The organism is Gordonia spumicola, assembly GCF_009932475.1.
In the GTDB taxonomy this organism is placed as follows: Bacteria; Actinomycetota; Actinomycetes; order Mycobacteriales; family Mycobacteriaceae; genus Gordonia; species Gordonia spumicola.
In genome coordinates, this window is sequence record NZ_BJOV01000005.1 from 1664556 (window position 1) to 1720838 (window position 56283).

Annotated in this window: 56 protein-coding genes and 1 riboswitch (2 of these 57 running past the window's edge); of the genes, 25 read left to right on the forward strand and 31 right to left on the reverse strand. The window is 68.1% G+C overall.

All coding sequences use genetic code 11. The features are described from left to right. Positions 1-1241 carry the 3' portion of a glycosyltransferase 87 family protein gene (locus GYB83_RS18975; protein WP_161896881.1) on the forward strand. Its footprint begins 43 nt before the window's first position, so 1241 of the gene's 1284 nt are visible here — the last part of the coding sequence; its start codon lies off the left edge, out of view; it ends in the stop codon at positions 1239-1241. 102 nt (positions 1242-1343) lie between these two features. On the opposite strand, the gene GYB83_RS18980 is transcribed toward GYB83_RS18975, so the two are convergent. From GYB83_RS18980 to GYB83_RS19005, 6 genes are all read right to left on the reverse strand, one after another. Beyond that, a complete protein-coding gene (locus GYB83_RS18980; protein WP_161896882.1) occupies positions 1344-2057 on the reverse strand; it encodes a lysophospholipid acyltransferase family protein in 714 nt (237 codons plus the stop codon). Between the two features lie 57 nt (positions 2058-2114). After that, a complete protein-coding gene (locus GYB83_RS18985; protein ID WP_161897602.1) occupies positions 2115-3089 on the reverse strand; it encodes an ROK family protein in 975 nt (324 codons plus the stop codon). A gap of 2 nt (positions 3090-3091) precedes the next feature. Then, positions 3092-3445 (reverse strand): hypothetical protein, encoded by a 354-nt coding sequence (locus GYB83_RS18990; RefSeq protein WP_161896883.1) that lies wholly within the window; start codon positions 3443-3445, stop codon positions 3092-3094. A gap of 97 nt (positions 3446-3542) precedes the next feature. Beyond that, complete coding sequence (locus GYB83_RS18995; RefSeq protein ID WP_161897603.1) at positions 3543-4748, reverse strand: ArsA family ATPase; 1206 nt, start codon at positions 4746-4748, stop codon at positions 3543-3545. 20 nt (positions 4749-4768) lie between these two features. Continuing rightward, a complete protein-coding gene (locus tag GYB83_RS19000; RefSeq protein WP_161896884.1) occupies positions 4769-5206 on the reverse strand; it encodes an SRPBCC family protein in 438 nt (145 codons plus the stop codon). Then, on the reverse strand, positions 5203-5610 hold the full coding sequence (locus GYB83_RS19005; protein ID WP_161896885.1) for a hypothetical protein: 408 nt from the start codon (positions 5608-5610) through the stop codon (positions 5203-5205). Before GYB83_RS19005 ends, GYB83_RS19000 begins: the two co-directional genes overlap by 4 nt. A gap of 134 nt (positions 5611-5744) precedes the next feature. Between GYB83_RS19005 and GYB83_RS19010 the strand changes: the two genes are divergently transcribed. Continuing rightward, positions 5745-7550, forward strand: a complete 1806-nt coding sequence (locus tag GYB83_RS19010; protein WP_161896886.1) for an AMP-dependent synthetase/ligase — start codon at positions 5745-5747, stop codon at positions 7548-7550. A gap of 60 nt (positions 7551-7610) precedes the next feature. Here GYB83_RS19010 and GYB83_RS19015 read toward each other — a convergent pair whose 3' ends face one another. The 5 genes from GYB83_RS19015 to GYB83_RS19035 form a co-directional block, all read right to left on the reverse strand. Further along, on the reverse strand, positions 7611-8729 hold the full coding sequence (locus GYB83_RS19015; protein WP_161897604.1) for a glycosyltransferase family 4 protein: 1119 nt from the start codon (positions 8727-8729) through the stop codon (positions 7611-7613). Continuing rightward, a complete protein-coding gene (locus GYB83_RS19020) occupies positions 8729-10138 on the reverse strand; it encodes a peptidase MA family metallohydrolase (RefSeq protein WP_161896887.1) in 1410 nt (469 codons plus the stop codon). The genes GYB83_RS19015 and GYB83_RS19020 overlap by 1 nt, the downstream gene beginning before the upstream one ends. Next, positions 10139-11158, reverse strand: a complete 1020-nt coding sequence (locus GYB83_RS19025; RefSeq protein ID WP_371865345.1) for a C40 family peptidase — start codon at positions 11156-11158, stop codon at positions 10139-10141. Positions 11159-11279: 121 nt separating this feature from the next. After that, positions 11280-11855, reverse strand: a complete 576-nt coding sequence (locus GYB83_RS19030; RefSeq protein WP_161896889.1) for a C40 family peptidase — start codon at positions 11853-11855, stop codon at positions 11280-11282. 19 nt (positions 11856-11874) lie between these two features. Continuing rightward, positions 11875-12070, reverse strand: a riboswitch (cyclic di-AMP (ydaO/yuaA leader). A 107-nt stretch (positions 12071-12177) separates the two neighbouring features. Beyond that, positions 12178-12375, reverse strand: coding sequence for a hypothetical protein (locus GYB83_RS19035; RefSeq protein ID WP_228461620.1), 198 nt, complete (start codon positions 12373-12375; stop codon positions 12178-12180). A gap of 235 nt (positions 12376-12610) precedes the next feature. On the opposite strand from GYB83_RS19035, the gene GYB83_RS19040 reads away from it, so the two are divergent. Together GYB83_RS19040 and GYB83_RS19045 are read left to right on the forward strand one after the other, a co-directional pair. Continuing rightward, on the forward strand, positions 12611-14374 hold the full coding sequence (locus tag GYB83_RS19040; protein ID WP_161896891.1) for a DEDD exonuclease domain-containing protein: 1764 nt from the start codon (positions 12611-12613) through the stop codon (positions 14372-14374). Between the two features lie 9 nt (positions 14375-14383). Beyond that, entirely contained in the window at positions 14384-14662 is a 279-nt protein-coding gene (locus GYB83_RS19045) for an Lrp/AsnC family transcriptional regulator (protein WP_161896892.1), read from the forward strand. On the opposite strand, the gene GYB83_RS19050 is transcribed toward GYB83_RS19045, so the two are convergent. The 4 genes from GYB83_RS19050 to GYB83_RS19065 form a co-directional block, all read right to left on the reverse strand. Beyond that, a complete protein-coding gene (locus tag GYB83_RS19050; protein ID WP_161896893.1) occupies positions 14659-15168 on the reverse strand; it encodes a VOC family protein in 510 nt (169 codons plus the stop codon). The two genes, GYB83_RS19045 and GYB83_RS19050, sit on opposite strands and share 4 nt — an antisense overlap. Positions 15169-15231: 63 nt before the next feature. After that, a complete protein-coding gene (locus tag GYB83_RS19055; RefSeq protein WP_161896894.1) occupies positions 15232-15993 on the reverse strand; it encodes a helix-turn-helix transcriptional regulator in 762 nt (253 codons plus the stop codon). 2 nt (positions 15994-15995) lie between these two features. Beyond that, on the reverse strand, positions 15996-17066 hold the full coding sequence (trpD, locus tag GYB83_RS19060; RefSeq protein ID WP_161896895.1) for an anthranilate phosphoribosyltransferase: 1071 nt from the start codon (positions 17064-17066) through the stop codon (positions 15996-15998). Beyond that, the gene (locus GYB83_RS19065; protein ID WP_228461622.1) at positions 17063-17530 is read right to left on the reverse strand and encodes a hypothetical protein; all 468 of its coding nucleotides are present in this window, start codon (positions 17528-17530) and stop codon (positions 17063-17065) included. Before GYB83_RS19065 ends, trpD begins: the two co-directional genes overlap by 4 nt. A gap of 157 nt (positions 17531-17687) precedes the next feature. On the opposite strand from GYB83_RS19065, the gene ctaE reads away from it, so the two are divergent. The 4 genes from ctaE to qcrB all read left to right on the forward strand — a co-directional run bounded on the left by ctaE (position 17688) and on the right by qcrB (position 22047). Then, entirely contained in the window at positions 17688-18299 is a 612-nt protein-coding gene (ctaE, locus tag GYB83_RS19070) for an aa3-type cytochrome oxidase subunit III (RefSeq protein ID WP_186349814.1), read from the forward strand. A 72-nt stretch (positions 18300-18371) separates the two neighbouring features. Then, positions 18372-19268, forward strand: coding sequence for a cytochrome bc1 complex diheme cytochrome c subunit (gene qcrC, locus GYB83_RS19075; protein WP_161896897.1), 897 nt, complete (start codon positions 18372-18374; stop codon positions 19266-19268). Continuing rightward, positions 19265-20431 (forward strand): cytochrome bc1 complex Rieske iron-sulfur subunit, encoded by a 1167-nt coding sequence (gene qcrA, locus GYB83_RS19080; RefSeq protein ID WP_161896898.1) that lies wholly within the window; start codon positions 19265-19267, stop codon positions 20429-20431. The genes qcrC and qcrA overlap by 4 nt, the downstream gene beginning before the upstream one ends. Then, on the forward strand, positions 20428-22047 hold the full coding sequence (qcrB, locus tag GYB83_RS19085; RefSeq protein WP_161896899.1) for a cytochrome bc1 complex cytochrome b subunit: 1620 nt from the start codon (positions 20428-20430) through the stop codon (positions 22045-22047). Before qcrA ends, qcrB begins: the two co-directional genes overlap by 4 nt. A gap of 626 nt (positions 22048-22673) precedes the next feature. On the opposite strand, the gene GYB83_RS19090 is transcribed toward qcrB, so the two are convergent. The 3 genes from GYB83_RS19090 to ctaC are packed head-to-tail and all read right to left on the reverse strand — an operon-like array spanning position 22674 to position 24756. Next, positions 22674-23204 carry a GNAT family N-acetyltransferase gene (locus GYB83_RS19090; protein ID WP_161896900.1) on the reverse strand — a complete coding sequence of 177 codons (531 nt, stop codon included), beginning with the start codon at positions 23202-23204 and terminating at the stop codon, positions 22674-22676. 41 nt (positions 23205-23245) lie between these two features. Next, positions 23246-23662: a cytochrome c oxidase subunit 4 gene (locus GYB83_RS19095; RefSeq protein ID WP_161896901.1), complete on the reverse strand. Its 417-nt coding sequence runs from the start codon at positions 23660-23662 to the stop codon at positions 23246-23248. Beyond that, positions 23662-24756 carry an aa3-type cytochrome oxidase subunit II gene (ctaC, locus tag GYB83_RS19100; RefSeq protein ID WP_161896902.1) on the reverse strand — a complete coding sequence of 365 codons (1095 nt, stop codon included), beginning with the start codon at positions 24754-24756 and terminating at the stop codon, positions 23662-23664. The genes GYB83_RS19095 and ctaC overlap by 1 nt, the downstream gene beginning before the upstream one ends. 367 nt (positions 24757-25123) lie before the next feature. Here ctaC and asnB point away from each other — a divergent pair, with 367 nt between their 5' ends. Then, complete coding sequence (gene asnB / locus GYB83_RS19105; protein WP_161896903.1) at positions 25124-27049, forward strand: asparagine synthase (glutamine-hydrolyzing); 1926 nt, start codon at positions 25124-25126, stop codon at positions 27047-27049. A 160-nt stretch (positions 27050-27209) separates the two neighbouring features. Here the strand turns inward: asnB and GYB83_RS19110 are convergent, their stop codons facing one another. From GYB83_RS19110 to GYB83_RS19120, 3 genes are all read right to left on the reverse strand, one after another. Beyond that, a complete protein-coding gene (locus GYB83_RS19110) occupies positions 27210-28184 on the reverse strand; it encodes a carbohydrate kinase family protein (RefSeq protein WP_161896904.1) in 975 nt (324 codons plus the stop codon). An 86-nt stretch (positions 28185-28270) separates the two neighbouring features. Next, the gene (locus GYB83_RS19115) at positions 28271-28621 is read right to left on the reverse strand and encodes a HesB/IscA family protein (RefSeq protein WP_161896905.1); all 351 of its coding nucleotides are present in this window, start codon (positions 28619-28621) and stop codon (positions 28271-28273) included. Positions 28622-28746: 125 nt separating this feature from the next. Further along, positions 28747-29805: a glycerate kinase family protein gene (locus GYB83_RS19120; RefSeq protein WP_161896906.1), complete on the reverse strand. Its 1059-nt coding sequence runs from the start codon at positions 29803-29805 to the stop codon at positions 28747-28749. Between the two features lie 60 nt (positions 29806-29865). Between GYB83_RS19120 and GYB83_RS19125 the strand changes: the two genes are divergently transcribed. The 5 genes from GYB83_RS19125 to GYB83_RS19145 all read left to right on the forward strand — a co-directional run bounded on the left by GYB83_RS19125 (position 29866) and on the right by GYB83_RS19145 (position 34461). Then, on the forward strand, positions 29866-30528 hold the full coding sequence (locus GYB83_RS19125; RefSeq protein ID WP_161896907.1) for a DUF3043 domain-containing protein: 663 nt from the start codon (positions 29866-29868) through the stop codon (positions 30526-30528). 1 nt (position 30529) lies between these two features. Further along, positions 30530-32263, forward strand: a complete 1734-nt coding sequence (gene cobT, locus GYB83_RS19130) for a nicotinate-nucleotide--dimethylbenzimidazole phosphoribosyltransferase (RefSeq protein WP_161896908.1) — start codon at positions 30530-30532, stop codon at positions 32261-32263. Further along, complete coding sequence (locus GYB83_RS19135; RefSeq protein ID WP_161896909.1) at positions 32253-32999, forward strand: adenosylcobinamide-GDP ribazoletransferase; 747 nt, start codon at positions 32253-32255, stop codon at positions 32997-32999. Before cobT ends, GYB83_RS19135 begins: the two co-directional genes overlap by 11 nt. Before the next feature lie 122 nt (positions 33000-33121). Then, complete coding sequence (locus tag GYB83_RS19140; protein ID WP_161896910.1) at positions 33122-33700, forward strand: hypothetical protein; 579 nt, start codon at positions 33122-33124, stop codon at positions 33698-33700. A 218-nt stretch (positions 33701-33918) separates the two neighbouring features. Beyond that, positions 33919-34461, forward strand: a complete 543-nt coding sequence (locus tag GYB83_RS19145; RefSeq protein ID WP_161896911.1) for a hypothetical protein — start codon at positions 33919-33921, stop codon at positions 34459-34461. Positions 34462-34530: 69 nt separating this feature from the next. On the opposite strand, the gene GYB83_RS19150 is transcribed toward GYB83_RS19145, so the two are convergent. Beyond that, complete coding sequence (locus GYB83_RS19150; RefSeq protein ID WP_161896912.1) at positions 34531-35628, reverse strand: branched-chain amino acid aminotransferase; 1098 nt, start codon at positions 35626-35628, stop codon at positions 34531-34533. Between the two features lie 49 nt (positions 35629-35677). Then, positions 35678-36787 carry a glycine cleavage system aminomethyltransferase GcvT gene (gene gcvT, locus GYB83_RS19155; RefSeq protein WP_161896913.1) on the reverse strand — a complete coding sequence of 370 codons (1110 nt, stop codon included), beginning with the start codon at positions 36785-36787 and terminating at the stop codon, positions 35678-35680. A 53-nt stretch (positions 36788-36840) separates the two neighbouring features. Between gcvT and GYB83_RS19160 the strand changes: the two genes are divergently transcribed. The 5 genes from GYB83_RS19160 (at position 36841) to GYB83_RS19180 (ending at position 42992) form a co-directional block, all read left to right on the forward strand. After that, the gene (locus GYB83_RS19160) at positions 36841-38364 is read left to right on the forward strand and encodes a leucyl aminopeptidase (protein ID WP_161896914.1); all 1524 of its coding nucleotides are present in this window, start codon (positions 36841-36843) and stop codon (positions 38362-38364) included. A gap of 196 nt (positions 38365-38560) precedes the next feature. Next, a complete protein-coding gene (gene sucB, locus GYB83_RS19165) occupies positions 38561-40279 on the forward strand; it encodes a 2-oxoglutarate dehydrogenase, E2 component, dihydrolipoamide succinyltransferase (protein ID WP_161896915.1) in 1719 nt (572 codons plus the stop codon). A 164-nt stretch (positions 40280-40443) separates the two neighbouring features. Next, positions 40444-41166, forward strand: coding sequence for a lipoyl(octanoyl) transferase LipB (lipB, locus tag GYB83_RS19170; RefSeq protein WP_161896916.1), 723 nt, complete (start codon positions 40444-40446; stop codon positions 41164-41166). Continuing rightward, positions 41163-42200 (forward strand): lipoyl synthase, encoded by a 1038-nt coding sequence (gene lipA, locus GYB83_RS19175; protein ID WP_161896917.1) that lies wholly within the window; start codon positions 41163-41165, stop codon positions 42198-42200. The genes lipB and lipA overlap by 4 nt, the downstream gene beginning before the upstream one ends. 42 nt (positions 42201-42242) lie before the next feature. Then, positions 42243-42992, forward strand: coding sequence for a DUF4191 domain-containing protein (locus GYB83_RS19180; protein ID WP_161896918.1), 750 nt, complete (start codon positions 42243-42245; stop codon positions 42990-42992). Positions 42993-43151: 159 nt separating this feature from the next. On the opposite strand, the gene GYB83_RS19185 is transcribed toward GYB83_RS19180, so the two are convergent. From GYB83_RS19185 to GYB83_RS19200, 4 genes are read right to left on the reverse strand one after another with little or no spacing between them, the layout of a single operon-like run. Further along, complete coding sequence (locus GYB83_RS19185) at positions 43152-43901, reverse strand: amidohydrolase family protein (RefSeq protein WP_161896919.1); 750 nt, start codon at positions 43899-43901, stop codon at positions 43152-43154. Then, positions 43898-45379, reverse strand: a complete 1482-nt coding sequence (locus GYB83_RS19190) for a flavin-containing monooxygenase (RefSeq protein ID WP_161896920.1) — start codon at positions 45377-45379, stop codon at positions 43898-43900. The genes GYB83_RS19185 and GYB83_RS19190 overlap by 4 nt, the downstream gene beginning before the upstream one ends. Next, positions 45376-46308, reverse strand: coding sequence for a patatin-like phospholipase family protein (locus GYB83_RS19195; protein ID WP_161896921.1), 933 nt, complete (start codon positions 46306-46308; stop codon positions 45376-45378). Before GYB83_RS19195 ends, GYB83_RS19190 begins: the two co-directional genes overlap by 4 nt. Next, positions 46305-47198, reverse strand: coding sequence for an SDR family oxidoreductase (locus tag GYB83_RS19200; RefSeq protein ID WP_161896922.1), 894 nt, complete (start codon positions 47196-47198; stop codon positions 46305-46307). The genes GYB83_RS19195 and GYB83_RS19200 overlap by 4 nt, the downstream gene beginning before the upstream one ends. 69 nt (positions 47199-47267) lie before the next feature. Here GYB83_RS19200 and GYB83_RS19205 point away from each other — a divergent pair, with 69 nt between their 5' ends. Next, complete coding sequence (locus GYB83_RS19205; protein ID WP_161896923.1) at positions 47268-47891, forward strand: TetR/AcrR family transcriptional regulator; 624 nt, start codon at positions 47268-47270, stop codon at positions 47889-47891. 66 nt (positions 47892-47957) lie between these two features. Here GYB83_RS19205 and GYB83_RS19210 read toward each other — a convergent pair whose 3' ends face one another. Further along, entirely contained in the window at positions 47958-48518 is a 561-nt protein-coding gene (locus tag GYB83_RS19210) for an RDD family protein (protein WP_161896924.1), read from the reverse strand. A gap of 247 nt (positions 48519-48765) precedes the next feature. Between GYB83_RS19210 and glnA the strand changes: the two genes are divergently transcribed. Further along, positions 48766-50199: a type I glutamate--ammonia ligase gene (gene glnA, locus GYB83_RS19215; protein WP_161896925.1), complete on the forward strand. Its 1434-nt coding sequence runs from the start codon at positions 48766-48768 to the stop codon at positions 50197-50199. A gap of 127 nt (positions 50200-50326) precedes the next feature. Here glnA and GYB83_RS19220 read toward each other — a convergent pair whose 3' ends face one another. After that, positions 50327-51616 (reverse strand): cutinase family protein, encoded by a 1290-nt coding sequence (locus tag GYB83_RS19220; RefSeq protein ID WP_228461624.1) that lies wholly within the window; start codon positions 51614-51616, stop codon positions 50327-50329. A 323-nt stretch (positions 51617-51939) separates the two neighbouring features. Between GYB83_RS19220 and GYB83_RS19225 the strand changes: the two genes are divergently transcribed. From GYB83_RS19225 to GYB83_RS19240, 4 genes are read left to right on the forward strand one after another with little or no spacing between them, the layout of a single operon-like run. Continuing rightward, a complete protein-coding gene (locus GYB83_RS19225) occupies positions 51940-52833 on the forward strand; it encodes a hypothetical protein (protein ID WP_161896926.1) in 894 nt (297 codons plus the stop codon). Positions 52834-52850: 17 nt separating this feature from the next. Further along, the gene (locus GYB83_RS19230) at positions 52851-53273 is read left to right on the forward strand and encodes a DUF6325 family protein (protein ID WP_161896927.1); all 423 of its coding nucleotides are present in this window, start codon (positions 52851-52853) and stop codon (positions 53271-53273) included. A gap of 14 nt (positions 53274-53287) precedes the next feature. Further along, positions 53288-53569, forward strand: a complete 282-nt coding sequence (locus GYB83_RS19235) for an SHOCT domain-containing protein (protein ID WP_161896928.1) — start codon at positions 53288-53290, stop codon at positions 53567-53569. A gap of 39 nt (positions 53570-53608) precedes the next feature. Continuing rightward, a complete protein-coding gene (locus GYB83_RS19240) occupies positions 53609-54178 on the forward strand; it encodes an FKBP-type peptidyl-prolyl cis-trans isomerase (protein WP_186349815.1) in 570 nt (189 codons plus the stop codon). Positions 54179-54219: 41 nt separating this feature from the next. On the opposite strand, the gene GYB83_RS19245 is transcribed toward GYB83_RS19240, so the two are convergent. After that, complete coding sequence (locus GYB83_RS19245) at positions 54220-55323, reverse strand: esterase/lipase family protein (RefSeq protein WP_228461626.1); 1104 nt, start codon at positions 55321-55323, stop codon at positions 54220-54222. Between the two features lie 32 nt (positions 55324-55355). Then, positions 55356-56283, reverse strand: partial view of a bifunctional [glutamine synthetase] adenylyltransferase/[glutamine synthetase]-adenylyl-L-tyrosine phosphorylase gene (locus GYB83_RS19250; protein WP_161896929.1) — the end only. The gene runs 2078 nt beyond the window's last position; the window shows 928 of its 3006 coding nt (coding positions 2079-3006); its start codon lies off the right edge, out of view — the gene reads right to left on this strand; it ends in the stop codon at positions 55356-55358.

Consider the following 56283-nt stretch of genomic DNA (forward strand, 5'->3'; position numbering starts at 1 on the left):
GGCGACCGACGACGGCGGTCTCGCTGCTGACCGTCATCGTCTTCGCCGCGTCGTCGACCCTGCAGATCGCCGGCGTGCCGTTCACCTCCAGTTTCGGCACCCGCACCCGGTTCGACATGGACGTCTACCGCCTCGGCGGCCAGATGTGGCATCACGGACTCAGCCTGTACGCGGACGGGTCGATGCCGTTCACGCAGGACGGGATCTGGCTGCCGTTCACCTACCCCCCGTTCGCGGCGTTGCTGTTCACGCCGCTCGGAGCCATGTCGTTGACTGTGACGAGCATCGGCGTGTCGGTGCTCACAGTCGTGCTCATGGTCTACGTGACGAAGGTGACGTTCGACGTGCTCGACGTCGGCGACCGCGCGAACCGCTGGCAGCTCGCACTGCTGGTGTCCACGGCCACCGTCTGGTTCAACCCGTTCACCATGACTCTGGGGTTCGGCCAGATCAACATGGTGTTGATGGCGCTGATCGTCGTCGACGTGTTCATCGTCGGACGCCGCCCCGGCCCCTCGACGAGGCTGCAGGGCGTTCTCACGGGCCTTGCGGCGGCGGTGAAGTTGACGCCGCTCGTCTTCCTCGGAGTGTTCCTCGTCGCCGGTCGGATTCGGGCTGTCGCCGCGGGCGTCGTCGCGTTCGTCGGTGCGGCGTTCATCGGCTGGCTGTGGATCCCCGACGACTCGAAGACCTACTGGACCGACACGGTCTTCCACACCGGCCGTATCGGCGAGCCGGAGGGGCGGATCAACCAGAACCTGAACGCCCTCTGGCTGCGGATCTTCGACGACGGCGGGTCCACCGCGTCACTGCTCTGGGTGGCGTCGAGCCTGGTCGTCACCGTGCCCGCGGTCCTCGCAGTCGTCGCGGCCCGTCCGCGCGATGCGTTCGCGCCGGGTCCGATCGGCGGCCGAGTCGAGGCGATGGTCGTGACCTGCACGATCGCCGTGTGGGGTCTGCTCGTGTCACCGACGACATGGGCACACCACTGGGTGTGGTGCGTCCCGGCGATCGTCACGTGCCTGGTGTTCGTCGCACGGACCGACGACGCCCGTGTACGTCGCGTCTACGGAACGCTCGCCGCCACCGGCGTCGTGATCTTCGCGATCGGACCGTTCCAGCTGCTCCCGCCGATCCAGGACGGATGGGCCTGGTGGCAGCACGTCGTCGGAAACACATACCCGCTCTGGGGACTCGCCCTCATCATCGCCTTCTGGCGTCTCCCCTATCGGCGCGCATAGGCACACCACGCGTAAGGTTCCCCGATCCGGCGCCGATCAGACGAAAAGCGACCGAAGACCGGGAATTCGGGGAACCTTACGCGTCCGAATGATGTCGGAGTGTCAGGCGTTGTCCATGACTTCTTCGGCGGTCTTGTAGGTTCCGTCGTCGTTCTTGAGCTTCTGGGCGTACACGTCGACGTACTGCTGGCCGGAGAGGCGCATGAGGGCGTACATGATCTCGTCGGTGACGGCTCGCTCGATGAAACGGTTGCCCGCCATGCCCTCATATCGGGAGAAGTCGAGCGGCTCCCCGACTCGGACGGTGATCCGCGTTGGGCGCGGAAGGATCGTGCCGGGCGGATTGATGCGGTCGGTGCCGACCATCGCGATCGGGATCACCGGATTGCCCGTCTCCAGGGCCATACGGGCCAGACCCGTCTTGCCCTTGTACAGGCGGCCGTCCGGCGACCTGGTTCCCTCCGGGTACAGGCACAGCAGACGTCCCTCGTCGAGGACTCGCTTGCCCGCGGTCAGAGCGCCCGCGGCGGCCGACGCTCCGGAACGGTCGATCGGGATCTGCCCCGACGAACTGAAGAACCACTTCTTGAACTTGCCCTTGAACCCGCCCTCGGTGAAGTACTCCGACTTCGCGAGGAAGAAGATGCGGCGGCGCACCATCAGCGGCAGGTAGAAGCTGTCGACGACGGCGAGGTGATTCGAAGCGATCAACGCCGAGCCCGACTTCGGGATCCTGTCGTGCCCCTCAATCGTCGGACGACCCATCAGCCGCAGGCCGGGCCCCATGAGGATGTACTTGAAGATGAAGTACCACATGCTCGCGTCCAGTCCCTTCTCGCAACGGCCGTTCGGCTCGTCGACGCGTGGATAACTCTACTGGCTAGCCGAGAGACCTTCGCGGGCCACTTGTGCGGCGCCGATCACCCCGGCCGACTCGCCGAGCTGCGTCCCGCGGATCCGGGCCAGCTGCCGATGTCCGGCGCCGGTCACCGACGCCGCGTAGTGGTCGCGCGCCTCGTCCAGGAAGAGGCCGGACGCCGCACCGACACCTCCGGCGAGGACGATCAGGTCCGGATCGAAGACGTCGGCGATCATGCCGAGACCCAGACCGAGCCACCGTGCGAGATCGGCGTAGGCCGCGACGGCGACCGGATCGCCGTCCGCTGCCGCGGCGGCGACGCGTCGACCGGTCAGTGAACCGGGATCGGCGTCCGACTCCGCCGCCAGGACGCTGCGCCCGAACTCCTGTGAAGCGAGGATCTCGACCGCGGTGTCGACGAGCGCGGTACCGCTGCAGTAACGCTCCCAACAGCCCCGCTTGCCGCAGCCGCACGGTCTGCCGTCCGGCACGACGGTGAGGTGCCCGAGTTCGGGCGCGACGCCGAAGCTGCCTCGATAGATCTCGCCCCCGAGGATCAGACCTGCACCGATACCGGTGCCGATCGCCAGGACCAGCGTGTTGTGCCCGCGAGCGGCGGCGCCGAAATGCAGTTCGGCGACGGCGGCCGCGTTCGCGTCGTGCTCGGCGAAGACGGGCATCCCGATCCGCTCGGACATGTCCGCGGCGACGTCTGCTTCCAGCCACGGCAGGTGAGGTGCGAAACGGACCGTACGACGATCGGGTGTCAGGAAGCCCGCGATCGCGAGTCCGACGGCCCTGACGGCCCACCGGTCGCGCAGTTCGCCGACCAGCCTGTCGAGGCAGTGTTCGAGAGCACCGGCCGTCGAGGGCGTCGCGGTGCGCAAGGTGTCGAGCATGTGACCGGCCGGATCGACGACGCAGGCGCGGACACTGGTGCCTCCGATGTCGATGCCGACAGTGAGGTCCGTGCCGCGACTGGCCGTCATCATCACCGCCCGGGCGTCGCGATGCGGACGGGGATCGACTCGAACCCCGTGCTGGACGTCGGCGGGGCCGCGGGCTCGGACCTCAGCGACCCGGCGATCGCCTCGAGGATCGCGATGAACGCCGACAGGATCCGGGCCAGCAGGTCGCCGAGTTCGGTGAGCAGGGTGCCCAGCTCGGCGGCCAGTTCGGGGATCGGGCCGGGAGCTCCACCGACGGCGGACGCGGCGGCCGACTGTCCCCCGCCGATGATCGCGGCGAGCTGATCGATGTTCGCGGCGAATCCGAGCAGCATCTCCTGCATCGGATCACCGTTCGGGGTGGATCCGGCGCGGGGGTCGCGCGCGTTCGCGGACATCGACTCGTGCTCCTCCATCGGATCGGGCGGCCGGATCTCCGGCCGTCAACGTTGTGAGCGGATTCTACCGGGCGTCGCGGGCCGGATTCGGCGTCGACTACCTCTGCGGCCCGGATCCGCCGTCCCGCGCGGGCCACACCGCGGGGTCGGGCATAAAGGTGACCGTGATCCGCCCGTCGTCCCATCCGGCGGCCGTCACCCGGCATCGTCGCAGGACAGAGGGCAGACGGACCGGATGTCGGAAGCCGTCGACGGTCACCAGCAGGTCGTCCCCCGAACGACCGAGCTGCAGGTGCTCGGGACGGGACAGCCGTTGAGCCCACGTGAGTTCGAACACAGAGTCCACGCCGTCGCCCGACGCCTTCGTGACTGTCAACGCGGCACTGCCGCGGGGTCGGCCGCCCGGTGCGGGCAGATTCACGCGGATCTTCCGGATGCGGGACAGCCTGTCGAGCACACCGCCGGAGGGGACTTCCCGCACGGTCACCGAAGCGTCGACGAGCGAGCGGACGTGATCGGCGACGTCTGACGTCGCGATGTCGCTCTCCCCCGCGTTGACCAGGACCGATCGCAGCGGGAGCGCCGTCAGATCGGCCACGGCGAGGTGATCGGCGGCGGCGCGGCGGCCGCGGTCGCCCGCGTCGAAGACCATGTGCACGGCGACCGAGTGCGGGTCGGTGAAGAGTTCGGCCAAGTCCTGGCAATCGCGGTCGATGCCCTCGACCGCCGCCGACAGCTGCGCGAGCGCGGGCTTCTCCGCTGCCTCCGCCAGTCGCGCGTGCCTCGGCCACAGTCGTTCGATGGTCGTCGACAGGATGACCGGCGCGCGGAGCAGGGCGTTCGGGTCGCCGACACCGGAGAGGTCGACCACCAGCCTCCGCCATCGACCGCTCGTCGCGGCATCACGGATCTGTCGGAGCAGGAGGAACTCTTGGATCCCGGGCAGCGCGACCATCTCGCCCGGCGCGACGGAGGTCAGCGTCCCGACGATCGGCAGGAATGCGCGTGCCGCGCCCACGGCAGTCAACGCTGCCGTGAAGTCGGTCCACGCCTGTTCGACCACCGCGAGCTGATCCAGATGCAGGAGGTCGGTGTCCGCGGTGATCGGGACGGGTTCTCCGGGTACTCGATACACGCCGAGCCGGTCCGGGAGGTACGACTGCCGGTCGATCGTCACCAGCAGAGTGTCGCGTTCGGAGCCCATCGGCAGGCCCGCACGCGATTGCGTCGCCGGACCGTCCACCGTCAGGGCGGCGGCCGCGGCCAGCACGGACACGCCGGAGCCACCGGGTCCGAGCACCAGGTGGATGGGCGTCAGATCGATCAGCCTTCGACCCGCTTCTTGAGATCGCTGAGCGCCGACGTCGTGATCGCCTTCTCGGCGCGCCGCTTCAACTGACTGATCATCGGGATCTTCAGGTCGACGCTCAACGCGTAGGTGACCTTCGTCGACCCCTCGACCTGCTGGGTGAGGACGTACTGTCCGCGCTGATCGCGTTGCAGGTCGCTGGAGACCAGTCGCCACGACACGGCCGACCCGTCGTCGGCCCAGTCGTAGCGGAGTTCGTACGTGTCGGCGAGGACTCCCGCGTCCAGGACGAAGCGCACGTGGACGCCTCTGCCCGCGGCGTCACGCTCGAGGACGGTGACCTCTCGCGCCGCACCGACCCACTCCGGGTAGTTCTCGAAGTCGGCGATGACGGCCATCACCGCGGCCACATCGGCCGCGACGATCGTCGACTGCTCGGTGCTGTCGGTCATGCGACGCTCCCGACGATCGCGGGTCCGCCGATCTCGCGGTCCGCCTCGAGGATCTGCTTCACCTCGAACGCCATCACCTTCCCGGCCACACGGCGCAGGCGGTTCAGCTCGGCGACCTCGGCCATCCACGCGGCGGGCTCGGTGGGCAGCGGCGCGACCGGCTCCGCGTGCAGGTAGTAGTGCAGGACGAAGCCGTCCATGCACTTCTCGTTCCAGATCTCCATGGTCCCGGTGACCGGACCGGAGACGCGCCAACGCACGCCCTCGTCACCGCGGTCCTCGACGACGTCCAACGTCAGATCCGGCCACCATTGACGCCAGCGTGCACGGTCGCCGACGACCTCTCCGGCCAGGGACACTGCTGCGGCGACGAATGCCTCGTCAGCCACCTGAATGCTCGTCACGGGTCCAGCATCACATACCGGCGGCACGGGACGAAAGCCGACTCGTGGCACGTAACCCGACTGGTGAGAGATAGGATGAGCGAACAGACCAATGCGTCTTGTCACATAGCCCTGCTCTGAGAAGGTGTTAATTGATGGCTGAGTGCCGCGTCCCCGCAGGTTTTGTCACCCCGAAGGAACGGAACGCGTCCGACGTCCTCTTCGACATCGCCGAAGCGACTCCCTCCAAGACCGTGTTCCGCGTCCAGCAGGGCACCGATTGGCTCCCCCTGTCGGCCGGTGAAGCGGCCGAACGGGTCCGTTCGTTGGCGAAGGGCTTCATCGCGTCGGGCGTCCAGCCGGGCGACCGCGTCGCGCTGCTGTCCTCGACGCGGCTCGAGTGGACGCTCATCGACTTCGCGATCTGGTCGGCGGGCGCCGTCCCCGTCCCGATCTACGACTCGTCGTCCGGTCCCCAGATCGACTGGATCATGCGCGACTCGGCCGCCGTCGCCATCATCGCCGAGACCGCGTCGCACCGCGCCACCGTCGACACGGTCGAGTCGATCACCGACGACGTGACGGTCTATCAGATCGACGACGAACCCGGAAAGGGCATCGTCGAGCTGTTCGCTCGACTCGGCGAGGACGTGACCGACGCCCAACTGGACGAACGTCGCCGCCACCTGACCGCGGCCGATCCGGCCACCCTCATCTACACCTCGGGCACCACCGGCCGCCCGAAGGGCTGCATGCTCACGCACGCCAACATGCTCGGCGAGATCGGCGGCGTCCTCGAGTCGTCGCTGCGCACGATGCTCGGCGACGACAAGCGTCTGCTGCTGTTCCTGCCGATGGCACACGTTCTCGCCCGCGCGATCAACCTCGTCGCGATCGAGGCGGGCGTCGAGGTCGGGTACACGAACAACATCAAGGATCTCCTGCCGACGTTCTCGCAGTTCCGTCCGTCGCTGATCCTGTCCGTCCCACGAGTCTTCGAGAAGGTGTTCAACTCGGCGCGCCAGGGTGCGCACGACGACGGCAAGGGCAAGATCTTCGATCTCGCCGCCGACACCGCCGTCGAGTACTCGAAGGCCGTTCAGTCCGGCCAGAAGCCGGGCCTGGTGCTCCGCGGCAAGCACGCCCTGTTCGACAAGCTCGTCTACTCGAAGTTGCGCGGCGCGCTCGGCGGCCAGTGCGAGATGGCGATCTCGGGCGGAGCCCCGCTCGGGCCCTACCTCGGACACTTCTTCAGCGGTGTCGGCATTCCCGTCTACGAGGGCTACGGTCTGACCGAGACGACCGCGGCGGTGTGCGTCAACACCCCCGGCAACGTGCGGGTCGGCACCGTCGGACGCCCGCTGCCCGGCAACAGCGTCCGGATCGGCGACGACGGCGAGATCCTCCTGTCCGGCGAGGTCGTGTTCGCCGGCTACTGGCAGAACGAGGAGGCGACCGCGGGCGCCATCACCGACGGGTGGTTCCACACCGGCGACCTCGGCAGCCTCGACTCCGACGGCTACCTGCGCATCACCGGCCGCAAGAAGGAGATCATCGTGACCGCGGGCGGCAAGAACGTCTCCCCCGCGCCGATGGAGGACATCATGCGGACCCACGCGCTCGTCTCGCAGGCGATGGTCGTCGGCGATCAGCGGCCCTTCGTCGCGTCGCTGATCACGATCGACCCCGAGACGTTCGTGGGATGGAAGGCCCGGAACGGCAAGGACGCGAACGCGTCCGTCGCCGACCTCGCGACCGACCCGCAGCTGTGCGCCGAGGTCCAGGAGGCCGTCGACGCGGCGAACGCGTCCGTGTCGCACGCCGAGGCGATCAAGAAGTTCCGGATCCTCCCGTCCGATTTCACCGAGGAGACCGGTGAGCTCACCCCGACCCTCAAGGTGAAGCGCAACGTCGTCGCCGAGAAGTTCGCCGCCGACATCGAAGCGCTGTACAAGAAGTAGTCGCGGCCACTGACGTCAGACGCCCCCGTTCGATGGAACGGGGGCGTCTGTGTTTCCGGGTCAGAGGAGGCGCATGAGGCGGGCCGCCTGTCGGCTCCACTGCCAGTTGTCGACCGCCCACGCCCGACCGTTCTCCCCCATCGCCGCGGCGAGGACCGGATCGGTGAGGATCGTGATGATCGCGCCCGCGACCCCGGCACGGTCGCGACCGTCGACGACGGTGCCCGTCTCCCCTTCGCGCACCGTCTCCGGCGCACCGCCGGAGTCGCCCGCGACGACGGGGACACCGCTCGCCGACGCCTCGAGGAACACGATCCCGAGTCCTTCGACGTCGAGCCCGCGTCCGCGGGTCCGAGTCGGCATCGCGAACACGTCGGCCATCGCGTGATGTGTGGGCAGTTCGTCTGCGGGCACCGATCCGGTGAACAACACCGAGTCGGCCACACCGGTCTTGTCGGCCAGCTCTCGCAGGTCGTCGCCGTACGGGCCGCCGCCGACGATCACCAGCCGGGCGTCCGGTACCTCGCCGAGCACGGTCGGCCACGATTCGATCAGCACGTCCTGGCCTTTGCGCGGCACGAGCCGGGACAGGCACAGGACGACCGGAGCGTCCCCGATGCCGTAGCGTTCCCGCAGTTCGAGGCGTGCGACAGGGTCGGGCGCGAACCGTTCGACGTCCACTCCGCACGACACGTACTCGAGTGCGGCGTCGCGCCCGAACGCGGCGGCGAACCGGCTGCGCGTGTATCTGCTGACATATGTGACGACGTCGGTGTGCCGTCCGATGTAGCCGAGGACCTGTCGGGCTCCGGGGAGCATCGACCAGCCGACCTCGTGCCCGTGCGTGCTGGCGACGATCCGTTCGGCTCCCGCGCGACGCAGGCGCGGACCGAGGACGGCGAGCGGAGCCGCCGCCCCGAACCAGACGGTGCGCACGTCGTGCTCGCGCACCAGCCGGGCCGCGCGACGGGCGACGGACGGGGTCGGCAGCATCAGCGTGGTGGGATGCCGGACGATGCGGTACGGCGCCGCGGCGTCGTAGGCCTCGCAGCCCTTCCACTTCGGCGCGTAGACGATCACCTCGTCGGGCGGCAGGAACCGCAGCATGTTCTCCAGGTACGACTGGATCCCACCCGGCCGCGGCGGGAAGTCGTTGGTCACGAGCAGCGTCCGCCGCATCAGCGGACCTTCTCCTTCAGCCACGCCTGCCATTGTGTGACCAGAGTCGACTTGTCCTGCCCGACGGCGGACCTGATCGCGGCGTCCTGGGTCGGTGTGTCGCCGCCCTTCGCGACACCGACGTAGAGGGCTTTCAGCTTGGCGTCGCCGAACTTGTCGGCGATGAACGCGGCGAACGACCACGCGCTCTGGTACGCGACCCGAGCGGCGTCGGAGTCGACGGCGAACGTCGAATCGGCGGGCAGGGTCTTCGGAACGTCACCGCCCGCAACGGCCGCGGCGAGCTCCGGCGCCGCGTCGACGAACTCACGGTAGGTCCCGCGGCGTCCGACGTACTCGGGGACGCCCTCGGTGAGCCACAGCGGCGCGTTCTCGGCCGTGATCAGACGGGTCGCGACGTGCATCAACTCGTGGCGCAGGACCACCGCGAGCGCGGGTTCGGACAGTGAGCCCGCGTTCGGGGACAGGACGATGCGCTGGCCGATCACCTGCCGCGCCTGCTTGTCGATGCGCGAGAAGACGGTGGCCGCGGCGGCCACGGTGGTGTCGGCCGCTTTGGTGCGGGTCAGTCCCGCGAACTCGGCCGAGTCGCCGGTGGCGACGACGGCGGCACGACGCTGCCATCCGTCGCCCCAGAACTCGTCGACGGCACGGACCGCGGCGGGCAGTATCTTGCGCGCATTGGCGACGGTGACGTCGGTCTTCGGGTACGACAGCACCGTCGAGACGCCGCCCGCGGTCACCACGTCCGAGGCCGCGAGGCCGCGGTACTCCCACGGCCCGACCTCGGCGGGCCCCGGCGACGCGATCGTCGTCGGCGTCGGATCGAGGGCCAGAGTGCCGTCGCCGACCACCTTCCAGTCGTCGTCGTAACGCGCGAACGTCATCGTCTCCGACAAGGTGACGACGGGCTCGGCGAGGCCGGGACTGTGCTCACCGCCCAACGAGTACGACAACTCGACGGGATTGACCCACGTGTCGGTGCTCCCCTGCGCTTCCAGGCGCGACGCCCAGTCGGCCCCGAGAAGACGCTCGGAACCCGTGTTGGGCGCCAGCCGGTAGCTGAACGTGGACGCAGACAGCGGGCCGCCGCGCTTGTCGCGGTCGCCCTTGGCCGCGAACGACGACGCGATGGTGTGCATGCGCGCACGGAATCCCGCGGGAGCCGACGCGTCGATGAGGGCGTCGAGGCCTGCGGTGTCGCCGTTCTTCAGGACCGACGACAGCTGGTCGAGCAGCGCGGTGACGCCGTCCGACCGTTGCTGCTCGAACGGGTTGAGGGGGGTGCTGGACGCGGCCGACGACGCCGGTGACGCATCGTCGGCGGCCGAACATGCGCTCAGGCCGCCGATCGACACGGCGGCCGCCACGACGACGGCCAGCGCGGCGTTGCCGCGGTGGGTGCTCACTCAGTACCGTCGCGCGGCGTTGTACGGGCCGGCCTTGTCGATCGGCACGACGGCGACCGGGACGCCGAACGTCGACGCATGGATCACGAATCCGTCGCCGACGTACATGCCGACGTGGGACGCGCTCGAGTAGTAGATGATCAGGTCGCCGGGTTGCAGGTCTTTGCGCGCCACCGGGGTTCCGCCCGCCAGCTGTGCCTCGCTGGTCCGCGGGATGGTCCGCTTGGCCTGCTTGTAGGCCCACAGCATGAGACCCGAACAGTCGAACTGGTTCGGTCCCGTCGCCCCCCACACGTACGGGTCGCCGATGCGCGACAAGGCCGCCTGCACGGCGATCAACTCGGGCGACGTGCCTTTCGGCACCGCGCTCGCGTCGAACTGGTATTTGGGGCCGCGAAGCGCGGCGAGCTGCTTGCCGGTCAGCGACTTGTAGATCGCCCGGATCTGGACGGCCTCGAGCTGCAGGTCGGCCTGCTTGGTCTGGAGTTCGCCACGATGGCGTTCGGCCTCCGCGACGGCCGTCCGGGCCGCGGCCGCGGCGTTGTCGGCGTCGACGCGCGCCTGACGGGTGCGCTTGGCGGTCTCGGTGACGGTGCGCAGGTCGGTCGCCGCCTGACGGGACATGATCTCCAGGCCGGACATGTTGTCGAGCAGGCTCTGCGGGGAGTCGCTGACGAGCATCGCGTACAGCCGGTTCACTCGTGCGCCGCGGTAGCTGGCACGGGCCAGCGCGTCGACCTTGGTCTGCGCGTCGTCCATCTCGCTCTGCATCGCGTCGAGCTTCTTCGTCGCGTCGACGGACGCACGGCGCTCGCGCACGACGGTTTTGCGCTGCTTGTTGTACTCGACCTGCGCGGCGTTCATCGCCTCCGCGGTCCGCTCGGCGTCGGTCGACAGCTGTCGGTAGCGCGCCAGGATCTGGTCGGCGTTGCGGACCGGGTCCGCGACCACGGTCGGCGGCACGGGCAACAGCGTGGCAGTGGCCGCGACAACGCTTCCCAGCACGGCAGCGCGCGTCATCGCGCGCTTCCGGTCACGTTTGATCTGATTCACCACACGATCCTTCATACCGGTCGGGCGGGCCAGGCGCTAATCTGCGCCTGTCCCGCCCGAGAAGTCCGTTATTCGCTTGTCGCGTCGCTCAGTAGCGACGGATCGCGGTGAGGCTCATGGTGTTGACCTTGGCGCGCTGCACCGGCACGCCCTCGGTCGAGGAGTGAACCATGACGCCGTTGCCCGCGTAGATGCCGGCGTGGCCGCCACCGTTGAAGATGAGGATGTCGCCGGGCTTGGCCTGCGCCAGCGATGCGACGGGAGTGCCGCCGCCCATCTGGCCGTAGCTGTCGCGCGGGATGATCTTGCCTGCCTGCTTGTAGGCCCACGAGGTGAGTCCCGAGCAGTCGAAGGCGTTGGGGCCTGCGGCGCCGTACACGTAGGGCGAGCCGATCTTCGACTCGGCCGCGGCAAGGGCCTTCTTGGCGCGGACCTGCTGCGGCGTGCCGAAGTTGCCGTCGAGCTTGGGGGCCTTCAGATTGCCCGGAAGCAGGTTGTCCGGAACGTCGAAGGTGCCGACGTTCGGGATCTTGATCGGTGCGGCGTCAGCAGGCGCAGCTGCGAGTGCAAGCGATCCGCCGAGGGCGATCGAGCCTGCGACCACAGCCGTCGTGGCGGCCTTGAAAGCGCCGGTCTGAGGCTTGTCCATACGGTGTTTAGCCACTGAACTACGTACTCCTTGTTGTTTCTCCCTGTCCGCCGACCGGGTTAGCTGTCGGATTCGGGCCGGAAGAGATGGCCCTACGCGTTCACGGGTCGTGGTGGACCCGGACCGCGATTCACCCCGATTCTCACCAGCGCGTTCGCACACGCCGCCGAAAAGGAAGTGGTTCCCCGGTACGCCCCCGGAGGGTGGGGGCGATTAGGCGGTGACTCTCCGGCCGATCTCCGGTGGGGGATCACCCTTAGTGGAAAGTCTCGAAAAGATTACGAAACCCCGACAGCGATGTCTACCGGGTCCGGCACAATTCCGACCCGACGCCGTGTCAGACCGCTCGGAGCCAGTCCGGGCCCTTCTCGTGAAAACCGTCGTGACCTGCACGGACAGCACCCCTGGCCGCATGGGCGGTTTCGGCCGAAATCATGTCCGTGGCGACGAACACATCGACCGCAGCAAACATCTCGCCCACTCCCCGATCTGTTACATACCCGCTGGTAACGGGGTCGAAGAGCACCTGCATCATGCAGTCGTCACACTCCCGGTTACGCGCAGGGCACGCGGTGCAGTCGATCAGCACTGTGATCCGCCTCTCATTCTGTGACACGGGCGGTTCGCCGCCGTTCTCCGACCGTTATCGACACGGTCATCGTGCGTGCCAGACTCGATGTCGACTGCAGACTACGAGCACCCTCCGACAATCACCGACGCGTGCTCCGGGCGCAACGGAATTGTCGGAGGGCCGACGTAGCGTCCCGGCCATGAACACCGGCCAGCTGTCGTTCGCAGACATCGACCACGACGCCTTCGCCGACCGCTCCTTGTTCGACACGACACTGGTCGTCGTCGACCTCGAGACCACCGGCGGCAGTTCGGACGACGACGTGATCACCGAGATCGGTGCGGTCAAGATCCGCGGCGGGGAGGTCCTCGGGGAGTTCGCCACCCTCGTCGACCCCGGACGTGAGATCCCCCCGCAGATCGTCGCGCTGACCGGCATCACCACGGCGATGACATACGACGCTCCCCCGATCGAGGAGGTCCTGCCCGCGTTCGCCGAGTTCGCGCGGGGATCGATCCTCGTCGCGCACAACGCCCGGTTCGACACCGCGTTCCTCCGCAAGTCCGCGGCCAGGATGAATCTGCCGTGGCCGTTCACCACATCGCTGTGCACGGTCGCGATGGCCCGGCGCATCCTGACGCACGAGGAGGCGCCGAGCGTGAAGCTCTCGGCGCTGGCCGAACTGTTCGACGTGTCAGTCCGACCGACGCACCGCGCTCTCGACGACGCCAGGGCCACCGTAGACGTCTTCCACCGGCTCCTCGAACGCGTCGGCAACCGCGGCGTGCACACCCTGCGCGACCTCACCGACTACCTTCCGAAGGCCACGCCGGCCATGCGCGCCAAACGCGAGCTGGCCGCCGGACTCCCCCACGCCCCCGGCGTCTACCTGTTCCGGGGTCCGGGCGACGAGGTCCTGTACGTCGGCACCGCCGTCGATCTGCGACGCCGAGTGACGTCGTACTTCTCCGGCTCGGACACCCGCGCCCGGATGGGCGAGATGATCGCCCTCGCGATCAGGGTCGACCATGTGGTGTGCGCACACGATCTGGAGGCCGGCGTACGTGAATTGACGTTGCTCGCCGCTCACAAGCCCGTCTACAACCGGAAGTCGCGCAATCCGCATCGCGGATGGTGGATCACGCTCACCGAGGAGCGGTTCCCGCGCCTGACGGTCGGCCGGACTCCGTCGGCCGACTCGATCGGCCCGATCGCGGGCCGGGCCAGTGCCGCCGACATCGCCGATGTCATGAGCGCGGCTGCGGGGCTCCGGTCGTGCACGCAGAACCTGAAGCGGGCCGACCATCACTTCTGCCCGGGCGACGAGCCCGCCGACTCTCGACCCGACCCGCTCGTCGCCCACCGACCCGACCTGTGCCACGCGGCCAGCGATCGGCCGCAGACCCTCCCCGACTACCTGTGCCGCGCCGAAGCGGCGAGAGCCCTGATGGCGGGGGCGTCGGACGAGTTGCTCGTCGACCTGCATCGACGTCTGGAGAGACTGTCCGAGCTCCGACGTTTCGAGTCCGCGGCGCGGGCGCGCGACCGCATGGCCGCCACCGTCGAGGCTCTGGCCCGCTGTCAGCGACTCCGGGCGATCGCTCGGCTCGAGGAGTTCGTCGTCGCCCGACCCGACGGGAACGGCGGCTGGCATTTCAGCGCGGTCCGGTACGGCAGGCTCGCGGGCGCCGCACACGCCCGGCGCGGGGTGTCTCCGATGCCGATCGTGGACGCGATGGTGGCGAGTGCGTCCACCGTCCTCGCTCCGGACGACGACGGCCCGCTGTCCGGTGCGCCGTCAGAGGAGGTCGCACTGATCGACCGGTGGATGGCTCAGCCCGGTTCCCGGCTGGTGTCGGCGAGCGGCGGCATCGGCCTGCCCGTCGGTTCGGCCGCCAAGTGGTCCGAGTTCGCGCGATCCGCCCGTCGAGCACGCGACGAGCCGGACCGCACTCGGTATTAAGGTGAACCCATGATCACCGCCATCGTTCTCATCGGGGCCGACATCCACCAGATTCCCGAGACCGCGCAGGCGGTCGCGAACATCCCCGGCGTCACCGAGGTGTACTCATGCGCGGGCGACGTCGACCTGATCGCCAAGATCCGCGTGCGAACCCACGACGACATCGCCGACGTCGTGACCGCGAAGATCAACCGCCTGCCCGGAGTGGTCTCCAGCGCCACCCACATCGCGTTCCGCAGCTACGCGAGCGCCGAAGTCGAGGGCGGCTTCTCCATCGGTGACGACTAGATTGACGCGGCCCACTCGTCGACGCGGCGGGCGCTCTCCTCGTCGCTGATGTCGACGGTGCGGGTCATCACCGACCAGCGGATGCCGTACGGGTCCCTGATGCTCGCGAAGCGGTCGCCGGACACGAATTGGGCGGCCGGCTCACGGACGACGGCGCCGTCGGCGACCGCCCGTTGCACCACCGCGTCGACATCCGTCACGTAGAGCGCCAACGAGAAGCAGACGTCGTCGCCTCCGGGCCCGGCGACCAGGTGGTACTCGGGGTTGACCTCGCCGAGTTGGAGGCGTCCGACGCCGAAGTCGAGGTCGGCGTGTGCGACGACGCCGCCCATCTCGGTGGCGGCGACCAGTTCCGCGCCGAACACTCGTCGGTAGAAGCCGATCGCGGCCGCGGCGTCGGTGACCGCGATGAACGGCGTCAGCGACGTGTAGCCGACGGGTCTGCCGTCGATCGTGTGGTCGCCGGTGACACCGACGGTGGATTCGGAAGAGTTGTTCTCTGTCATGGTGTCGACGTTAGGGCCGCCGCCGGCGTCGACGCTTGACGATTCGCGACACGAACGTGTCGGTCAGTTCCCGCGATACGCGCTCGGCGTGAATCCGAGGACTCGCGTGAACTCCCGAGTGAGGTGTGCGTGATCGCTGAAGCCGGTCGCGGCCGCGATGTCGGCGAGCGATGCGCGCGGACTGTCGCGCACGAGCTCGGCCGCTTCTTGAAGACGCCGACGACGGATCAACGCCACCGGGGTGAGGCCGGTGAAGCGGAGCGTCAACCGTTGGACGGTGCGGGCGCTCGTTCCGACGCTGCCCGCGACGTCGTCGACGCTCACGATCTCCGAGTCGCCCTCGATGACGGTCGCGATCCGGTCGGCGAGGACCGCGTCGTCCGACGGCGTGCCGACCCCCGCGGCGACGAACTCGCCGAACACCCCGGCCGCGGCCGCGGGATCGGGCATCGCCGCTCCGACCGCCGCGACGAGATCGGGCAGTTCCACCGGTTCCACCCGGTCGACGACGGCCGCGGGACTCACCCCGAGCCAGCCGACCGCCGTCGGCCGCAGCAATGCGCCCACCGCCCAACCTGCTCCGGTGAGGACGCGGGCCGACAGTCGTGTCGTGGCGCCGGAGATCACGGCCGCGTCGCCCTCGACGACGAGGTTCATCGCGGGGAAGCCGATGACGTCCTGCGTCGACGACTCCCCGTCCGCGAGGTCCCATCGCGAGATCCAGAACCAGCGGACCGCGCCGGCCGCGGCGCCGACGGCGGGGATCCGGTGGAACTCCGGCAGCCGTTGCGGGCGCAGGACGCCGCGGGACGACGGTTCCGGCATGCTCAGGCGAGCGCGGTGCTGACCGACGCCCAGTCGGCGAGGAGTCGGGCGGCCGCACCGGAGTCGAGCACCTCGTCCACCCGCGCCTTCGCCGACCGCAGCGCGTCGAGGAAGCCCGCGTCGTCGAACACCGACGACTGTTCGTATGCGACGAGCGCCGCGGCCGCATTGAGCGTCACGGCGTCGCGCACCGGGCCGGGCGCGCCCGCGAACAGGGTGCGCGCGATCTCCGCGTTCAGGCTCGCGTCGCCGCCTTGAAGGGCCGACAGTTCCACCAGTTCGATGCCGAGGTCGCGCGGGTCGAGCGACAGCGTGGTGACCTGGCCGTCGAGCACCTGCCAGACGGTCGATGTCGTGGTGGTCGTCAGTTCGTCGAGCCCGTCGTCGCCGCGCACCACGAGAGTGCGGTTGCCGCGACCGGCGAACGCCTCGGCGAGAACCGGGGCGAGATCGGCGAACGCGCAGCCGATGAGGCCCGCCTTCGGAGCCGCCGGGTTGGTCAGGGGCCCGAGGACGTTGAAGACCGTCGGGATGCCGATCTCCTTGCGCGGCGGACCGGTGAATCGGAACGCCGGGTGGAACACCGGGGCGAAACAGAACCCGATGCCGACCTCGGCGAGGCACCGGCTCACCGCGTCGGGGCCCAGCGTGATGGCGACGCCGAGCGCTTCGAGGACGTCCGCGCCGCCACTCTTGGACGACGCCGCGCGGTTGCCGTGTTTGACGACCCGTACTCCCGCCGCCGCCACCACGACCGACGTCATGGTGGAGATGTTGACGGTGTGGGAGCGGTCGCCTCCGGTGCCGACGATGTCGACGGCGTCGCCGTCGAAGTCGATACGGTTGGCGAGGGCCAGCATGGTGTCCGACAGGCCGCGCAGTTCGGACGGGGCGACGCCCTTCATCTTGAGTCCGACGCCGAACGCCGCGATCTGGGCGCCGGTGGCCGAGTCGGACATGATCTCACGCATGGCCCACGACGCCTCGTCGACGCTGAGGTCGAGGCCGTCGGTCGCCTTGCCGAGGATCTGCGGCCAGGTGTACTGCGGGGTGCTCTTCGCGGACGTGCTCACCGCTCCACCCTATCGACGGGCTCCGACGGGACGTCCAGCAACGCCCACCCGACGGTGCGGCCTCCGTTGCGGGACGCCAGACTCGCGGTCCGCGACCGTTCCTGCGACACGGTCCGCGCATCGACGACCTGCACCCGAGCCAATCCGATCAGCACGAATCCGTCGGCGGCGCGCAATCCGTCGACCGTCGTCCGAACGTAGCCTTCCAGACCGGCCGACGCCACCGCGGCCTCCACCGACTCCGGCGGCAGCTCCACGTGGTGACGCAGCACCACCGGACCACTCGACGAGAAGCCTGCGTCGTCCAGGACGGTCGACGACGCCGACGTGTCGTCGAGACTGGTCACGACCACCACGAGGTCCTGGTCGTCGACTGCGGGGACTCGGCCCGACGAGCGCTTGCCGCCGAGGAGCCGACCCAGTCGCGCTCGCAGCCCACCGCCGTCGGACGCCTGCATGTTCATGCCCACGACCTAACCAGATCGGCGTCGACCGGCGCATCCCCGCCGGACACGCCGATGGGCCCCGGAACAGCGCCTCTACCTGCAGCGCGAAGAACAGCACACCCAATTTCCCTACCCAGGTGGAAATCGCTTACTACGAACCGTCATACTTCATGTTGTGACTAGCGCTGTGGGTAACTCCGGAACCGCCATCACCTCACGCGTGCACTCGCTGAACCGTCCGAACATGGTCAGCGTCGGCACCATCGTGTGGTTGTCGAGCGAGTTGATGTTCTTCGCCGGCCTGTTCGCGATGTACTTCGTCGCGCGGGCCAACGCCTCCGACGGCTGGCCTCAGCCGCCGGCGCACCTCAATCTGTGGCTGGCCGTGCCGGTGACCACCGTGCTGATCCTCAGCTCGGTGACCTGCCAGTACGGCGTCTTCGCAGCTGAGCGGGGTGACGTGTACGGCCTTCGTCGCTGGTACACCCTCACCCTCGCCATGGGCGCGTTCTTCGTGGCCGGTCAGGCGTACGAGTACTACAGCCTCGTCAACGAGGGCCTGACGCTCTCGTCGAACGCGTACGGCTCGGTCTTCTACATGGCGACCGGCTTCCACGGCATGCACGTCATCGGCGGTCTCATCGCCTTCGTGTACCTGCTGATCCGCACGCGTCTGTCCAAGTTCACCCCCGCCCAGGCGACTGCAGCGATCGTCGTGTCGTACTACTGGCACTTCGTCGACGTCGTGTGGATCGCCCTCTTCGTGGTCATCTACTTCATCCGATAGCCCCCGGCGGCACCAGGACCGACGATGTCGGTCCACCAGTAACCAGTCCAACCGCTTAGTAGAGAGTCACCGATGAGATCATCTCCACCGAGTTCGCCGGAACCGAGCGACGCCAAGAATGCGGGAGCGCGCGCCAAGTCGCGCCGCAAGCTGCGTCGCCGTGCCGCCGGCACCCTCTTCCTCTTCCTCGGCCTCGTCGCCACCGGCCTGATCGCCGGCTTCATCAGCCCGAAGCCGCAGGTCGCAACCGCTGACGACAAGCAGGTCGCGCTGATCAAGACCGGCAAGCAGCTGTACGAGACCTCGTGCATCACCTGCCACGGCGCCAACCTCGAAGGCGTGCCGGACCGCGGTCCGTCGCTGATGGGTGTCGGCGACGCCGCCGTCTACTTCCAGGTCTCGACCGGCCGCATGCCCGCCGCCCGCGGCGAGGCGCAGGCGCAGCGCAAGCCCGCCAAGTTCACCGAGGCTCAGATCGACCAGCTCGGCGCCTACATCCAGGCGATGGGCGGCGGCCCGCGCGCCGCGTACGTCCTCGACGAGAACGGCCAGCCCAAGCGCGACAAGAACGGCTTCCCCGAGCTCAAGATGGATCAGCTCAAGGGCACCGACCTCGGTCGCGGTTCCGAGCTGTTCCGCCTCAACTGCGCGTCGTGCCACAACTTCACCGGTCGTGGCGGCGCCCTGTCCGGCGGCAAGTTCGCTCCCCCGCTGACCGACGTGAACCCGCAGCAGCTCTACACGGCGATGCTCACCGGGCCGCAGAACATGCCGAAGTTCTCCAACCGGCAGCTGTCGGTCGAGGACAAAGAGGACATCATCGGCTACATCCGCTACGCGGACTCCTCGAATCCCAGCGGTGGTCTCGGACTCGGCGGTTTCGGTCCGGCCTCTGAGGGTCTGACCATGTGGGTTGTCGGCGCAGCGGCCATCGTCGCAGGCGCCATGTGGATTGGATCACGAAATTGAGCGACTCGAATAAGGACCTCCCGTCCGCAGAAGAACTTGCGGCGATGTCCCATGAGGAGAAGGTCCGCCTCGGCACGAACCTCGACGGTGTAGAGATCATCCACCGCCCCGAGCGTTTCCCCGAGCCGGGCACGCGCGCGGAGAAGCGCGCCGAGTTCACCGTCGCCGCATGGTTCACCATCGCGGGTGTGCTCGCTCTCGCGGGCCTGGTCGTCTTCCTGTTCAATCACTGGGAATTCGCCATGCCCGACGATCCGAACTACTGGGCGTACACGTTCTACACCCCGCTGCTCGGCGTCACGTTCGGCGGCGCGATCCTGGCGTTCGGTTTCGGCGTCATCCAGGTCTCGAAGCGGTTCATCCCGTCCGAGATCTCGGTGCAGGACCGTCACGACGGCGGATCGTCCGAGGTCGACAAGCAGACGATCGTCGCTGAACTCAACGACACGCTGCAGACCAGCACGCTCCCCCGCCGCAAGGTGATCATCGGTTCGGCAGTCTTCGGTCTCGGAGCCATCGGCCTCTCGGCCGGCGTCGCAGCCATCGGCGGATTCATCAAGAACCCGTGGGCCAAGCGCGAGAACTCCGAACTGTGGCACTCGGGCTGGTCGACGCTCAACAACACGAGGCCCGGCGAGACCGTCTTCCTCCGTCGCGACACCGGCAACCCGTACCAGGTCGTCCTGGTCCGGCCGGAAGATCTCGACGCGGGCGCGATGGAGACCGTGTTCCCGTGGCGCGTCTCGGACGGCTACGGCGAGACCGAGCACTCCCGTCACAAGCTGCTCGAAGGCCTGCGTGCCGTCCGCAACCCGGTGATGCTGATCCGTCTGCGCCCCGAGGACAACGCCAAGGTCATCAAGCGCAAGGGCCAGGAAGACTTCAACTTCGGCGAGTACTACGCCTACACGAAGGTCTGCAGCCACCTCGGTTGCCCGACGTCGCTGTACGAACAGCAGACGCAGCGCATCCTGTGCCCCTGCCACCAGTCGCAGTTCAACGCGCTCGAGTACGGCAAGCCGGTCTTCGGTCCCGCTGCCCGTGCACTCGCTCAGCTGCCTATCTCTGTCAACAACCAGGGCTACATGGTCGCCAACACCAAGATCAACGGCGGCGACTTCATCGAGCCCGTCGGACCGGCATTCTGGGAGCGTAAGTCATGACGATCGCCGATCGCCTCGCCACGCAGGCAGAAGAGATCGACTCGAGGTATCACCTGGCCGCGGGCATGCGCCGCCAGATCAACAAGGTCTTCCCCACGCACTGGTCGTTCATGCTGGGCGAGGTCTCGCTGTACAGCTTCGTCATCCTGCTGCTGTCGGGCGTCTACCTCACGTTCTTCTTCGACCCGTCGATGGCGCACGTCGTGTACGACGGTGCGTACCAGCCGCTCAACGGCGTCACCATGAGCCGCGCGTACGAGACCACGCTGAACCTCTCGTTCGAGGTCCGCGGAGGCCTGTTCGTCCGCCAGATCCACCACTGGGCAGCGCTGCTGTTCGCGGCGTCGATCATCCTGCACATGATGCGCATCTTCTTCACCGGCGCGTTCCGTCGTCCGCGTGAGGCGAACTGGGTCATCGGCTGCTTCCTGCTGCTGCTGGCGATGTTCGAGGGCTTCTTCGGCTACTCGCTCCCCGACGATCTCCTGTCGGGAACGGGCGTCCGCGCCGCCATGTCGGGCATCGTCCTGGGCATTCCGCTCGTCGGCACCTGGGTCCACTGGGCGCTGTTCGGCGGAGACTTCCCCGGCGACATCATCATCCCGCGCCTGTACGTGCTGCACGTTCTGCTGTTCCCGGCCATCATCCTGGCCCTGATCGGCGCTCACCTGGCGCTCGTCTGGTACCAGAAGCACACGCAGTTCCCCGGCCCCGGCCGCACCGAGAAGAACGTCGTCGGCGTCCGCATCCTCCCGATGTTCGCCGCCAAGGGCGGTGCCTTCTTCGCGATCGTGTTCGGCGTCCTCGCCGTCATGGCTGGCATCTTCCAGATCAACCCGGTCTGGAACATCGGCCCGTACAACCCGGCGCAGGTCTCGGCGGGTTCGCAGCCCGACATCTACATGATGTGGACGGACGGCTTCGCTCGACTGATGCCTCCGTGGGAGCTCTACCTCGGCCACTACACGATCCCGGCCATCTTCTGGGTCGTCGTCGTGATCGGCGTCGTGATCACTCTCCTGGTCGCGTACCCGTGGATCGAGAAGAAGCTCACCGGCGACGACGCTCACCACAACCTGCTGCAGCGTCCGCGCGACACCCCGGTGCGCACGGCCACCGGCGCGATGGCACTGACGTTCTACATCATCCTGACGCTGATGTGCATGAACGACATCATCGCCCTGAAGTTCCACATCTCGCTGAACGCGACGACGTGGATGGGCCGCATCGGACTGATCGTCCTGCCGCCGCTGGTGTACTTCATCACGTACCGCTGGGCACTGTCTCTGCAGCGCAGCGACCGCGACGTCCTCTCCCACGGCATCGAGACGGGCATCATCCGTCGTCAGCCCAAGGGCGAGTACATCGAGATCCACCAGCCGCTCGGACCGGTCGACGATCACGGCCACCCGATCCCGCTGCCCTACGAGGGTGCAGCCCTGCCGAAGCGCATGAACAAGCTCGGCTCGGCAGGCGCCCCCGGCTCCGGCACGGTTCTCGTCCCCGACTCGGCCGAGGAGCAGGCGATCAACCGTCGCGTCGCTCACGACCAGCACGAGGCCGAGAAGAAGGCGCTCACCGAGCTTCAGGAGAAGGGCGGCAACCCGCTCGCCTGACGGCTCACAGTTCCACCGGCAGAGGCCGCCTCGCATCCGCGAGGCGGCCTCTCTCGTGTCTCCGGACCCCTCTCCCCTACCCCGGACCGGTCCGGGGCTCCAATCTCAGTACTGAGATTGGAGCCCGAGGGAAGATCGCCCTCGGGTAGACGTGACGCTACTGAATGTGGAGACAGATGACTCGGGCAGGAGCTTGCAGACCGATCTCGCCGTCGGCCGTCACTCGGACAGTCCGCGGGATGCGGCCGCGCACCAGCCAACCGAGAGTGAACAACTGATCCAGCCGGCCGCGATCATTCGCCGGAACAGATCGACCCCGGCCTCGCCCGCCAGATGCCGATAGCACGTCCGGGCGGATCGAAGGGCTCGCGCCCGGGGTCCGCACGCAGGTCAACTCCCTAACCGAACAGCATTGGCGATAGCGCCCTCGGATCAGACCCAGCGGAACTCACCCGGTTTCGACACGACGCCTCGGCTGGCGCCTCGGAGTCGGCTCAACCACCCCGAACAGACCCGCGGACATCCCCCACACATCGCGATTGAACAGCCCCGACGCGGTGGTTGAGCCGGAACGGAGCGGTAGCGCAGGGCCGTGTCGAAACCGGGCACCACCAGCATTCCCGCGATCACCAGAGGTCGCCGGACCGCCAGTCGCACACGAGGCGGGTCGAACTGTCCACGTCGGCGCCGAGTCCGGTCGTGAGGACGAGGATCGCACCCTCGTCGTCCGGGGTCATCGTCAGACCATCCGGTGTCAACGCACCCAGCGGTCCCGTCCACGGCGTCCAGCCGCGGCGGAGATAGAGGGGCATACCGTCGTCCGACGCCCCCAGCACGCCCAGATCGTAGGCCCCGACGACGATGCCGTAGACGTGCGTCATCAGGGTGTCGCCCATCCCTCGACGGCGCATTCGCGCGGCGACCGCGACCGCCTCGACGTAGCCCGCGCGGAGCACGGTGTCGCCCACCATCATCTGGCGTTGCACCACGGACGCATGACCGACGATCCCGGACTCGTCCTCCGCGAACACGTGGACACCGCCGAGCGCGTGGTCGAAGTCCGAGTCGGCGAAGTCCCCGTCGAACGCCTCGTACAGGAACGTCAGGAGCGCCGATCTCTCCTCGGCCGACAACTCGTGGGTATGACGAAGCCGCACCCGGTAGTCGGGTGCGGCTTCGTCAGGTGATGCGTTGTGCGTCAGTGCTTCTCGGGTCCCACGTGGTACTCGAACACGAGGCCCGCGACTGCGGCGAGGATCACGGCGACCATGGTGATCGAGAACCAGAAGTTGCCGGTCGCGAAACCGATCGCGAAGAGCGACGCGCCCGCGGCGATCGCGATGGGCCAGTAGCTGTGCGGGCTGAAGAAGCCCAGTTCACCGGCGCCGTCCTCGATCTCGGCGTCGTCGTAGTCCTCGGGACGGATCTCGACGCGACGTGCGACGAACCGGAAGTACGTTCCGGCGATCAGAGCCAGGCCGCCCGCGAAGAACATGCAGGTCACGCCTGCCCATTCGACACCGGTCCGGAAGTAGAACGTGCAGACCGCGTAGATCACACCCATCAGGATGAAGAAGACTGCGAGGACCTCAAAGAGACGTGCTTCGATCTTCATCAGTTCGTAGCCTCCTTGGCCGGGGTGCATCCGGCCAGAGCAGTGTTGTTGGCGTCGCCGAGGTTGTCCGGCGTGGTGCCGTTCGAGACGCGGCGCGTGTCGAACGGAACGGTCGTCACCGAGCGCGGCTGCTGGCACACGGCCTGCAGAGCATCCGAGTTCGAGGCGTCCGGATTCGCATTGCGGTAGTTGATGTACTGCGCGAACACCTGCGGGCTCACGGCGCGGACCTCGAAGTTCATCATCGCGTGGTACGTGCCGCACATCTCGGCGCAACGTCCGACGAAGGCGCCCTCACGGTCGATGCCACTGATCTGGAACGACGAATCCGTGTGGTTCTGCTCAGGGAACGGCATCACGTCGCGCTTGAAGAGGAACTCGGGAACCCAGAACGAGTGGACGACGTCGGCGGCCGCGAGATCGAACTGGATGCGGGTGTTCGTCGGAAGCACCAGGATCGGGATCTCGGACGACGATCCGAGGGTCTCGATCTTGTCGAACGACAGGTACTTGCGCTCTTCGTTCGAACGGCCGCCCGCAGCGCCCTTGATCTCGACCTGCTCGCCGTCATGCTCGCGGAACTTCGGGATCTGCAGATCGAACGCAGTGCCCTTCGTCGAGTCCTTCGCGTCGACGAGCTGCTTGCCGCCGACGTTGACCGAGTTGTAGCCGAACTTCCAGTTCCACTGGAACGCCGTCACATCGACGACGACTGCCGGGTTGTCTTCCTTCGTCTCGACCTTGTTCTGGACGATGACGGTGAAGTAGAACATCACGGCGATCAGCACGAACGGGATCGCGGTGTACGCCAGTTCCAGCGGCACGTTGTACGCGGTCTGACGCGGGATCTCCTGATCCTCGGAGTCGACGGCCTTCGCACGGTGGAAGGTGATGGTCCAGAAGATGAGGGCCCACACGAGGACGCCCATGGCGAGGGCGGCGATGACCGACCACGTCCAGAATTCGCCCATGTCCTTGGCTTCGCTGGTCACGCCTTCCGGCCAACCGAAGCGCATCGCTTCCTCGGCACTGCAGCCCGAGGTCATCAGCACGACGACACCCAGGACCGCGAGGGCACTGAGTCGCTTGATCATGCGTGACGCGGGTACCCCACGTCGCGCAGACGGCCGTCCACGGTTCGTCAATTTCACGCCTTCCTGCTGACAGGGAGCTGTTCTTCAAGTTTCGCGCACGAGTGTTGCACTGCTCGACGCAATTCTTGCACCTAGTAACTACGCAGCGTAGTCCAACCCGCCCATCTGGTCTCGATTGGGGTTGGAGGTTGCCGTCTCAGTCGGTTTCCACCTGCGGATACGACGCGTCCGACCGTGTCGCATGCCTCACCCGAGGGCCACGATGTCGCACCGGGAGAGGCTTCTGCGGCATAGTAGACGCGTCGCGGGAGCATTCGACCTGCCCGCTGTCAGACCTGCCATCTACGTGGAAATGAGGCCACCCAGCGTGTGCGGCTTGCTCGGAATGATCACCAGTGACGGCACCGCGGCGTCGGACGCCGAGCTGATCGCGTCGGCGGCGCACTGCATGCGTCACCGCGGTCCCGACGAACCCGGCACATGGAACGACGACGACGTCGTCTTCGGGTTCAACCGCCTCTCGATCATCGACATCGAGCACTCGCACCAGCCGCTGCGGTGGGGTCCGACCGAGAATCCCGAGCGGTACGCGCTCGTCTTCAACGGCGAGATCTACAACTACCTGGAGATCCGCGAGGAGCTGGCCGCCGAGTTCGGGACGCAGTTCCGGACCGAGGGCGACGGCGAGTCGATCGTCGCCGGCTTCCACCACTGGGGACCCGACGTGGTCCGCAAGCTGCGCGGCATGTTCGCCTTCTCCATCTGGGACACCGAGAAGCGTGAGATGTTCCTCGCCCGCGACCAGTTCGGCATCAAGCCGATGTTCCTGGCGACCAGCGACCGGGGCACCGCGTTCGGCAGCGAGAAGAAGAGCCTCCTGGAGATCCTCGAACGTCTCGAGCTCGACAAGGAACTCGACGACCGCGCCATCGAGCACTACACGGTGCTGCAGTACGTCCCCGAACCCGAAACGCTGCATCGCAGCATCACGCGCCTCGAATCGGGCTGCTACGCGACCCTGCGGCCCGGCGTCGCCCCCGAGGTGACCCGATACTTCGTCCCGAAGTTCCCGGTTCGGCCGTTCGCCGTCGGCGGCGAGCAGAAGCGGTACGACGAGATCGCCGACGTCCTGCGCGACTCCGTCGCCAAGCACATGCGTGCCGACGTGACTGTCGGATCGTTCCTGTCCGGCGGCATCGACTCCACGGCCATCGCGGCCCTCGCGATCCAGCACAATCCCGACTTGATCACCTTCACCACGGGATTCGAGCGCGACGGGTACTCCGAGGTCGACGTCGCGGCAGAGTCGGCGGAGGCCATCGGCGCACGACACATCGTCAAGGTCGTCTCCCCCCGCGAGTTCGTCGACGCCCTCCCCAAGATCATCTGGTACCTCGACGACCCGGTCGCCGACCCCGCCCTCGTCCCCCTCTACTTCGTGGCGGCCGAGGCCCGCAAGCACGTCAAGGTGGTCCTCTCCGGCGAAGGCGCGGACGAACTGTTCGGCGGCTACACGATCTACAAGGAACCGCTGTCGCTCAAGTCGTTCGACAAGCTCTCCCCCGGTCTCCGCCGCCTCGCGGGCAAGATCTCCGACCGCATCCCCGAAGGCACCCGAGGGAAGAGCCTGCTGCACCGCGGATCGCTGTCCCTCGAAGAGCGCTACTACGGCAACGCCCGCAGCTTCGACGACGCCCGCCTGCGTTCCACGCTCCGGAACTTCCGGCCCGACTGGACCCACCAGGACGTCACCGCGCCCATCTACGAGATGAGCGAAGGCATGGACCCGGTGACCCGCATGCAGCACCTGGACCTGTTCACCTGGCTGCGCGGCGACATCCTCGTCAAAGCCGACAAGATCAACATGGCGCACTCCCTCGAACTGCGCGTCCCCTTCCTCGACAAGGAGGTGTTCGCCGTCGCCGAACAGCTTCCCTTCGAGGAGAAGATCAGCCACGACACCACGAAGTACGCGCTCCGCAAGGCGCTCGAACAGATCGTGCCGCCGCACGTGCTGCACCGCCGCAAGCTGGGCTTCCCCGTCCCGCTGCGTCACTGGCTCGCGGGCACCGAGATGTACGACTGGGCCCGGGAGTTGATCTCCACCTCCGACACGGACCACATCTTCGACAAGGCGTTCGTCATTCAGATGCTCGAGGAGCATCGTCGCGGCGACGTCGACAACAGCCGCCGCATCTGGACCGTCCTGTGCTTCATGCTCTGGTACGGCATCTTCGTCGACGGCACCGTCGATCCGCAGATCGAGGATCACGACTACCCGGTTCGCCTGTAGCTCACTCCACCGACGAGCGACGCTCCACGCACGACACAGCGCGACGAAGAAAGGCGGGGCGAAACACTTTCGGAGCCCTCCGCAGCACGCGAGCCCCAAAGGGCGAGCCTGCGAGGACTGCCGAGGAAAGTGTTTCGCCCCGCCTTCTGGCGTCGAAGAGTCAAACGAGCGCGGCGCGGATCACGTCGGCCGATTCTTGACCGTAGGCCCCCGCCAAGCGGGCGTGAGCGGCGTCGACGTCCCACGTCCAGCCCTGCGTCGAGTCCGACTCCAGGACGAGCGTGGCGACCATCGCGCCGAGCTGTGCGGAGCTCTCGAAACCGAGGTCCTTGCCGAGGCCGGTCAGGAAGCCCGCGCGGAAGCCGTCGCCGACACCGGTCGGGTCGACCTGCTCGTTCACCGGGACGACGTCGACGTGTGTGACCGTGCCGTCGGTGTCGATGATGTCGACGCCCTTCGCCCCGAGCGTGGTGACGCGCACGCCGACCATGCCGGCGATGGCGTCGTCCGACAGGCCGGTCTTCTGCTTGAGCAGACCCCACTCGTACTCGTTGGTGAACAGGTACGCGGCGCCGTCGATGAGCGAGCGCGCGGTGTCGCCGTCCAGTCGCGCGAGCTGCTGCGACGGGTCGGCCGCGAACGGGATGCCCGCCGTGCGGCAGGCCTCGGTGTGGCGGACCATCGCGGCGGGATCGTCGGCGCCGATCAGCACGACGTCGGGACGGTCGCCGCCTGCGATCACCTCGAGCAGGTCGATGTCGCCCGCCTCAGTCATCGCGCCCGCGTAGAACGTGGCGAGCTGAGCCATCGTCTCGTCGGTGGTGCACATGAAACGGGCGGTGTGCTTGGTCGTCGACCGGCGGACGCCGCGGCAGTCGACCCCGTGGTCGGTCAGCCAGTTCTCGTAGTCGGCGAAGTCGGCCCCGGCCGCTCCGACGAGAAGCGGCTTGCCGCCGAGGACGCCGAGCGCGTACGCGATGTTCCCGCCCACACCTCCACGGTGCAGGACGAGGTCTTCGACGAGGAAGCTGAGCGAGATGTGCTCCAACTGGTCGGCGACCAGCTGGTCGGAGAACTTGCCGGGGAATTTCATCAGATGATCGGTCGCGAGCGACCCGCAGACGGCTGTGAACATCTGTCTCACGGTAGTGCAGACGCAAACGGCCGCGATCCCTGGGAGGGATCGCGGCCGCTACTTCTCGACTACTCAGTCGGGAGGGGTCAGTTGAACGAGTCGCCGCAGGCGCAGCTTCCGGTCGCGTTCGGGTTGTCGATCGTGAAGCCCTGCTTCTCGATGCTGTCGACGAAGTCGATCGTGGCGCCCTGGACGTACGGTGCGCTCATCCGGTCGACGGCCAGCTTCACGCCGCCGAAGTCCTGGATGATGTCACCGTCGAGCTGACGATCGTCGAAGAACAGCTGGTAGCGCAGGCCTGCACAACCACCGGGCTGGACGGCGATGCGCAGTGCGAGATCGTCGCGGCCCTCCTGGTCGAGCAGGGCCTTGGCCTTGGCTGCCGCGGAATCGCTGAGCAGGACACCGGTGTCGGTGGTTTCGTTCTGAACGGTCATGGGCGCTCCTCAAGTCGCCGGCCGCATCTGCACGAGCGAACCGGATACGTCTGTCGTCGAACCGCGAACACGACGAGCGACGTGTGCTGCACGGTCTGACTCGGTCAACGGTACTCGCTGTGCGCCTATTCCCGCATCACGCCCCGACTCTGATCGAATTCCGCCGCGGCCCTCCTCGCCACGTATCGCAGGATCGTCGACGCGTCGGCGAGAGCCCGGTCGAGCGATCCGGCCGCGTCGACGAGCGAACGCACCATCGTCACGCCCTCGATCCCGGGATCGGAGTCCACCTGCCCGGCGAGGACTATCACCGGCGTGCCGCCCGCATGGGCGGCGAGCGCCGCGATCACCTTGCCTCTCGCAGTCTGAGCGTCATAGCGTCCTTCGCCGGTCACGATCACGTCCGCGGCGGCCAGCGCCTCCCGACGCCCGGTGGCCTCGGCGACCAGCTCGGCGCCCGACCTCCTCGTGCCGCCGACCGCCAGGAGCGCCGCGCCCAACCCGCCTGCCGCGCCGGCTCCCGGCTCGTCGGCCGTACCGAGCTCGCGCGCCCACTCCTCCAGCCGCGCCTCGAGCAGTTCGACGGTCGCCTCGTCCGCGCCCTTCTGCGGGCCGAACACGGCCGCCGCGCCCGCCGGGCCGAGCAACGGATTGTCGACGTCCGACGCGACCGTCAACTCCACGCCCCGGAACCTGGCACGAGCCTGCGCCAATCCGCCGAGTTCGTCGAGCGCTCCGCGTCCCCCGTCGGTCGTCGCACTTCCGCCGAGCCCGACGACGATCCGCGACGCCCCGGAGGTCAACGCGTGCGACAGCAGCATGCCCACTCCACGAGTGGTGGCGGCGACCGCCGTCGACGGATCCGGCCGCACGCCGAGGAGACCGAGGCCGCACGCCTGCGCCGTCTCGAGATAGACGGTTCCGTCGGCCGCGACGCCGACCGCGGCGTCCACGCTGGCTCCGAGCGGCCCCGCCACCGTGACCGTCGTCGTCTCGACGATGTCGGCCGCGGCCAGGACCGCGACGAAACCCGGCCCTCCGTCCGACTGCGGAATCAGCCTCACCCGGTCCCCCGGCCGCGCCGACAGCCAGCCGTCGGCGATCGCGTGCGCGGCCTCCACCGCCGACAGTGTGCCGCCGAACTCGTCGGGTGCGACCACGACATGCAGCGAACGCGCGTCCATGGGTCGCCAGAGTAGCGCCCGATCGTGGACGCGAGGCGATCATCGCCTACCCTCGACGGTGTGAAGTTGCCTTGGAAGCCTGCTGCGACGAGCACCGACGACGCCGTGTCGGAGTCTGCTGCGCCCGCCGTCGACGAGTCCCCGGCGAAGGCCGGCCCCACCCCCGGCAAGGGCCGTCCCACCCCGAAGCGCCGCGATGCCGAGAACAAGCGCCGCGGACCGACCGCTCCCCCGCCGACCACGCGCGCCGAGGCACGCGAGCGCAAGAAGGCGCTGAAGAAGACGATGAGCAAGGAGGACCGCAAGGCCCTCAACGCCGAACGCCGCCAGACGCGCATCGATCAGCGCGAGAAGATGATGGACGGCGACGAGAAGTACCTGATGGCCCGCGACAAGGGACCGGTCCGCAAGATGGCCCGTGACCTCGTCGACTCCCGCCGCAACTTCGCCGGACTGTTCATGCCGTTCGCCGTATTCCTGATCGTGGCGATCATGGTCCCCAAGCTCGCGGTGATCGCGAACCTTGTGCTCCTTGTGTTCGTGGTCTTCATGGCAATCGACTCGGTGTTCCTCGGCCGGATGGTCAACAAGCGGGTCCGCGAACGCTACCCGGACACGCAGGAGAAGCCGTTCCGGCTCGGTTGGTACGCCTTCACCCGCGCCATGCAGTTGCGGATGATGCGAGCGCCGAAGCCGCAGACCAAGCCCGGCGACAAGGTCTGACATGCGGTTCCTCGTCCTGGGCGGAACTCGTTCGGGCAAGTCCGCGCACGCCGAGGCCCTCCTCGACTCGGCCGACCGCCCCCGCTATCTCGCGACCGGGCGCCTCACGGACGACGCCGCGTGGCGAGCCCGTGTCGACGCTCACCAGGCCCGCCGCGGCGACCGTTACCTGACTGTCGAGACGCGTGATCCGGCCGCCGAGATGCGGCTCGACCCCGAGTCTCCGGTGTTGATCGACGATCTCGGCGCGTGGGTCACCGGACTGCTCGACGACGCGGACGCCTGGGACGATCCGACCGCAACGATCGACGAGGCCGTCGACGATCTGTGCTCGGCGATCGCCGAGCACGTCGCCGACGTCGTCGTCGTCAGCCCCGAGGTCGGGATGTCCGTCGTCGCGCCGACACCGGTCGGACGGCGCTTCGCCGACGAGATCGGCTCCGTCAACGCCCGCGTTGCCCAGGCGTGTGAGAACGTCCATCTGGTGGTCGCGGGCCGTGTGCTCGAGCTGCCCGCCCCGCTCGCCCGCCCCCTGTCCGTCCCCGACGAGCCGGAACCCGCCGCAGCGGTCCGCGAGATGTCGGGGACCACCGTTCCCCTCGTCCCGGTGCACATTCCGCCGTTCCCCGAGGCGATCTCGCCGTCCGCGACGTTCGTCGGCGCGGCGCTGCCGGACGGCGTCGACGCCGAGGTGTTCCCCGCCGTCGATCCGCCGTCGCCCGCGACCGCCGACGCGGCCCGTGCCCGTCAGCTCACCCTCACCAAGCCGCCGGGCGCACTCGGCGTCCTCGAGGATCTGGGCGTCTGGGTGTCCGCGTGTCAGGATCAGTGTCCCCCGCATCGGATCGTCGCCCCCGCCGTGGCCGTCTTCGCGGGCGATCACGGTGTCGCGAAGGACGGCGTCTCGGCGTTCCCACCCGAGGTGACCGCGCAGATGGTCGCCAACATCGCGTCCGGCGGCGCCGCCGTCAACGTCCTCGCCCGGCGCGCGGGCGCCAAGGTGCATGTCTTCGATCTGTCGGTCGACGCCGACCTGCCCTCGGGTCACCAGGCCTCCACGGCGTACAAGGTGCGACGCGGCAGCGGCGACCTGCGCAAGGGTGAGGCGATGACGATCGCGCAAGCACGGCGATCGCTGGCGGCAGGCCGCGCGATCGCCGACCGCCTCGTCGACTCCGGAGCCGACCTGCTGATAGCGGGCGACATGGGCATCGGCAACACGACGCCTGCCGCCGTGCTCATCGGCACCATCGCCGACCGCGAACCGGTTGTCGTCGTGGGCCGCGGCACCGGTATCGACGACGCCACCTGGATCCGCAAGACGGCCGCCATCCGCGACGGCATGCGGTACGGACGACGGTTCCGCAACGAGCCGTTGTCGTTGCTGGCGGCGGTCGCCGGTCCGGATCTGGCGGCGATGGCGGGATTCTTCGCTCAGGCGTCGCTCCGCCGGACGCCGGTCCTGCTCGACGGCGTCGTCACGACGGCCGCGGCGCTGGTCGCCGAACAGCTCGCTCCGGGCGCCGCAGCCTGGTGGCGGGCCGGGCACCGGTCGACCGAGCCCGCGCACGACTTCGCGTTGACCACACTCGGGTTGGAGCCGATCGTCGACATGTCGATGCGCCTCGGCGAGGGCACGGGCGCATTGACGGCTCTGCCGATCGTCTCGTCGGCCGTCGACGCGTTGATCGACATGGCGACATTCGCCGACGCCGGCGTCAGCGATGGCGGTTAGCCCGCTCGGCGCCCTGCATGTGGCGGTCAGCTGGCTGACCGTCGCCCCGCTCCCCCAACCCCGGGCCGAGATGGACCGGCGGACCGGCGGCGCGGCGATCGCCGCCGTACCCGTCGTCGGGGCGTTGCTCGGCTGCGTCGCCGCGAGCGCGGCATTCGGGCTGTCGTTCACGCGCCTGCCCGACCTGCTGATCGGGGTGCTCGTCGTCGCGCTGCTGGCGCTGTCGACCCGCGGCATGCACCTGGACGGACTCGCCGACACCGCGGACGGCCTCGGCTGCTACGGCGACCCCGAAGGTGTCCGCGCGGTGATGCGCAGCGGCGACGTCGGACCGTTCGGCGCCGCGACCCTCACCGTGGTCCTCGCCGTGCAGGCGATCGGCTTCTCGACTCTGTCGGCCGATCATTCCTGGCCGCAGATCGTCTTCGCGGTGGCGCTGGGTCGAGTCGCTGTCGTGTACGGGTGTCGCCGCGGCCTCGATGCCGCGAACGCCGACGGGTTCGGAGCCCTCGTCGCGGGCACACAACGGTGGTCGACGGTGGCGTGGACCGTCGTCGCATTCGGGGCCGCCTGGCCGCTCGGCGTGCGGGCCGTCTGCGCGGTCCCCGCGGTCGTGCTGTTCACCGTCTTGTTCACCGCGCACTGCCGCCGACGTATGGGCGGTGTCAGCGGCGACGTCCTCGGCGCCGTCGTCGAACTGTCGACGGCCGTCGCGGCAGTACTCCTGATCGTCTGAACGGCGGCACAAATCGGATGTTGTCAATCCATCGTTGAGACGAATTCTCTACTGGTCAGTACACCGGCGCGGCGCGGCGACAGACTCTACGTGGCAGTTCCCCCACAACCCACGGAGAGTTCATGAACAACCGTTTCCGGACCTCGCTCCTCGTCTCCGGCATCGCAGCGTGTGCGGCGGCGTCCATCGGAGTCGGCACGGCATCCGCATACGAGACCATCTACGTCGACGAGGCCCTGTATCCGCATACGGACACCCTGACCAGCGGGGTGTTCGACGTGTCGATCACCAACAAGGCCCACCAGAAGGCCGACTGCACGGTAACGCTGTACCCTACGTCCGAGAAGGACGACGTGAAGAACCTCGTCGCCGTCACCAACGACTGGTGGCGCAGGGTGGCCGACGACGCCGACCTCGCCGCGGCCAAGGCCGAGGTGACCGGGGCCGCGGGAACGGTCGACGTCAAGGACATCGCCGTCGGCGACACGAAGTCCGGCTCCATCACACCGGCCGCGCCCGCACAGTCCGACTACGTGGTCTTCAACTTCTGCCGCGCCGACGATCCGGCCACCGAGACGTTCGAGATCTCGACGTCGAGCTACGACATCGCCTCGACCGCCCCCGACCCCGACAACACGTTCGGAAGCCTGACCGGACCGGGTCTGGGCAGCCTCGCATCGGTCCTCCCGCAGAAGCCCTGAAACAGGCTTCGTCCGCCGGTCGTGAGAGCGATACGCGACACGGCCGGCGGACGACGTCCGGCGCGGCCTCCGCGAGGCACTCCCTTGTCATTTGTACAGGTCAATCGACGTCGACCGATACGTTGAATCCTGCCGCTCGGTCGCCCGTCATGACCGATTCCGCTCCGGCTCCGTGTCATGGTCAGTCCGTCCACCACTGACATCGACTGGAGAACCACATGACAATCCAATCTCGCGCCGCACTCGTCGGCGTCGCCCTGGCCGCAGGCATGGCGACGACGATCTGCATGGGCGGACACGCGTCCGCAGCCAGCGGCGACCCGGCCGTGTTTCCGCACACCGCCTCACTCGTGTCCGGCAAGGTGACGGTCAGCATCACCAACAAAGCAGCAGCGCCCGCCAACTGTGGTTTCACGCTGTACCCGAGCACCGCGAAGACTCAGGTCGACGATGTCGTGACCGCGTACCAACGCGGCGATCGTCCCCTCACCGACTTCAGCGACGCCATCGCGCAGCTGACGGCCGAGCAGCTCGGGACCGCGGACATAAGCGGAATCGCCGTCAACGCATCCAAGTCGGGCAGCACCGGCGCCAAGGGCGGCTCGACCTCCTACTACGTCCTGCAGCAGTGCGCCACGACCCAGGAGGCTTCCATCTCGGATCTGTCGCTCGCCATGGACGGCTACCTCGTCGAAGGCACCGCGGGAACCGGCGGAAACGGAAGCCTCGACACCGGCAGCCTCGGCTCGCTGCTCCCCTGACCCACAGACGACGTCGTCCGCCAGTCGTGTCGCCATACGCGACACGACTGGCGGACGAAAGTGCAGAGCCTACTTGAGGCGGGTCATCCAGCCGTGAGTGTCGGCGAAGGTGCCGCGTTGAAGCCCGGTGAGGGTGTCGCGGAGGGCCTGAGTCACCTCGCCGGTGGTTCCGTCGCCGACCGTGTACTCGTCGGTGTCGCTCTGCACGCGTCCGACCGGCGTGATGACCGCGGCCGTGCCACACGCGAACACCTCGGTGATCTCGCCCGAACGGACGCCGTCGGCGAGTTCCTTCGTCGAGATCTTCCGCTCCTCGACGGAGTATCCGGCGTCGGCGGCCAACGCCAGCAACGACTTCCGGGTGACGCCCGGCAGCAGCGAACCGCTCAGCTCCGGCGTGACGAGGCGAGCCTGCGATCCCGAACCGAAGACGAAGAACAGGTTCATCCCGCCCATCTCCTCGATGTACTTGTGCTCGATCGCGTCGAGCCAGACCACCTGGTCGCAGCCCTTCTCCGCGGCCTGGGCCTGTGCGAGGAGCGACGCCGCGTAGTTGCCGCCGAACTTCGCCGACCCCGTGCCGCCGGGCGACGCGCGCACGTACTCCGTGCACAGGTAGACGCTCACCGGCTTCAGACCGCCCTGGAAGTACGCTCCGGCGGGCGAGCCGATGAGGACGTAGCGGTACTGGTTCGCGGGACGCACCCCGAGACTGGCCTCGGTCGCGAACATGAACGGACGCAGGTACAGCGACTCCTCGCCGCCCGCCGGCGGAACCCACGCGTTGTCGACGTCGAGCAGCGCGCGAAGCGAGCCGACGAAGTCGTCCACCGGGAACTCCGGCATCGCGAGACGACGAGCCGACGTGTTGAACCGCTCGGCGTTCGCCTCCGGACGGAACGCCGCGATCGTGCCGTCCGGCTGGCGGTACGCCTTGAGGCCCTCGAAGATCTCCTGAGCGTAGTGCAGGACCATCGCCGCCGGATCGAGTGCGATCGGGCCGTACGGGGTCACTTTCGCGTCGTGCCATCCGCGGTCACGGTCGTAGTCGACGACCACCATGTGGTCGGTGAAGTGATTGCCGAAGCCCGGCGCGGCGAGGATCTCGGCGCGACGACCGTCCGACACCGGATGCGGATGCTCGGTGCGAGTGAACTCCAAGGTCATGCACCGATCCTATCTCTGATCCGCAACCGGGTCTCGAGCGACGGCGACGTCAGACGTTGCCCTGCACGAACGGAGGCAGCACGACCTCGCATTCGAGCGCGCGCCCGCGCACGTCGACGACGACCGTCGCCCCCTTCTTGACGCCCGACGACGCGTCGATGAACGCGAGCGCGACGCCCTGCTTGAGCGTGGGCGAGAAGGTGCCGGACGTGCAGACGCCGATCTGTTCGCCGCCCGCCTCGAGGTGGACGGTGCAGTCGGCACGCGGCACACCACGACCGGTCGCCTTCAGTCCGTAGAGGCGCCGGGCCGGGCCTGCCTCCTTCTCGGCGACGAGGGCGTCGCGCCCGAAGAACTCCGGCTTGTCCCAGCCGACGGCCCACGAGCTGCGCGCCTGGACGGGCGTGATGTCCAGGCTCAGTTCGTGTCCGTGCAGGGCGTATCCCATCTCCGTGCGGAGCGTGTCGCGCGCGCCGAGACCCGCGGGCAGACCGCCGTTGGCGGTGACCTCGGCGAGCAGCGCGTCGAACACCGGGCCCGCGTCGTCCCAGCCGGGAAGGATCTCGTAGCCGTGCTCACCGGTGTAGCCGGTGCGGCACACGCGGACGGTGCGCTCCACGCCGCCGACGGTGAGCGCGGCGTCGGCGAACGCCATGTACTCCATCTCGGTCGGCAGTCCGAGCGCCGCGAGGACGTCGGTCGACTTCGGTCCCTGAACGGCGAACACCGCGTAGTCGCGATGCTGGTCGGTGATCTCGATCCCCTCCGGCGCGACGGCGGTGATCGCGGCGACGACCGCGGGCGTGTTGGACGCGTTCGGGATCAGGAACACCTCGTCGTCGCTGACGAGATACGTGATCAGGTCGTCGACCACACCGCCATCGGCGTCGCAGCACATCGTGTACTGCGCCTTGCCCGGACCGACCTTGCGGAGGTCGTTGGTGAAGCAGCTGTTCACGAAGTCGGCCGCGCCCGGTCCCTTCACGAGCGCCTTGCCGAGGTGGCTCACGTCGAAGATCCCGACCGCCTCGCGCACCGCGGTGTGCTCGGCGACGGTGCCCGAGTAGGAGACGGGCATGTCCCACCCGCCGAATTCGGCGAAGGACGCGTCGAGGGCGATGTGGCGGTCGGCGATGGGGCCTGCGAGGAGTTCGGTCATGCACGTAACGGTATCGCCCGGCATCCGCGGGCGGGTGGATAGAGTGGGCAACCGTGAGCAGCCATGACTTCGCGGACCGTGCACGCGGCCCGCACATCGACCTGACCACCGCCCTCGCCAAGGATGACGACGTCCTGGTGATCGGCCTGATCTCCGCCGACGACCCCGATGCGGCGGCCCCGTCGCTGCTGATCGGCGAGGACCTCTTCGACGACGCCACCGCCGAGGCCGTGTCGGCGAGCGTCGCCGCGGTCGGCGGCACCGGACGCGCGGGCGAGATCCTCAGCTTCCCCGCCCCGGCGTCGCTTCCGGTGCGGCTGATCCAGACCGTCGGGCTCGGCTCCGACACCGACTCCCGCGACGACGACGCGATCCGCCGCGCCGCGGGCGAATCGATCCGCAAGCTCGACGGCGCGGGCCGCGTCGTCAGCACCCTCGGCGATGCGGGTGTCGGACCGGCGGCCGAAGGCTACTTCCTCGGCGCCTATCGCTTCGAGGAGTTCCGCACGGAGAAGTCGGCGTCGACGAAGCAGCCGCCCGCCGATGTGCGACTGCTGGCCGCCAAGACGAAAGAGAACCGCGCGGCGCTCGACCACGCGCTGATCGTCGCCGACTCGGTCGCGATCGCCCGCGACCTCGTCAACACCCCGCCGAGCCACCTGTTCCCCGCCGAGTTCGCCGAACGCGCCCGCGTCCTCGGTAGCAAGGCCGGACTGCGCGTGGAGATCCTCGACGACGTGGAACTCGACAAGGCCGGATACGGCGGCATCATCGGCGTCGGCAAGGGCAGTTCCCGTCCGCCACGCCTGGTCCGACTGATCCACGAGGCGAAGGGCGCGCAGCGGAGCGTCGCGCTCGTCGGCAAGGGCATCACTTTCGACACCGGCGGCATCTCGATCAAGCCCGCCGCGGGCATGGAGCAGATGACGTCCGACATGGGTGGGGCCGCGGCCGTCGTCGCCACCGCGATCGCGGCGGCGAAGCTCGACGTGAACGTCACCGTCATCGCGACGGTCCCGATGGCGGAGAACATGCCGTCGGGCACCGCGCAGCGTCCGGGCGACGTACTGACCCAGTACGGCGGGACCACCGTCGAGGTCCTCAACACCGACGCCGAGGGCCGCCTCATCCTCGCCGACGCCATCGTCCGCGCCTGCGAGGACGAGCCCGACTACCTGATCGACACCGCGACGCTCACGGGAGCGCAGATGGTGGCCCTCGGCACCCGGACTCCCGGCGTGCTCGGCACCGACGAGTTCCGCGACCGCGTCGCGACGATCTCGCAGAGCGTCGGCGAGAACGGCTGGGCCATGCCGATGCCGTCGGAACTGCGCACCGACCTCGACTCGCGCGTCGCCGATCTCGCCAACGTGACCAACCACCGGTGGGGCGGAATGCTGTCGGCCTCGATCTTCCTGAAGGAGTTCGTGGCGAAGGACGTCGACTGGGCGCACATCGACGTCGCGGGCCCCGCGTTCAACACGTCGGGCCCGTGGGGATACACGGCCAAGGGCGGCACCGGTGTGCCCGTGAGGACGCTGATCGCCGTCATCGAGGACATCGTCGAGAACGGCTGAGCGCCGCCTCAACCGCTACTGACGGGTAACCGATGGACTCCCCTGAACGTCTCACAGCGAGCGGGTACTGTGAGTTCGGGAGTCGGTCGATCCACCGTCTGCACGTACACGTGAGCCCACAAGAGCGCACGTGGGAAGCACCCGCGAATCGGCTTGACCGAACGGCACAAGTTCACGAATTAGGGAGTCACACGCAATGGCCTTCTCTGTTGAGATGCCCGCCCTGGGTGAGAGCGTCACCGAGGGAACCGTCACCCAATGGCTGAAGCAGGAAGGCGACACCGTCGAAGTCGACGAGCCCCTGCTCGAAGTCTCCACAGACAAGGTCGACACGGAGATCCCGTCGCCCGTCGCGGGCGTCTTGACGAAGATCGTCGCCCATGAGGACGACGTCGTCGAGGTCGGCGGCCAGCTCGCCCTCATCGGCGACGCGGGCGAGGAGGCTCCGGCAGCCCCCGCACCCGCCGCTGAGCCCGAACCGGAACCCGAGCCCGCAGCCGCCGAGCCCGCGGCTCCGGCGGCGAGCGCGCCCGCCGCACCCGCTCCGGCAGGCGGCGCGTCGGGCACCGACGTCGTCATGCCCGAGCTCGGCGAGTCCGTCACCGAGGGCACCGTCACCAACTGGCTCAAGGCCGTCGGCGACACCGTCGAGGTCGACGAGCCGCTGCTCGAGGTCTCGACCGACAAGGTCGACACCGAGATCCCGTCGCCGGTCGCAGGCGTGCTGCTCGAAATCGTCGCCGACACCGACGACGTCGTCGACGTCGGTGGACGCCTCGCAGTGATCGGCGACGCGAACGCCGCACCCGCCACGCCCGCACCGGCGCCCGCGGCCCCGGAACCCGCGCAAGCTCCCCCCGCGCCCGCCGCACCCGCGCTGACTCCGGCCCCCGCACCTGCGGCTCCCGCGGCCGCCGCTCCGGCACCCGCAGCCCCGGCGCCCGCCGCCGAGTCGCCGACCCTGGAGTCGACGCCGTACGTCACGCCGCTCGTGCGCAAGCTCGCCGCGGAGAACGACATCGACCTGTCGACGCTCACCGGCACCGGCGTCGGCGGCCGCATCCGCAAGCAGGACGTCATCGCCGCGGCCGAGGCGAAGAAGGCTCCCGCACCGGCCGCTGCCCCGGCTCCGGCCGCGGCGCCCGCAGCCGCACCGGCGGCCGCCGCGTCGGCGAGTCCCGAACTCGCAGCCCTGCGCGGAACGACGCAGAAGATCAACCGCATCCGCCAGATCACTGCCGCGAAGACCCGCGAGTCGCTGCAGTCGAGCGCGCAGCTCACGCAGGTCCACGAGGTCGACATGACCAAGGTCGCCACCCTGCGCAAGGCGGCCAAGGCAGGCTTCGCCGCCGCCGAGGGCGTCAACCTGACCTTCCTGCCGTTCTTCGCCAAGGCCGTCGTCGAGGCGCTCAAGGCGCACCCGAACGTCAACGCGTCCATCAACGAAGAGGCCAAGGAGATCACGTACCACGCGAACGTGCACCTCGGCATCGCCGTCGACACGCCGCAGGGACTCCTGTCTCCGGTCATCCACAACGCCGACGACCTCTCGCTGGCCGGTCTGGCCCGCGCGATCGCCGACATCGCCGACCGCGCCCGCAACGGTGGCCTCAAGCCCGACGAGCTCGCGGGCGGAACGTTCACGATCACCAACATCGGCAGCCAGGGCGCCCTGTTCGACACGCCGATTCTGGTCCCGCCGCAGGCGGCGATGCTCGGCACCGGCGCGATCGTCAAGCGCCCGGTCGTCCTGACCGCAGACGACGGCACCGAATCGATCGCCGCGCGGTCGATCGCCTTCCTGCCGCTGACCTACGATCACCGCCTGATCGACGGCGCAGACGCCGGCCGTTTCGTCACGACCGTCCGCAAGCGCCTCGAAGCCGGAGAGTTCGCGGGCGACCTCGGACTGTGACACGTCCACAACCCGCATGACCGCCGTCCGCGGCGACCGTCACGGTCGTCGCGGGCGGCGCTCGCTTTGTACCGGAATGTTCCCGGACCGCCGCGCGTTGGACCATCACGTGCCCTTCGCGACGCATACCCCCACCCATTCGATGTGTTCTTTGGAGTACCGCCGTGCGTAACGGATCCGCCCGCCTGAGCAGTGAACCGATCGAAGTGCGACGCCTCGGCGTCATCGACTATCGGGACGCCTACGACCTGCAACACCGGCTCGCCGAGGAGCGAGCGTCGGGCGAGCTCGACCACGACGTCCTGCTGCTGCTCGAACATCCGTCGGTGTACACCGCGGGCAGACGCACCGAGGACGCCGACCGCCCGACCAACGGTGCGCTCGTCATCGACGTCGACCGCGGCGGACGCATCACCTGGCACGGCCCCGGTCAGCTCGTCGGCTACCCGATCGTGCTGCTCGCCGAGCCGGTCGACGTCGTCGACTACGTCCGACGCATCGAAGAGGCCCTGATCCGCGTGTGCAACGCGCACGGACTCGCCACCGGCCGGGTCGACGGACGCTCCGGAGTGTGGATCGACGACGAGAAGGGCGACCGCAAGCTCGGCCAGATCGGCATCCGCGTCGCCAAGGGTGTCACCCTGCACGGGTTCGCGCTCAACGTCGACCCCGACATGACCGTGTTCGACGCGATCGTCCCCTGCGGCATCCCGGACGCCGGCGTCACCTCGATCGTCAGGGAGACCGGCGTCCGGATCACCGTCGACGACATCCTCGACGAGGTCAGCGAACTCGTCACCGAATGCCTCGACGACCCGACGCCGCCGTCGCCCGGCCACACCGCAGACCAGCTCATCACCCCAACGACCGTAGGAACCCCGCAGTGACTGCCACCCCGTCCACCCCGTCCCCCGCCGACGCCCCGAGCGGCCGCAAGCTGCTGCGTCTGGAGGTCCGCAACGCGCAGACGCCGATCGAGCGCAAGCCCAAGTGGATCAAGACCAAGGCGACGATGGGCCCCGAGTACACCCAGCTCAAGAGCCTGGTGAAGGGCGAGGGCCTGCACACCGTGTGCGAGGAGGCCGGGTGCCCCAACATCTACGAGTGCTGGGAAGACCGGGAGGCGACCTTCCTCATCGGCGGCGAGCAGTGCACCCGCCGGTGCGACTTCTGCCAGATCGACACCGGCAAGCCGTCCGCGCTCGACCGCGACGAGCCGCGCCGAGTCGCCGAGTCGGTCCGATCGATGGGTCTGCGGTACTCGACGATCACCGGCGTCGCCCGCGACGACCTGCCCGACGAGGGCGCGTGGCTGTACGCGGAGACGGTCCGCAAGATCCACGAGCTGAATCCCGGCACGGGCGTGGAAAACCTGATCCCCGACTTCCATGCGAAGCCCGATCTGCTGGCGGAGGTCTTCGAATCGCGACCCGAGGTGCTCGCGCACAACGTCGAGACCGTCCCGCGCATCTTCAAGCGCATCCGTCCGGCGTTCCGCTACGAACGGTCGCTCGACGTCATCACGCAGGCCCGCGACTTCGGTCTCGTCACCAAGTCGAACCTGATCCTCGGGATGGGCGAGACGCCCGAGGAGATCCGGGAGTCGCTGCGCGACCTCTACGAGGCCGGCTGCGACATCGTCACCATCACCCAGTACCTGCGTCCGTCGCCGCGTCACCACCCCGTCGAGCGGTGGGTGAAGCCCGAGGAGTTCGTCGAGCACTCGCAGTACGCCGAGGAGCTCGGATTCGCCGGAGTCATGGCGGGCCCGCTGGTCCGGTCGTCGTACCGTGCCGGACGCCTGTACTCGCAGGCCATGGCCCGTCACGGCAGGCCGCTGGCGCCCGAACTCGCTCACCTCGCGGCCGAGGGCTCGGCCGCCCAGGAAGCGTCGTCGGTGTTGGCCCGGATGTCGAGCTGACCAGGCGACGGACGGCACATCTGACCCTTTAGACTGGTAGGCATGGCGAAGGCGCAAGACACGAGCAAAGAGGCGAAGGCGGCCGCGAAGGCAGCCCGCAAGGCGGCGAGCAAGGAACGCCGCCAGCAGATCTGGCAGGCGTTCCAGATGCAGCGCAAGGAAGACAAGGCGCTCATCCCGCTGATGGCAGGCGTCATCGTCGGCGTGACGCTGATCTTCGTGCTGCTCAGCCTGCTCGCGAACTTCGGCCCACTGTGGCTGATGATCCCGCTCGGCCTCATCCTGGGTGTCCTGCTGTCGTTCATCCTGTTCGGCCGCCGCGTCCAGAAGACCGTCTACCGCAAGGCCGACGGCCAGCCCGGAGCCGCCGGATGGGCCCTCGGCAACATCCGCGGCCAGTGGCGTGTCCAGCAGGCGGTCGCCGGGACGTCGCACTTGGACGCCGTGCACCGCGTGATCGGCAAGCCCGGCGTGATCCTCGTCGCCGAAGGCCAGGCCAGCCGAATCAAGCCGCTGATGGCGCAGGAGAAGAAGAAGGTCGCACGAGTCGTCGGCGACACTCCCGTCTACGAGGTGATGGTCGGCGACGGCGAGGGCGAAGTCCCGCTCGCCAAGCTCGAACGCTACATCCGCAAACTGCCGAACAACATCGATCGCAACCGCATGGAGGCCGTCGACGGCCGCCTGTCCGCGCTCAAGGCGAAGGGCGGTGCCGGCGCGGCCCTTCCGAAGGGCCCGATGCCCCAGGGCGCCAAGATGCGAAGCGCGGCCCGCACGGTCCGCCGCCGCTGACCTTCGAGAGACCTCAGCCCAGAAGGCGAGGCGAAACAGTTTCCTCGGCAGTCCGAAACTGTTTCGCCTCGCCTTCTTCGTTGGTCTCTCCCTGCTTCCTGCTCGTTGAGCCGCTGACGAGCGCTAGCGAGGAGGCGTGTCGAAACGCGGTGACGCCGATCAGACTCGGTACCAGCGGGCGGCGTTGGACCAGAGCACGTCGTCGATGAGGTCGTCGCCGACGGCTTCATGAACCAAGTCGAGATCGGTGTCGACGAACGGGCGCGGGGCACGTGTCGACGGCAGGTCGGTTCCGACCATCAGCGCTCCGGGGTCCACGTCGACGATCGCACGCATCGCCGCCACCGGGTCGAGTGCCACACGGCCGAATCCGGTGGCTTTCACTCGGCCGCCGGATTCGACCAGCCTCAGCACGTCAGTGAATCCATCCGCCGACAAGCCCAGGTGGTCGATGCTGATCGCGGGAAGTCTGCGGAGCGTCGGCGCGAGTGCTGCCAGATCGTTCGAGTCGATGTACATCTCGCTGTGCCAGCCGACGAGGTCGTGGACGCGGAACGCCAACGACTCGAGTTCGTCGAGGGACGCCGATCCCCCGCGTCTCACATTGAACCGGACGGCGCGAACACCGAGACCGTCCAACTCGACGATCCTCGCGTCCGAGGTGTCCGCGGGAATCTGGGTGACACCGACGAAGGCGCCGCGCAATGTCGCCAGAGCGTCGAGAAGGTACGCCTGGTCGAAGCCCTGGAACGACCCGGACACCACGGCGCCGCCCTGCACGCCGAGGTCGCGGACCCGGCTCGTGTAGTCCGCGGTGGGGAACGCCGGTGGAAGGTATCCGCTGTTCTCGACAAGCGGGAAACGCGGATCCACGATGTGCAGATGCGCGTCGAACAGTCTGCGAGTCATCGCGCCTCAACGACTCCGGACCGCCGCACCACAAAATGCTCCTCCTGCGGGGCGGCCAACATGCGGTCGAGCGTCCGCCTGTCGAACGGCCACAGGTCAATGCCCGACCCGGTCTGATACCAAGAGTTGCAGCCGGTGTTCCACACGGTCGGTTCCATCGCCTCGGCCACCTGCGCGTTGAACTCGGCCGTCGCCGCCTCGGTCACCTCGACCTGGTCGACGTCGCCGGACCGGAACCTCTCCAACCACGCGATGATGTACGTGGCGGTCTTGGACGCGGAGTGCTGCAGTGAGATCGAACCAGTCGGCGAATTGGGACCGAGCACCGTGAACAGGTTCGGGAAGCCGGGAATCGCGGTCATCCGGTAGGCGCGCGGACCGTCGCTCCAGGCGTCGTCGAGCCGCACACCGTCGCGTCCGACGACGTTCATCGGACGCATGTAGTCGTGCGCACGGAAGCCGGTCGCCAGAACGATGACGTCCACGTCATGGGTACGACCGTCCTCGGTGACGATGCCGCCAGGGACCACTCGGTTGATGCCTGAGCTGACCACCTCGGTGTTGCGCGCGTTGATCGCCCGGTAGTACGACCCGGACAGGACCTGTCGCTTGCACAGCGGCTCATAGTCAGGGGTCAGTTGATCGCGCAGCGCACCCGATCCCACCTGGGCACGCAGTGAGATCTCCGCGTACTTCTGCACGGCACGCCGACGCCAGGTCGGTTTCGTGACGACGTCGACGAGGATGCCTGCCCCTTTCAGCAGGACACTGTGGAGCGCGTCCTGAATCGCAGGCGCGGCGCGGAAGAGCCTCGCCACACCGGGCACCGCAGGGAGATGCATCGGCGCCCACAGAATCCACTGCGGCGAGCGGACGAAGTGGGTCACCGAGGCCGCCTCCGGCTGCAGTGCGGACACCACCTGAACGCCTGTCGAACCGGTGCCGAGTACCGCGATGCGCTTTCCCGCGGTGACCAGGCCGTCGTCCCACCGCGCGGTGTGCACGACGGGTCCGTCGAACGTGTCGAGGCCGTCGATGTCGGGGTACGCCGGGTTGTGCAACACTCCCGTCGCACAGATGACGAAGTCCGCGACGTGGACGTCGCCCGTCGACGTGGTGACCATCCATTCCCCCGACACGTCGTCGAAGACGGTCGAGACCACTTCGGTGTCGAGGCGGATCCGGTCGGCGAGACCGAACTGCTCGACGACGTCGCGATGGTACTGCTGTATCTGCGGCCCGGTGGCCCAGATCCTCGACCAATCCGGTTTGGGCGCGAACGCGAACTGATAGATCTCCGACGGGACGTCACAGGTCAGTCCGGGATAGTGATTCCAGTACCAGACTCCCCCGACGTCTGAGCCCTTCTCGAGTACGACGAAGTCGGTGAATCCCGCACGGTCGAGGTGGTGGGCCGTGGTGATGCCCGCGACGCCCGCGCCGATGACGACGATGCGCGGTTCCCTGCGCCCGCTCATGCGACTGCCCCTTCGGAGAGTGCGCGCCGGACGCTGTCGGCCGCGGAGATCATCGACTGCTCGAAGGCCTCGGCGCGTTTGTCGCGCGCCATGAAGTTGGGACCGAGGCCACGCAGGTCGCGCGCGTCGGGCGTGATCACCACGACCTCGGTGCCGCGTGCCCGGACCTTTTCCACTTCTCGCCACATCACGGTCGACATCGGCTTGCGGAGGAGGAACCGCTCGAGGGCTCCGCCGACACCCGGCCCGGAGACCGCCCCCGCCGACGCCATCGGCGCGAGGAGATAGATCAGGTCTGCGTCGTCGGGCCCCACGAGATCAACCGATGCGGTCGACGCCGCTCCGCCGTCCACGTACGTGCGACCGTCGATCTCCACCGGCGGCATCCAACCGGGGATCGCCCACGACGCGCGCAGCGCCTGGCTTGCAGTGGCAGCGGGTGACCCCGGCGCGCCGAACGCGACGCGTTCGCCGTCCTCGGGTCGGTACGCTACAAGCCGTACCCCGTCGCGCTCGAACCATTCTCGACCCCCGGTCGACGCGTCCGCGAGACGCTGGAGCCAGGCGGTGTCACCACGACCCCGCGGGGCCACACCCGTCAGTCGCGAATGTCCCGGACCTCCGGCTCGAAGGGCCGACAGGCTCGGCAACGCCGGTGCGGGCAGTTTCGGAAGCGACGAGGGGCAGTCGGCGAGATGGCTGCAGAGCACCGAGTTCGGCGGATTCCCCTGCTGCATCGCGACGAGGTCGGCCACGCTGTGCCCGCCCGCGAGCGTGGTGACGATCTCCGCCCCGGCGGAGGTCCCCTGGAGGATCGACGCCGACGCCGGATCCCAGCCCGTCTGGTCGACGAGGTGATGCAACGCGGCGATGGTCCAGGCACCGCCGATGGTGCCGCCACAGCCGATGACAAGTGCGGTGCGGGTCATGCGCCGGCCTCCGACTTGTCTGCCGCATGATCACGGGACTGGCGGTCGATCCGGTCGAGGTATGCGCGACGTTCCCCGGCATCCAACGCCATGGCCTGGCGCTCCCCGGCGAAGCGCCGAGCGATTCGCTCGATGAATTCGGGGACGAACGCGTCGACGAGCACCCAGCCCGGCGCGATCCAACCGGGCACGGAGGTCCGGGGCGCCCGGACGCGGACGCTGCGGACAATGGCGCGCGCGACGTCCTCCGGGTCGACTGTCGGCAGGACTCCACCCAGTTTGGCTCCGGATGCCAGTTCGGTGCGGACCGCCGACGGCAGGATCGCCGACACAGTGACTCCGGTGCCGTCGTACTCGCGGCGCGCCGCCAGGGACGCTCCGAGCGCGGCGTACTTGCTCGCGTTGTACGTGACCATCCCCGGCAGCGGGATCATTCCCGCCAACGAGGCGACATTGATGACGTGCCCGACACCCGCATCGCGCATCAGCGGCAATACTGCCCGCATGCCGAGGAGGAGACCACGGACATTCACATCGAGCATCAGATCCGTTGTCGCGTCCGACTCGTCTTCGAACGGGCCCACCGGCATCACACCAGCGTTGTTGACGAGAACGTCGATTCGTCCCGCTTCGCCGATCACCGTCTCGACGAATCCCGTCCACGACGAACGCGACGTGACATCCAGGTGGGCCGAACGGATGCCGAGTCGGGCCGCGGTCTGTGCGGCGACGTCGGCGTCGACGTCGCCGATCCACACCTGCGCTCCGCGACTGGCGAAGAGTTCCGCGGTCGCCGCACCGATGCCGCGGGCGCCGCCGGTGATCACGACGACTGCGCCGTCGACGTCGATCGCCGGATTGGACGAGTTGAGGAATGGCAGCTTCATCATGTCAACGATCATTGTTTAGATACTGTAAGTATGTCAATACCCTCGGTATGTGGACGCTATGATGATCCCATGCCACCGGAGACCGCACGCATGAGCCGATCGGACCGACGAGCCAAAACCGTCGCCGATCTGGTGACGACTGCGCGGACCGCGTTCCTCCGAGACGGATACGCCGCCACCAGCCTCGACGCGATCGCGGAGGCCGCAGGCTATTCGAAGGGCGCCGTCTACTCGAACTTCAAGGACAAGCCGACGCTGTGCCGCGCCGTTCTCGTCGACATCCACGACGAGAAGATGGCGGAGATCGCCGATCTGGCGCCCGGCGACGGCGAGATGGACCCGATTCGATTCGTCGACGGTCTCGCCGACTGGCTTCGACGGTCCCTCGGCGACATGGAGTGGACGATGCTCGAGTTCGAGTACGCCGCCCTCGCCCGCAACAATCCGGACGTCAAGGAGTCGATCGCGACCCTCCGCTACGAGATCAGCGAGACGATCGCGGCCCAGCTGACCCGGGTGTTCGGCGATTCACTCGCCCTCAGCGACGAGTTCGGCACGTCGCACGACATCGCCGACCTGATCCTCAGCACCGGCATCGGTCTCAGCGTTCAGCGCGCAATCGACCCGCGAGTCTCGGTAGAGCCCGCGATCGGCATCCTCACCGCCGCGGCCGCACTGCTGCACGCGATGTGAAAGAACTTCGGCACTCTCCGCCGCGCATAGCGCGGTGAAGAGTGCCGAAGTTGAGAGATCAGTCAGTCAGCGGGTGCGGACGAGCGCGGTTCCGGTCGCGCGGTCGTGCATACTGCGGCCGTTGAGGTCGGCGATGAGGGCCGGGACGACGAAGAACACGATCACCTGGCGGACCAGTGCACGGACGAACCCGACCGCGGCGCGCGGCTCGGTTCCGGCGGCCTCCGCCGCATTCCGCTTCGCGCCGTAGTCCACGCGGGCCACGCGCATACCGGCCAGATACTGGCCCGGCGTGCAACCGACAAGCGCAACCGCCGCGACACCCATGCAGAACCACACGACATATTGCATCGGAGCTATAGCTGCGACAGTCATCGTGAAGGCGCTGTTCTGCTCATGAGGGGGCCGCACACCAATGAACAGGAACACGATTCCGCCCGCGATCAGCCAATCGGCGATGATTCCGACGAGGCGCTGCCAGCCCGAAGCGAGAGCGCCGACGCCCGATTCGGGAAGTCCGAGATCTTCACCGCGGAACCGGTTTCCTTCGGCACCCGGGATCTGTGGCCCCGACAGCCACGTCCCCGCGGCACGTCGAGTGGATCCGGAGTCACCGCGTGAAGTCATGACTTCATCGTAGTCAGCGGGCGGCGAACACCAAGTTCGGTGGCCGACGCCACACGCAGACGCCCCGAGTACAGCTAATCTGTAACACGGCGCCTGTGACGTAACACGGCGGAAACATTCGCTTGACGCACGGGCAACCTCACCTCCTTAGATTTCTCGGTGAGATCCACAGCCGACGCATCACGTCGGCAGTGGAAGTGCGACCAGAGGTTCTGGTCGGATGTTTCAGTTAGGAGTCAGGCCAACCGTGTACAACACGAACGAAGAGCTGCTCGAAGGAATCCGCACCTCCGGAGTCGAGTACGTCGACATCCGCTTCTGCGATCTGCCGGGCACCATGCAGCACTTCTCGATCCCCGCGTCCGCGTTCACCGAGGACGTCTTCACGGAGGGCCTGGCGTTCGACGGTTCGTCGGTCCGCGGCTTCCAGTCGATCGACGAGTCGGACATGATGCTGCTGCCCGACCCCGCGACTGCGCGCATCGACCCGTTCCGCAAGGCGAAGACGATGAACGTCAGCTTCTTCGTCCACGACCCGTTCACCCGCGAGGCCTACAGCCGCGACCCGCGCAATGTGGCTCGCAAGGCTGAGGACTACCTGCGGTCGACCGGCATCGCCGACACCTGCTTCTTCGGCGCCGAGGCCGAGTTCTACATCTTCGACTCGGTGTCGTTCAGCTCCGAGATGAACGCGACGCACTACGAGATCGAGTCGTCGTCCGGCTGGTGGAACTCCGCGTCGCCGACCAACCCCGACGGCACCCCGAACCTCGGCTACAAGGTCCGCCCCAAGGGCGGCTACTTCCCCGTCGCGCCGTACGACCACTACGTGGACCTGCGCGACGAGATGTCGACCAACCTGACCAACTCGGGCTTCGAGCTCGAGCGCGGTCACCACGAGGTCGGCACCGGCGGCCAGGCCGAGATCAACTACAAGTTCAACACGCTGCTGCACGCCGCGGACGACGTCCAGCTGTTCAAGTACATCATCAAGAACACCGCGTGGCAGAACAACAAGTCGGTCACCTTCATGCCGAAGCCCCTCTTCGGCGACAACGGTTCGGGCATGCACGCTCACCAGTCGCTGTGGAAGGACGGCAAGCCGCTGTTCCACGACGAGTCGGGCTACGCCGGACTGTCGGACATCGCGCGTCACTACATCGGCGGCATCCTGCACCACGCACCGTCGCTGCTGGCGTTCACCAACCCGACGATCAACTCGTACAAGCGCCTGGTCCCCGGCTACGAGGCTCCGATCAACCTGGTCTACAGCCAGCGCAACCGCAGCGCGTGCGTCCGTATCCCGGTCACCGGCAACAACCCGAAGGCCAAGCGCGTCGAGTTCCGTTGCCCCGACAGCTCGGGCAACCCGTACCTGGCGTTCGCCGCGATGATGATGGCCGGCCTGGACGGCGTGAAGAACAAGATCGAGCCGCACGAGCCCGTCGACAAGGACCTCTACGAGCTTCCTCCGGAGGAGGCCAAGGGCATCCCGCAGGCGCCGACGTCGCTGGCAGCGGTCATCGACCGCCTCGAGCAGGATCACGACTACCTCACCGCCGGTGGCGTCTTCACCGAGGACCTCATCGAGACCTGGATCGCGCTCAAGCGTGAGAACGAGATCGAGCCCATCCAGATCCGTCCGCACCCGTACGAGTTCTCGCTGTACTACGACGTGTGATCCGACGAACCGACCGGAGCCCCGCCCGACACTGTCGGGCGGGGCTTCGTCGTCTGGCCCTGAAGTCGTCTGGCCCAGAACGTTGGTGACGTTTCCCGACCGCCAGACCGGGAAACGTCACCAACGTTCAAGCGGCCCGAGGAGCGGGCGTCGACGGAGTCGCCGGAGCGAGCTCCTTCTCCAGGTGCGCCGCCACCCCGGCCGCGGCCTCGGTCAGCGCAGCCTGCGCCTCGGCCTTCAGCGCGGCGTCGGTCTCCTCATCGGCTGCCGTCCGCGGCGTCTCCACCGCGGTGGACGTCGGCGGCGCGTCGATCGCCGCGACGGGCGCGGAGACCGTCACCGGAAGCGGCGTGATCCGTCGCGGCGAGCAGTCGTCGGGGCCCGCTCCGACGTTCAGCTCCAGCGTCGGAAGCGCCTCGACGACGTCGACCACCGTCCCGGTCACCGCCTGAACCAGCTGGACGACGCCCTGCAGCAGCGCGTTCACGTCATTGACCGGCGGCAGCACGACGGCGCCGATCCGCTGCGGAACGAGCCACGAGACGAGCGGCGGGAAGTACGCCACGAGCGGTGTCGGACGGTACGACGTCGCGATCGGCGCCGGGGTGATGAGCAGGCTCGTCACCGGGTCCAGGACGTCGTACGGGGTGGGCACGCCCGGCGCCGGGTGCGCGATGTCGGCCGTCGGGATGTAGGGCGACCGGCGGACCGTGTGCAGGCGTCCGTCGTCGACGGAGTGCGGCGCCGCGAAGTAGTCGCCGTGTGCCCCGTAGGCGAGGTAGCCGAGCAGATTGTTGACGAACCCGATCGGGTCGAGCACCGGGTTGGGCGCCGCGCAGATGCCGTCGTTGCTCTGGCACACCTGTGTGATCGGGATGTGCCGCGTCTCCGGTCTTGCGCCCATCATCGGGAATCCGGGCACGAATGACGGCAACATCGCCATCACTCCGGGCCGAACCGGATCCGGCCTGCGCGGATCGGAGTACAGGACGCAGCTGGTGTTGCGTGACATCACCGGATCGGAGTCGAAGCTGTTGCACACGTTTCCGGTGACGAGTGCGCCCTGAGAGAAGCCGACGAGGCGGATGTGCGAGTCGGGGCACCGGGCACGGAACGACCGTGCCGCGCGCTTGAGGTTGCGCTCCCCCTCCGCGGTCGACTCGGCGCCGCTGATGTTGCCGCCCACCGGGGAGATGCTGGCGCTGTAACGCACCTTGGTCCGTGCCGTGCCCTCCGGTCGGGCCTTGTTCATCGCACCGAGTCTGATCCCGTCGGGCTGGGCCGCGCCGCCGGTGGAGAACTCCATGACCTCCGGGCAGTTCGACGCACCGTACGACGAGCCGGCGTCGATCGGCGCCATCGTCGCCGCGATCCCGACGGCGAGCATCAGTGCTGGGACGGATCTCCGAGTTTTCATGCGGCACACAGTATTTCGGCACGAATTGCACGCCTAGCCTTCAGCCACGTGACGCCCGACACCGCCAAATGGCGGGCGACGAATGTTAACAGTTAGTGCTGCCTAACCAAACAGAAATGCGAGGTCGGAGCGACTCGCACCCACCCCTCGTTGAAGTTGTTCACTTGATCGAAATAATCGGAGTTACGGAGGTGTGGCGGAGATCTCAGTCGCATCCGTGTAACAGCCGCCACCCCTGCGCCGTTTGGCCGAATGGCATCGGGGTCGATAGCCTCAAACCCTGAACCTCCGGTGGAGGATTCATGTATGGGAACGGAGCTGTCATGGGCGGACGCCACCGCACGCCGTCCCGCGACGTCTCGTCCCCTCGACGCCGACTGTGGACCGTCGTCGGTGTCGCCGTTGCGGTCGTCCTCGTCGCGGTGGGGGCCGCGGTTCGCCTCTCCGGTCACCACGACGACGTGGAGCCCGCGCAACAGACCGCCAGTCGGATGTCCGCGCATCAAGTCGAGTCGCGACTTCGGTCGTCGTTCGACGCGATCGAGTTCACCGCCGCGGTCGGTGTGGCACTCGTGCCCGTCGGCGGCGGGGTCCCGATGCTGTTCGGCGACCAGACCGTCCGCGACGCGTGGTCGACGATCAAGGCTCCGCTCGGGCTCGCCGCGGAACGGAGACACGGGATGAGCCGAACCGAGGCGAACGCCGTCATCGACTCCGACAACGCGTCCGCCCGCATCCTCACCCGCTCACTCGGCACGCCCGCCGAAGCGTCGGCCGCACTGACCGAAGTGCTGCGCGAGGGCGGCGACACGACGACCGTGCCCGCTCCCAGCCGCGGCGGCAGGCACCCGATGCTCGGCGAGACCCAGTGGGCGCTCGCGGATTCCGCGACGTGGACCGCCAACCTGCCGTGCATGACGGGCAGTGATCACATCCTTGAACTCATGAACGATGTCGCCGACGTGCAGAAGTGGGGCATTCGACGGCTCGGCCTCGATCGCACGGCGGTGAAAGGCGGCTGGGGGCAGGCGCCCGACGGCGGATACGAGGTCCGCCAGATCGGAGTCGTCACGCTGCACGACGGTTCGCAACTGGCCGTCTCGGCATCGACCCATGCCCGAAAGATGACGTTCGACCAGGGCACCGAAACACTCGACAGAGTGGCGGCGTGGCTGCGGTCCGAGTTCGACGTCCTTCGGGGTGGGCGATGTCGCTGACCCGCTATCCTCGTGGCATGAGCGAAACTCAGGTCGGACCCGTCGACTACCTCGTGATCGAGTTCCCCGATGGAACGGTGTCGCCCGGCGGCTTCGCGGCGCTCGTCGATCGCGTCGACGCGGGCATCGTCTACATCGTCGACATCGAGTTCTTCCGACGCGACGACGCGGGCCTGACGTCCGTCCCCGCGCATGACTTCGGCGTCGTCGACGGCCTGGACTTCGCCGAGTTCGACGGCGCCGCGAGCGGACTGCTCGACGCCGACGACGTCGCCACCGTGACCCGCGTGTTGTCGCCGGGCTCCGTCGGCGTCGTCATCGTCTACGAGGACCTGACCATGATTCCCGCCCTCGACGCCTTCGAGGCCGCGGGCGCGCGACTCGTCGCCGCCGGACCGGTCTCGCCCGATGATCTCGACGCCGCGCTCGGCGACGACTGACAGGAACGACACTCATGAGCCTTCTCCGCACCGCGACGCGTGCCGCCGTCGCCAGCTCCGTTCACGGCCGTGTCCAGCGCAGGCAGCAGCAGCGTTGGGCGCAGCAGGGCGCCGCCACCGCGGCGCCCGCACCTGTACCCCCGCCTGCGCCGGCCGCGCCTGCACCGGCCGCTCCGACGCCTGCCGTCATCGACGATCAGTTGGCACGACTCGCGCAACTGGGGCAGCTCCGCGACGCCGGAGTCCTGACCGACGCCGAGTTCGACGCCAAGAAGGCGCAGATCCTGGCACTCTGACTCTCGGCTCCGCGCGGTCGGCCGGTATTCTCGCCAACCATGAAGCTCAAGGCCCTGATCCTGATTCCCGCGGCAGCCTGCACTCTCGCCATCGCGGGATGCTCGTCCGACGACACGTCCGCGACGACGGGCACGCCCGAATCGACGACGACGTGCCCGACGTCGGTCCCCGACCCCACCACCCAGGCCGATTGGGTGTTTCAAGGCACATCCGGATCGATCGAGGTGGTCGCACCGACGCCGACGAACGCTCCCCTGATCACCGTGAACGGAGACTTCTCCGTCAACGAGACGACGGTGAAGACGCTGACACCGGGAACCGGCGCCGAGGTGACCGCCGAGTCGTACGTGACCGTCTGCTACCACGGTGTGCTCGGTCGGGACGGCGCGACGTTCGACGACTCGTTCAGTCGGGGCGCGCCCGAGCAGTTCTCACCGATGGGCGTGGTCCCCGGTTTCCGACAGGCCCTCATCGGGCAGAAGGTCGGCTCGAAGGTCGCCGTCGCGATCCCGCCCGCCGACGGTTACGGCGCCGCAGGCTCCAGCGACGGCACCATCAAGGGCACCGACACGATCGTCTTCGCCCTGTCCATCCTCGACGCGAGCTGACACGACGGCGAACTGGTGAGTACGTGGTAACAATCACGTACTCACCGGTTCGTGTCTCGGGACGAGTTCGGCGCGAACGGTTTGATGAACTCCGGTACACCACCGGTTCGACGCAGGAGCGGCGACCCGAAGAACGGCGCGACCACCTGGCACGGAACGACGCGCGACGGGGCGTCGTCGAGCGCGTTGAGGACGAACGCCGCCGCCCGCGGCGACCCGCAGATTCCCAGATGATCGGACAGGTCCTTCAGACATCCGTCCTGCAGGACGATGTTCGTGACGCTCGTCCCCTCGCCTCCCCGGACCTGGCCGGAGGTGAACGGGTGGACCAGTTCGTCATGGATCGTCGAGATGTTCGTGTACTCGATGCCCGGGACATACGGCCCGCCGTCGGCGTTCATCTTCGCGATGAATGCCGAGTCGTCCATCATCTGCGGGAGCGCTCGACACGGTACGACGCCCGCCGGGTCGAATCCGAAGCGGTCGAGGATTCCCGTCGCACCGTCGAGGACCGTCGTCCCCTCCCACAGCGGTGCGAGGGACACGTACTTGGCGATCTTGTCGTGTCCGCCGAGGAATCGGGCCCAGTAGTTGGGGACGAGAGTCCCCTGCGAATGCCCGACGACGTGCACCTTGTCGGCACCGGTGGCCGCCATGACTCGCTCAGCGAACGCCGCGAACTCGACGGCGCTCCGTTCGATGGGAGCCATCCCGCCGAGCGCCGAGATCGGCCACCGCGACCCTTCGATCGCGCCGTAGGTGAGTGTGAACACCGAGTACCCGGCCTGCGTGAGCAGCGGGACGTAGGTGCCCCAGTTGGTCTGTGCGCCGCCCGCCGTGCCGTGCGCGAGGATCACCGGGACGGGGTGGGCCGGGTCGAGCGGGTCGTCCCATCGATTGGCTCCGGGAAGCGACCCGCCGGGGTTCGCTAGTTCGGGTCCGATCCCGGCGAAGAAGTCGTACACCACCTTGCCGTTCGGGTCGTCCGCGTCTCCGCCGAGGCTGATGATCTCCCTCGGGAACCGCTGGACCAGCGAATTCGCCGCCTTGAGAAACGGCTGCCCCACCTTCTGCGCCGCCGCCAGCGGCACGGTGACGAGGTCCCGGATCACCTGCTTCGGCACAAACCTGTCGATTACTGTCACCCGGTGACAGTAATCGACAGGTCAGTCGTGCGTCAGCCGCCGAAGACCTCCAGCACGACTGCCTTCGCCCTACGGGTGACGCGCATGTAGTGCTCGAGGAACTCCAGGGCCTCGTCCTGCGGCCACCCCGCGGCGTACGCGACGGCCCGGAGTTGGCGGCCGGGCCCGGGGAGTTGGTCGACGGGTTTGCCGCGCACCAGGACCAGGGCGTTGCGCGCTTTGGTCGCGGTGAGCCAGGCGTCGGTGAGGATCTCGACCTGGTCCCGCGGGACCAACTCGGCGGCGGCGATCGCGTCCAACGTCTCCAGGGTCGACGTGTTGTGCAGCGACGGGTACTCGTGTGCGTACCGCAACTGGGTCAGTTGGACGGTCCACTCGACGTCGGCCAGGCCCCCGCGACCCAGCTTCGTGTGCGTCGACGGATCGGCTCCTCGAGGGAGCCGTTCGGAGTCGACACGCGCCTTGATCCGGCGGATCTCGCGTACCGCGTCCGGGGACACTCCGCCCGCGGGATACCGCGTGTCGTCGATCATGTGGAGGAACACCAGACCGAGGTCGGCGTCGCCCGCGACCGTGTGCGCGCGCAACAACGCCTGCACCTCCCACGCCTGCGCCCACTGCTCGTAGTACGCCCGGTACGACGCCAGGGTCCGGACGACCGGCCCGTTGCGCCCCTCCGGACGCAGGCCGATGTCGACCTCGAGCGGCGGGTCGGCACTCGGCGTGCCGAGGAGCGTCCTGACCTGCTCACACACCGTCTGCGCCCACTTCACCGCCGCCGCCTCGTCGACACCGTCCACCGGGTCGCACACGAACATCACGTCGGCGTCCGAACCGTATCCGAGTTCCCCGCCGCCGAGACGGCCCATGCCGATCACCGCGATCCGCGCGGGCGCGGCGTCGCCCTGCAACGACTCCTCGATCACCTTGTCGAGCGCCGCGTCGAGCACCGAGGCCCAC

What these genes read in the sequence shown, in the direction of transcription:
- GYB83_RS18980 (WP_161896882.1), bottom strand. Translation starts at nt 2,057, where the DNA reads ATGTGGTACTTCATCTTCAAGTACATCCTCATGGGGCCCGGCCTGCGG.
- GYB83_RS18985 (WP_161897602.1), bottom strand. Translation starts at nt 3,089, where the DNA reads ATGACGGCCAGTCGCGGCACGGACCTCACTGTCGGCATCGACATCGGA.
- GYB83_RS18990 (WP_161896883.1), bottom strand. Translation starts at nt 3,445, where the DNA reads ATGTCCGCGAACGCGCGCGACCCCCGCGCCGGATCCACCCCGAACGGT.
- GYB83_RS19000 (WP_161896884.1), bottom strand. Translation starts at nt 5,206, where the DNA reads ATGACCGACAGCACCGAGCAGTCGACGATCGTCGCGGCCGATGTGGCC.
- GYB83_RS19010 (WP_161896886.1), top strand. Translation starts at nt 5,745, where the DNA reads ATGGCTGAGTGCCGCGTCCCCGCAGGTTTTGTCACCCCGAAGGAACGG.
- GYB83_RS19015 (WP_161897604.1), bottom strand. Translation starts at nt 8,729, where the DNA reads ATGCGGCGGACGCTGCTCGTGACCAACGACTTCCCGCCGCGGCCGGGT.
- GYB83_RS19025 (WP_371865345.1), bottom strand. Translation starts at nt 11,158, where the DNA reads ATGACGCGCGCTGCCGTGCTGGGAAGCGTTGTCGCGGCCACTGCCACG.
- GYB83_RS19035 (WP_228461620.1), bottom strand. Translation starts at nt 12,375, where the DNA reads ATGATGCAGGTGCTCTTCGACCCCGTTACCAGCGGGTATGTAACAGAT.
- GYB83_RS19040 (WP_161896891.1), top strand. Translation starts at nt 12,611, where the DNA reads ATGAACACCGGCCAGCTGTCGTTCGCAGACATCGACCACGACGCCTTC.
- GYB83_RS19045 (WP_161896892.1), top strand. Translation starts at nt 14,384, where the DNA reads ATGATCACCGCCATCGTTCTCATCGGGGCCGACATCCACCAGATTCCC.
- GYB83_RS19050 (WP_161896893.1), bottom strand. Translation starts at nt 15,168, where the DNA reads ATGACAGAGAACAACTCTTCCGAATCCACCGTCGGTGTCACCGGCGAC.
- GYB83_RS19055 (WP_161896894.1), bottom strand. Translation starts at nt 15,993, where the DNA reads ATGCCGGAACCGTCGTCCCGCGGCGTCCTGCGCCCGCAACGGCTGCCG.
- GYB83_RS19065 (WP_228461622.1), bottom strand. Translation starts at nt 17,530, where the DNA reads ATGAACATGCAGGCGTCCGACGGCGGTGGGCTGCGAGCGCGACTGGGT.
- qcrC (WP_161896897.1), top strand. Translation starts at nt 18,372, where the DNA reads ATGAGATCATCTCCACCGAGTTCGCCGGAACCGAGCGACGCCAAGAAT.
- qcrB (WP_161896899.1), top strand. Translation starts at nt 20,428, where the DNA reads ATGACGATCGCCGATCGCCTCGCCACGCAGGCAGAAGAGATCGACTCG.
- GYB83_RS19095 (WP_161896901.1), bottom strand. Translation starts at nt 23,662, where the DNA reads ATGAAGATCGAAGCACGTCTCTTTGAGGTCCTCGCAGTCTTCTTCATC.
- ctaC (WP_161896902.1), bottom strand. Translation starts at nt 24,756, where the DNA reads ATGATCAAGCGACTCAGTGCCCTCGCGGTCCTGGGTGTCGTCGTGCTG.
- GYB83_RS19110 (WP_161896904.1), bottom strand. Translation starts at nt 28,184, where the DNA reads ATGTTCACAGCCGTCTGCGGGTCGCTCGCGACCGATCATCTGATGAAA.
- GYB83_RS19115 (WP_161896905.1), bottom strand. Translation starts at nt 28,621, where the DNA reads ATGACCGTTCAGAACGAAACCACCGACACCGGTGTCCTGCTCAGCGAT.
- GYB83_RS19120 (WP_161896906.1), bottom strand. Translation starts at nt 29,805, where the DNA reads ATGGACGCGCGTTCGCTGCATGTCGTGGTCGCACCCGACGAGTTCGGC.
- cobT (WP_161896908.1), top strand. Translation starts at nt 30,530, where the DNA reads ATGCGGTTCCTCGTCCTGGGCGGAACTCGTTCGGGCAAGTCCGCGCAC.
- GYB83_RS19135 (WP_161896909.1), top strand. Translation starts at nt 32,253, where the DNA reads ATGGCGGTTAGCCCGCTCGGCGCCCTGCATGTGGCGGTCAGCTGGCTG.
- GYB83_RS19140 (WP_161896910.1), top strand. Translation starts at nt 33,122, where the DNA reads ATGAACAACCGTTTCCGGACCTCGCTCCTCGTCTCCGGCATCGCAGCG.
- GYB83_RS19145 (WP_161896911.1), top strand. Translation starts at nt 33,919, where the DNA reads ATGACAATCCAATCTCGCGCCGCACTCGTCGGCGTCGCCCTGGCCGCA.
- GYB83_RS19150 (WP_161896912.1), bottom strand. Translation starts at nt 35,628, where the DNA reads ATGACCTTGGAGTTCACTCGCACCGAGCATCCGCATCCGGTGTCGGAC.
- gcvT (WP_161896913.1), bottom strand. Translation starts at nt 36,787, where the DNA reads ATGACCGAACTCCTCGCAGGCCCCATCGCCGACCGCCACATCGCCCTC.
- sucB (WP_161896915.1), top strand. Translation starts at nt 38,561, where the DNA reads ATGGCCTTCTCTGTTGAGATGCCCGCCCTGGGTGAGAGCGTCACCGAG.
- GYB83_RS19180 (WP_161896918.1), top strand. Translation starts at nt 42,243, where the DNA reads ATGGCGAAGGCGCAAGACACGAGCAAAGAGGCGAAGGCGGCCGCGAAG.
- GYB83_RS19185 (WP_161896919.1), bottom strand. Translation starts at nt 43,901, where the DNA reads ATGACTCGCAGACTGTTCGACGCGCATCTGCACATCGTGGATCCGCGT.
- GYB83_RS19190 (WP_161896920.1), bottom strand. Translation starts at nt 45,379, where the DNA reads ATGAGCGGGCGCAGGGAACCGCGCATCGTCGTCATCGGCGCGGGCGTC.
- GYB83_RS19195 (WP_161896921.1), bottom strand. Translation starts at nt 46,308, where the DNA reads ATGACCCGCACCGCACTTGTCATCGGCTGTGGCGGCACCATCGGCGGT.
- GYB83_RS19200 (WP_161896922.1), bottom strand. Translation starts at nt 47,198, where the DNA reads ATGATGAAGCTGCCATTCCTCAACTCGTCCAATCCGGCGATCGACGTC.
- GYB83_RS19205 (WP_161896923.1), top strand. Translation starts at nt 47,268, where the DNA reads ATGCCACCGGAGACCGCACGCATGAGCCGATCGGACCGACGAGCCAAA.
- GYB83_RS19210 (WP_161896924.1), bottom strand. Translation starts at nt 48,518, where the DNA reads ATGACTTCACGCGGTGACTCCGGATCCACTCGACGTGCCGCGGGGACG.
- GYB83_RS19220 (WP_228461624.1), bottom strand. Translation starts at nt 51,616, where the DNA reads ATGAAAACTCGGAGATCCGTCCCAGCACTGATGCTCGCCGTCGGGATC.
- GYB83_RS19225 (WP_161896926.1), top strand. Translation starts at nt 51,940, where the DNA reads ATGGGCGGACGCCACCGCACGCCGTCCCGCGACGTCTCGTCCCCTCGA.
- GYB83_RS19230 (WP_161896927.1), top strand. Translation starts at nt 52,851, where the DNA reads ATGAGCGAAACTCAGGTCGGACCCGTCGACTACCTCGTGATCGAGTTC.
- GYB83_RS19235 (WP_161896928.1), top strand. Translation starts at nt 53,288, where the DNA reads ATGAGCCTTCTCCGCACCGCGACGCGTGCCGCCGTCGCCAGCTCCGTT.
- GYB83_RS19240 (WP_186349815.1), top strand. Translation starts at nt 53,609, where the DNA reads ATGAAGCTCAAGGCCCTGATCCTGATTCCCGCGGCAGCCTGCACTCTC.